We start from the raw sequence: 55,500 nt of genomic DNA, 5'->3' as shown, positions 1-55,500 counted from the left end.
GATCGACCGTACCCGGACCCACGCAGGCCAGCGCCCGCTCCGCCATCCGTGCGGCCAGTGCCGAACCCGGCAGCGCCGACAGGAGTTCGGCGGCCGTCGCGCGGACGTTGCGGCTGCGGTCGTCCAGGGCCGCCTCCAGGAAGGGCTCGTCCGCCGCCGAGAGGCCCGCCCGCAGCGAATCGAGGAACATCAGCCGGTCCTCGGCCCGTTCGGTGGCCCAGGTGGTGGCCAGCAGCCGGGTCGCCTCCGCCGGCGCGTGCGCCCGTACGGAGCCCAGCAGGGCGACCCGCTCCGCGAACAGCCCCTCCGCCCAGAGGCGTGCCACCCCCTCGCGGTCGGCGGGGTCCGGCAGTTCCCCGGCGCCGCCCGCCGCCCCGCGCAGGGCGAAGCGCCAGTCCGGATTGAGCCGGGCCAGCCAGACCCCGCGGGCCCCGGCCAGGGCCAGGGCCCGCGGGCGCAGGTCGGTACGGGCCCGGGCCGCGTCCAGCAGGGCCGGGACCAGCTCCTCCGGTGCGCGGTAGCCGTGCCGGCCGGCCGTCGCCAGCCACTGCGGGAGCAACTCCGTCAGATCCGGGGCGCTCCCCCTGCGCCCGCCCCCGGACGCCGCGCCGGTGCGGCCGGCCAGCAGCTGTGCGAGCCGCTGCCGGGCGGCCTCCGGCGGCGCCGGCCGGGGGTCGGGCGGTGCGGGCTGCGGCCGGGCGGCGGCCTCGGCGGGCCGCAGCCCGGCGCGGCGCCGCAGCGTCGCCTCGGCCGCGGCGCCGAGCAGCGCCTCCGGTGCGCCGCCGCGCCGTTCGGTGCCCAGCAGCGCGGTCGCGACCAGCTCCTCCCAGCCCCCGGCCCCGTCGCCCACCGGTTCCGCCGTGCCGTCCGCCCGGCGCGTGCCGTTCATCGGATTCCCCTCCCTCGTCGTCCCGTGTGTCGGTGCGTCTGCGTCTGCGTCTGCGTGTGCGTGCGTGTCTGCGTGCGTGTGTGCGTGTGTGTGCGTGTGTGAAGCGCCCCGGTCCCGCCCCCTCCGCGGGACCGGGGCATGCCTCAGCTGGCGTGGTTGTCGTCCATCACAAAGCCCCCCGGCTTTCTCATCCCGTACGGCGGCGCCCCCCGCGCCCCGTTCCGGGGTACTCGTCGTGCACGGCGGATCCCGGTCGTTCCGGTCCCTCGTGGTCCCGGCCCCCCGGCCCCGACCCGCCGCCCCCTCTTCCGCGCACGGCCCCCCGGGCCGTCCCTCACCCCAGGACGACCGGCTCCGCGCCCTGCGGGTGCCAGGCCGTCAGCGGGGTGAAGCCGCGGTGGCCGCACTCCCCGAAGACCGTGACGGGCCCGCCGCCCGAGAGGGCGGCCAGCTGCCACAGTCCGGACCGGGAGCGGCCCCCGGCGAGCGTCACCGGCAGCGCGGACGTCCCTTCGGCGTCCGCGATCTGCCAGCCCCCCTCGCCCGCTTCCCCCGGAACCGGGACCACCGGGCCCAGGACCACCGGCCAGGACTCCAGCCACGGGTCCTCCCGCAGCGCGGCCCCGTAGGCGGCCAGCGCCTCCCCGGTGCTCACCCCGGCCGGAGCCACGGCGGCCGCCGCCGTGGCGGTGCGGTCCCCGAGATCCGCCCGGAGTCCCGCCGAGCCGGTCCGGAAGCGCGCGGGCGCCTCCAGTACCAGTCCGACGGGCAGCGCCAGTTCCGGCGGCCGCCCGGGCGGCCCGAAGTCCAGCACCAGGGCCGGGCGCCCGCTCCCCAGCCCCCGCAGCCACGTCCGGCGGGTGGTGAGCCGGCCGTCCGGGGACACCGAGTCGTACTGGGCCAGTACGAGCCAGTGGTCCCGGACGGTCTCCCCCTCCGCCGAGTACGGCAGCCCCACCCGGCTGCGGACGGTCGCGGCCAACGGCTCCGGCAGCCCGGACACCCCCAGCCAGGCCCTGTCCAGCAGGTGCAGCAGCGCGAACTCCTCAAGCATCCGGGCGGGCCAGCCGGCGCCGCAACCGGGTATTGCCCCCAACTCCCGTACCCGGGCCGCCAGTCCGGGGGCCTGGGCGTCGACCATCCGGGCGGCGGTCTCCTCCCAGCCCGCGTAGCCCGTCCGCTCCTGTCCGGCCAGCCCTTCGCGGAGCACGTCAGCGAGCCGGCGCTCCAGCTCGGTGACGCCCGCCCCCACGCGCTCCGCCCGCCGTTCGGCCCGCTTGCGGGCCGCCTCCGCGTCCACCGGCCGCGCCGGGCCGCCCGCGGCCCGCGCGGCCTTCGCCGCCCGCTCCGCCAGCCACTCGGCGGCCCAGTCCGGCGCCTGCGCGGGCTCTTGCGCCTCCCGCGCCTCTTGCGCCCCCCGCGCCGCCCGCGCCGCCTGGAGCAACAGCAGCCCCAGCGCGTGCTTGCACGGGAACTTCCGGCTCGGACACGTGCACGTGTACGCCGGCCCCGTCAGGTCCACGACCGTCCGGTACGGCACCCTGCCGCTGCCCTTGCACACCCCCCACACCGAACCGGAAGCGGAACCTCCGGTAAGTGTCCATGACCCCTCCCCTCCCAGCTTTCCCCCCGCCGTGCGCGATGCCTCGTCGGATGCCAGAGCCAGTACCTGTTCCACCGTCAGGCGGAGCTGCTGCCCAGTCATGGAAACCACCGTAGAGACCCCCACTGACAATCGCTCTGACCTGCAACAACGGCCCGCAGAGGGGGCGTTGTCAGTGGCATGGTGCACCGTGGTGGAAGCGGTCGGGAACGGCCGACGAGCCTTGGAGGGGGACCATGACCATGCCCGGAACCGACACCGCCGCAGAGGCACTGCGACCGCATGCCGAAGACGCCTTCGCGGAAGAACTGAAAGCCCTGGAAGCCGCCGACGACCGGCCCCGCCCGGCCCGCTGGAAACTCTCCCCGTGGGCCGTGGCCACCTACCTGCTCGGCGGCACGCTCGGCGACGGCACCGTCATCACGCCCAAGTACGTCGGCCCGCGCAGGATCGTCGAAGTCGCCGTCACCACCCTCGCCACCGACCGCGCCCTGCTCCTCCTCGGCGTCCCCGGCACCGCCAAGACCTGGCTGTCCGAACACCTCGCCGCCGCCGTCAGCGGGGACTCCACCCTCCTCGTCCAGGGCACCGCCGGCACCCCCGAGGAAGCCCTCCGCTACGGCTGGAACTACGCCCGCCTGCTCGCCCACGGACCGAGCCGCGAAGCCCTCGTCCCCAGCCCCGTCATGCGGGCCATGACCGACGGCATGACCGCCCGCGTCGAGGAACTCACCCGCATCCCCGCCGACGTCCAGGACAGCCTCATCACCGTCCTGTCCGAGAAGACCCTCCCGATACCGGAACTCGGCCAGGAGGTGCAGGCCGTGCGCGGCTTCAACCTCATCGCCACCGCCAACGACCGCGACCGCGGCGTCAACGAGCTCTCCAGCGCCCTGCGCCGCCGCTTCAACACGGTGGTGCTGCCGCTGCCCGCGAGCACCGACGCCGAGGTCGGCATCGTCGCCCGCCGCGTCGACCAGATGGGCCGGGCCCTGGACCTCCCGGCGGCCCCCGAGGGGCTGGAGGAGATCCGCCGGGTCGTCACCGTCTTCCGGGAGCTGCGCGAGGGCGTCACCGGTGACGGCCGCACCAAGGTGAAGTCGCCCAGCGGCACCCTCTCCACCGCCGAGGCCATCTCCGTCGTCACCGGCGGGCTGGCGCTGGCCGCCCACTTCGGCGACGGCGTCCTGCGCCCCGGCGACGTGGCCGCCGGCATCCTCGGCGCCGTCGTGCGGGACCCGGCCGCCGACCGCGTCGTCTGGCAGGAGTACCTGGAGACCGTCGTCCGCGAGCGGGACGGCTGGAAGGACTTCTACCGGGCCTGCCGGGAGGTGACGGCATGAGCCCGCGGGCCGCCGGGCCGCTGCTGCTGGGCGTGCGCCACCACGGGCCCGGCTCCGCCCGGTCGGTCCGGGCCGCGCTCGACGCCGCCCGGCCGCGGGCCGTACTGATCGAAGGGCCGCCCGAGGCGGACGCGTTGCTCCCGCTCGCCGCCGATCCCGGGATGCGCCCGCCCGTCGCGCTGCTCGTCCACGCGGCGGACGATCCCGCCCGGGCCGCGTTCTGGCCGTTCGCCGCCTTCTCCCCGGAGTGGGTCGCCCTGCGCTGGGCGCAGCGGCGGGAGGTGCCGGTCCGCTTCGTCGACCTGCCCGCCGCGCACACCCTGGCCCCGGCTCCCGGGCCGCCGGAGGCCGCCGGGGAGGGCGAGGGGGAGCCCGAGCCGGGCGGGGCCGGCGACGTGCCGGTGGACCCCCTCGCGGCGCTGGCCCGCACCGCCGGGTACGACGATCCGGAGCGCTGGTGGGAGGACGTCGTCGAGCACCGGGACCCGGGAGCGGCACCGGACCCCGTGGCCGTCTTCGAGGCGGTCGCGGAGGCGATGGGGGCCCTGCGCGAGGCCCACGGTGACGGCGGCCGCCCCCGCGACGCGCTCCGCGAGGCGTACATGCGGCAGAAGATGCGCGCCGCCCGCCGGGAGTTCGGCGACGAGTACGCCGTCGTGTGCGGTGCCTGGCACGTCCCGGCGCTGCGCGCCCGGACCACGGCGGCGGCCGACCGCGCCCTGCTCACCGGGCTCCCCAAGACCAGGGTGGAGACCACCTGGGTGCCCTGGACCCACCGCAGGCTCGCCCGGGCCGGCGGGTACGGCGCGGGCATCGCCTCGCCCGGCTGGTACGCGCACCTCTTCGCGGCCCCGGACCGGCCCGTCGAGCGCTGGCTGACGAAGGCCGCGGAGCTGCTGCGGGAGGAGGACCGGCAGGTCTCCCCGGCGCATGTGATCGAGGCGGTCCGGCTGGCCACCGCCCTGGCCGCCGTCCGCGGCCGCCCGCTGCCCGGCCTCGCCGAGACGCTGGAGGCCGTCCGGGCGGTGATGTGCGACGGGTCCGCCGTACCGCTCGCGCTGGTCGAGGACCGGCTCGTCGTCGGCGACGTGCTCGGCGAGGTACCGGACACCGCGCCCGCCGTACCGCTCCAGCGGGACCTCACCCGCCGGATGCGCTCGCTGCGGCTCAAGGCCGAGGCGCAGCGCCGCGAGCTGGAGCTGGACCTGCGCAAGGACACCGACGCGGCCAAGTCCCTGCTGCTGCACCGGCTGCGGCTGCTCGGCGTGGACTGGGGCGTGCCGACGCCCTCCCGGAGCGGTACGGGAACCTTCCGCGAGACCTGGCGGCTGTGCTGGGAGCCGGAGCTGTCGGTCCGGGTCGCCGAGGCCGGGATCTGGGGCACCACCGTCCTCGGGGCGGCCACCGCGAAGGCGCGGGCCGATGCCGCGGCGGCCGGGGAGCTGGCCGCGGTCACGGCGCTGGCCGAACGGTGCCTGCTGGCCGGGCTGTCGCGGGCGCTGCCCGCCGTGCTGCGGGCCCTGGCCGACCGGGCCGCGCTCGACACCGATGTGGGCCGGCTGGCGGCGGCACTGCCCGCGCTGGCCCGTGCGCTGCGGTACGGGGACGTCCGGGGGACCGACGCGCGGGCGCTGGGGACCGTCGCGGCCGGGCTCGCGGAGCGGATCTGCGTGGCACTGCCCCCCGCCTGCGCGGCCGGGCTCGACGCCGACGCGGCGGCCGTCCTGCGGGACCACGTCGACGCCGTGCACGGGGCGGTCGCCCTGCTCGCGGAGGCGGACGCGGGCGGGGGCGCGGACGGGGACGCGGACGCGGGGCTGCGGGAGCGCTGGTCGGGGGTGCTGCGGAAGCTGGCCGGGCGGGAGACCGTGCCGGGGCTGATCCGCGGCCGGGCCGTCCGGCTGCTGCTGGACGGCGGCCGGCTCGCGCAGGGGGAGCCGGCGCGGCTGATGGGGCTCGCGCTGTCCCCGGCGGTGGCCCCGGCGCAGGCGGCGGGCTGGATCGAGGGCTTCGCGGGCGGCGGCGCGGGCGGGGGCACGCTGCTGGTCCACGACGAGCGGCTGCTGGGCCTGATCGACGCCTGGCTGGTGTCGGTGCCGGAGCGGGCCTTCGTCGGCGTACTGCCGCTGCTGCGGCGCACGTTCGGGGCGTACGAGGCCGGTGTGAGACGCACGCTGGGGGAGCTGGTCCGGCGCGGGCCGGGCGGCGGCCCCGGCGGGCGGGCCACCTCCCGCGCGGCTCCCGAGGGCTTCGCCCCGGACCTCGACCCCGGCCGCGCGGACGCGGCGGCCGCGGTGGTCCGCGGGCTCCTCGCCGCCGCCCCGGCCTGACGGGCCGGGCCGGGGGCGGCGGTAGTGCTGGTGAGGGGAAGACAGGGGGGCGCGGCCCCCGACGGGGAACGGCGGAGGGGGCGGGGCGGATGACGGACACGACGGCCGGAGCCGAGCGGCTGCGGCGGTGGCGGTTGGTGCTCGGGGGCGGGGAGGCGGACGGCACCGGATGGGCGCCCACCGGGCGGGACGCCGCGATGGACGGCGCGCTGGAAGCGCTGTACGGGGGCGCCGGCGCGGGACGCGGGGACCGGGCGGAGCGCTCCGCCGGGCTCGGGGGTTCCGCCCCGCGCGTGGCGCGCTGGCTCGGGGACATCCGTACGTACTTCCCCACGACGGTGGTCCAGGTCATGCAGCGGGACGCCATCGAGCGGCTCGGCCTGTCCGCGCTGCTGCTGGAGCCGGAGATGCTGGAGGCCGTCGAGCCCGACGTCCACCTGGTCGCCACCCTGCTCTCGCTGAACAAGGCGATGCCCGACACCACCCGGGAGACGGCGCGGGCCGTGGTCCGCACGGTGGTCGAGCGGCTGGAGGAGCGGCTTGCGGAGCGCACCCGGGCCGCGGTGACGGGCGCCCTCGACCGGTCGGCGCGGACCTCCCGGCCCCGGCACGCGGACATCGACTGGAACCGGACGATCCGGGCCAACCTGAAGAACTACCTGCCCGAGCACCGCACGGTCGTGCCGGAGCGCCTCGTCGGGTACGGCCGGGCCGCCCGTTCGGTGCGCAAGGAGGTCGTGCTCTGCGTCGACCAGTCGGGTTCGATGGCGGCCTCCGTCGTCCACGCCTCCGTCTTCGGCGCGGTGCTGGCCTCGATGCGTTCGGTCGCCACCCGGCTGGTCGTCTTCGACACGGCCGTCGTCGACCTCACCGAGCAGCTCGACGACCCGGTCGACGTGCTCTTCGCCGCCCAGCTGGGCGGCGGCACCGACATCAACCGCGCCCTCGCCTACTGCCAGTCCCGGATCACCCGTCCCGCCGACACGGTCGTCGTCCTGATCAGCGATCTCCACGAGGGCGGGATACGCGACGAGATGATCAGGCGGGTCGCCGCGATGAAGGCGGCCGGGGTGGAGTTCGTGGCCCTGCTCGCCCTCTCCGACGAGGGCGCGCCCGCCTACGACCACGCGCACGCGGCGGCCCTCGCCGCGCTCGGCGCCCCCGCCTTCGCCTGCACCCCCGACCTGTTCCCGGAAGTGATGGCGGCGGCACTGGAGAAGCGGCCCCTGCCGATACCTCCGCCGACCACGTGAAGACGCGGACGCAAATCGGCAGATCACACGAACTTGCAGTTCAACCGTGAGGCGATCTGTGACAGGTATCACCGCTCAGGTGTGATCTGCGATTTAGGGACCTACGGCCCACGGGGATAACCTGCGAGACGGACATGCCGCGTCCACGGTCACCGTGTGCGCCTTCCTTGTGACAGCGCCGTCACGTTGCCCTCCGCGGCACGCCCACGCAGATAGCAGACAACCGCGAATCACTGCGAATCTTTTAAGACAAGGGACGGACGCGCGTGGACCTGTTCGAGTACCAGGCGAGGGACCTCTTCGCCAAGCACGGTGTACCGGTGCTGGCCGGTGAAGTCATCGACACGCCTGAGGCGGCTCGCGAGGCCACCGAGAAGCTGGGCGGCAAGTCGGTCGTCAAGGCCCAGGTGAAGGTCGGCGGCCGCGGCAAGGCCGGCGGCGTCAAGCTGGCCGCCACCCCGGACGAGGCCGTCGCCCGTGCGACGGACATCCTGGGGATGGACATCAAGGGCCACACGGTCCACAAGGTGATGATCGCCGAGACGGCTCCCGAGATCCTCGAGGAGTACTACGTCTCGTACCTGCTGGACCGCACCAACCGCACCTTCCTGGCCATGGCCTCGGTCGCGGGTGGCATGGACATCGAGCAGGTCGCCGAGGAGACCCCGGAGAAGCTCGCCAAGGTCCCGGTGAACGCCAACGAGGGCGTGACCATCGAGAAGGCCCGCGAGATCGTCGCCCTGGCGAAGTTCCCGGCCGAGGTCGCCGAGCAGGTCGCCGAGGTCCTCGTGACCCTGTGGAAGACCTTCATCGCCGAGGACGCGCTCCTCGTCGAGGTCAACCCGCTCGCGAAGGTCGCCTCCGGCGAGGTCATCGCCCTCGACGGCAAGGTCTCGCTCGACGAGAACGCCGAGTTCCGCCAGCCGGGCCACGAGGAGTTCGTGGACCACGCGGCCGCGAACCCGCTGGAGGCCGCCGCCAAGGCGAAGAACCTCAACTACGTGAAGCTCGACGGTGAGGTCGGCATCATCGGCAACGGCGCGGGTCTCGTCATGAGCACCCTCGACGTCGTCGCCTACGCCGGTGAGAACCACGGCGGCGTCAAGCCCGCCAACTTCCTCGACATCGGCGGTGGCGCCTCCGCCGCCGTCATGGCCAACGGCCTCGAGATCATCCTCGGCGACCCGGACGTCAAGTCCGTCTTCGTCAACGTCTTCGGTGGCATCACCGCGTGTGACGAGGTCGCCAACGGCATCGTCCAGGCGCTGGCCCTGCTGGAGGAGAAGGGCGAGGCGGTCACCAAGCCGCTCGTCGTCCGTCTCGACGGCAACAACGCCGAACTGGGTCGCAAGATCCTCTCGGACGCCAACCACCCGCTGGTGCAGCGCGTGGACACCATGGACGGCGCGGCCGACAAGGCCGCCGAGCTCGCGGCTGCGAAGTAAGGGCAGAGGTCACAGACTCACATGGCTATCTTCCTCAACAAGGACAGCAAGGTCATCGTCCAGGGCATGACCGGTGCCACGGGCATGAAGCACACCAAGCTGATGCTGGCTGACGGCACCAACATCGTCGGCGGCGTGAACCCGCGCAAGGCCGGCACGACCGTCGACTTCGACGGCACCGAGATCCCGGTCTTCGGCTCCGTCGCCGAGGCGATGAAGGAGACGGGCGCCAACGTCTCCGTCCTCTTCGTCCCGCCGGCCTTCGCCAAGGCCGCCGTGGTCGAGGCGATCGACGCCGAGATCCCGCTGGCCGTCGTCATCACCGAGGGCATCGCGGTGCACGACTCCGCCGCCTTCTGGTCGTACGCGTCCGCCAAGGGCAACAAGACCCGCATCATCGGCCCGAACTGCCCGGGTCTGATCACCCCCGGCCAGTCCAACGCCGGCATCATCCCGGGCGACATCACCAAGCCCGGCCGCATCGGTCTCGTGTCCAAGTCGGGCACGCTGACCTACCAGATGATGTACGAGCTGCGCGACATCGGCTTCTCCTCCGCCGTCGGCATCGGTGGCGACCCGGTCATCGGCACCACGCACATCGACGCCCTGGAGGCCTTCGAGGCCGACCCGGACACCGACCTGATCGTCATGATCGGCGAGATCGGCGGCGACGCCGAGGAGCGTGCGGCGGACTTCATCGCGAAGCACGTCACCAAGCCGGTCGTCGGTTACGTCGCGGGCTTCACCGCCCCCGAGGGCAAGACCATGGGCCACGCCGGCGCCATCGTCTCGGGTTCTTCCGGCACCGCACAGGCCAAGAAGGAAGCCCTTGAGGCCGCGGGCGTCAAGGTCGGCAAGACGCCGACCGAGACCGCCAAGCTGGCGCGCGAGATCCTGAACGCCGCCAAGTAGGCGCGTTCGCCGCGTGAACGGGCGTGGCCCGCACCCCTTCCGGGGGGTGCGGGCCACGCCCGTTCCGCGTTCCGGGACCGCCGCCGGGCGGCTCCGGCCTCATTCCAGGGCCGGGGAGACCCTGGCGGGTCCGGCGGCCGGGTCGTCGCGCAGCTTGTCCTGGAGCTGGCGGGCGTGTTCGGTGAGCCGCTGCGGTCCGGGGTGCGGCGGGACGCCGGAGACGCTGGTGCCGGGCGGGAGCGGGGGCAGGTACCGGTCCGGCGCGGTGACGGTGGTGTACCCCGTGGCCACGGCGATGACCGCGGTCAGGCCGAGCGCGGCCCGCGTCCAGCGCCGGGCCCGGGTCTCGGTGAGCACCCGTACGGCGGCGGCCGTGCGGCGCGGCTCCATCGGCACGGACGGCCGCAGGGAGCCGAGCAGCTCGCGCAGCACGGCTGACTGCTTCTCGGGCGGTACGTCGACCAGCCCGGGCACCCGCTCGGCGAGCTCGGCGTGCGCGTGGAGCAGCCGGTTTCCGGCGGCGGGCGTGCTGGCCTCGGTCTCGGCGGCCGTGTCGGGCAGGTCGAGGCCGATGCCGTCGTACAGCAGGACGGTCCGGCGGTGCGCGGGCGGCAGGTCGAGCAGGGCGTCCAGCAGCATCCGGTCGACGGGCTCGGCCGGGGCCTTCTCCGTGCCGCGCGGGGAGCGGCGGAGCCGGTGCCAGGGGGAGAGGGCGTACTCGTACGCGGCGGCGCGGACCCAGCCGACGGGGTCGGGGTCGGTGGCCACCTCGGGCCAGCGGCCCCAGGCCTGACGGAACGCCTGCTCCACCGCGTGCTGCGCGAGGGCGCGGCGGCCGGTCAGCAGGTAGGCCTGGCGGACCAGGGCGGGGGCGGTGCGGGCGTAGAGGACGTCGAAGGCCTGCGCGGGCTCGGTGGGGCGGGGCTGCGCGGGCTCGGCGGGGGGCGCGGCGGCCTCCGGCGCGTCCGGCGCTTCCGGTTCGGCGGGGGGCGCGGGGGCGTCCGGAACGACGGGCATGGCGTCGGCGGCCGGCGGTGCGGCGGGTTCGGCGGGCGTGGCGAACTCGGCGGGTGTGGCGGGCTCGGCGGGCTCGATGGGCTCGATGGGCTCGATGGGCTCGGCCGGGTGGGCGGGTGCGGCGAGGGCGGGGCCGTCCTGGCCGCCCGGCAGGCCGCCGCCCCCGCCCCCGCCGCCGGTCCGGACGGGGGTCTTCGTCTCGTGCCGGGTCAGGGAGACGGGGGGCCGGGCCCCACGTTTGGCGGCCGCCCTGGGACGGGTGCTCGCGCCGCCGGGGCCGGGGCGCGCTGCGGCGCCGCCCGTGGCGAAAGCCCGTACGCCGGTGGCCGTCCTGGGGGCGGCTTCGGCGGCGGGCTCGGCGGGCTCGGCGGGCTCTGCGGGCTCGGGCGCGGGGGGCGCGGGGGGTTCGGGGGGCGCCGGCGGGGGTGGCGGGGCCGCGGGGGCGGCGGCGGGGACGTTCAGGTCGGGCGTGTCCGCCTCCGGAACGGCGTCCGCCGCTGCGAGGCGGTCCAGCAGGGCGGCGTACGCCTCGCGCTTGCGCCCGCGCGGGTCGGTGCGGCCCGTCTCCCAGGAGCGGACGGTGGCCGCGGTGACGCCGACCGTCGCCGCGACCTCCTCGTGGCTCAGCTGGGCCGCTTCGCGCAGCCTGCGGCGTTCCTTGGGGGAGGGCAGGCCCAGCTCCGAGTCGGAGGTCGTCTCGACGCCTTGTGTCATGCCACACTCCCCGCGGCCCGGCAGTCCTGGGCAATAAAGTACATAAACGTATATTGAGCGACACCACGGGCATTCGCCTGTTACCCGCCCATAGCGCGTGTCGTTGGCACCATGGCGGGGTGACCCAAGTGACCGAACGCGGGACCTCGTTGCCGACGGCCCCACGGGACCGTGCGGGGCGGCGCTCGCCCGCCGCTGCCGCCTGCGTGCTCGGCGGCGCCGTGGCCGCCGGACTGGGGCTCGGCTTCCTGGCCGTGCTGGTGACCGTGCTCTGGATCAGCTCCCCCTACCCGGACAGCGGCCCGGGCGGGGCGCTGCACCTCGCCGCCGGACTGTGGCTGATGGCCCACGGGACGGAGCTCGTCCGCTACGAGACCCTCTCCGGGGTGCCCGCCCCCGTCGGCCTGGTCCCACTGCTGCTGGTGGCGCTGCCGGTGCTGCTGATGCGGCGGGCGGCGCGGCTCGGCAGCGCGTCCGGGAGCGGCGCCGGGGTGGGGGAGGAGCCGGACGAGGTGCTGCCGGCCGGGGTGGTGTTCTCCGCCGTGACCTGCGGGTACCTGAGCGTCGGGGTGCTGGCCACGGTGTACGCGGCCGGCGGCCCGATGCCGGCCGATCCGCTCAGCGCGGCCTGGCACGTACCGCTGGTGGCGGCGCTGGCCGGGGCCGCCGGGGTGTGGTCGGCGAAGGGGCGGCCGGTCGGGCCGCTGCCGGAGTGGGTTCCGGGGGGCGTACGGAAAGCCATCGCGCGCCCCCGTTACGCGCTGGCGCTGCGCTCCGGTGCGGCCGGGGTCCTCGTCCTGCTGGGCGGCGGCGCCCTGCTCGTCGGCGCCTCGCTGGCGTGGCACGGGGCGGAGACGCAGTCCTCGTTCCTGACGCTGACCGGGGTGTGGTCCGGGCGCTTCGCGGTGCTGCTGCTCGCGCTGGCACTGGTCCCGAACGCGATGGTGTGGGGTGCGGCGTACGGGCTGGGGCCCGGGTTCGCGGTGGGGGCCGGGGTGACGGCGACGCCGCTCGGCTTTCCGGGGGCGCCGGCCCTGCCGAGGTTCCCGCTGCTGGCGGCGCTGCCGCCGGAGGGGCCGGGAACGCCGGTCACCTGGGCGGCGGCCGGGGTGCCGGTGGCGGCGGGACTGGTGGTGGGGTGGTTCGCGGTGCGCCGGGCGCGGGACGTCTCCGCCGGGGAGACCGCGCTGACGGCGGCGCTGGGCGCGGTGGTGTGCGGGCTGGCGATGGCCGGCCTGGCGGCGGCCGCGTCGGGGCCGCTGGGGTCGCGGGCGCTGGCCGGCTTCGGGCCGGTGTGGTGGGCGGTGGGGTGCGCGGCCGTGGGGTGGACGCTGTTGCTGGCGGTGCCGGTGGCGGTGGGGGTGCAGGTGTGGCGGATGCGGCCGGCCTCCGGTGGGGTGGGGGCGGATGCGTGGCACGACTCGGGGGTGCGGGAATTGCGCTGGGCGGCGCTGAGGGAGGCCGCCCAGCCGGTGGCTCCGCCGGTCGTCGGGGCGGCGGTCGCTCCGTCCGAGCCGGTGGCTCCGCCGGCCGTGGCCGCTGCTCCCCCCGCCGCGCCTGCGGCCGCGCCGCCCGGGGCCAGTGCTCCCCCCGAGCCGGTGGCTGCGCCGACGGCGGCTGGTGCCCCGCCCGCCCGGCCTGCGGCTTCGCCGCTCGGGGCCGCTGCTCCGCCCGTTCAGCCTCCGGCTGCGCCGTTCGCGGCGGGTGCTTCGCCCGCTCAGCCGGTGGCTGCGGTCACCCCGCCCCAGCCGGTCGCTCCGCCCCAGCCGGTGGCTCCGCCCCAGCCGGTGGCTCCGCCCGAGCCGGTGGCTCCGCCGGACGTGGGCGCGCCGTTGCTGCCGCCCTCGGCGGGGGCGCGGGTCCTGGCCCGGCGGCGCCCGCCGTCCTGACCGCCTCAACCGCCGGCGGGGCCGGGACCGCCGGGTCGGATCAGCGCTGGACCTTCAGGATCTCGCCCACGACGTTGTCCGGGAGGAGGTTGTTGCACTGGAGTTCCGCGGTGCGGGTCAGGGCGTCGTCGCGGCAGACGTAGAAGTCCTTGTACGCCAGTTGCAGCGCGTACGAGCTCGCCGCCAAGAGCAGCGCCAGTGCGGCGGCGACCAGGCCGCTGACCGCCGCCGCGCGCTGCGGGCGGGCCGCCGGGCCCAGGGCGGCCAGGCCGCCGGGGCGGGGCGGGGTGCCCGTCGCCGGGTCGGCCTGCGCGGCCGGGCGGCCGCGCAGGGCGCTGATGCCCCAGTACACCGCGAGCGCGCCCAGCAGCAGCCCCATGGACGGGATCCCGAAGATCCCGAAGAAGAACCCCCACATGCCCGACAGCAGCGCGTACCGCGCACGCCGCTGGAGCGGGTCCATCGGGTCCCACCGGGCCGGGCCCTCGGGGCCGCCGGGCTCCGAGGGGCCCCGGCCGGAGCCGCCGCCGTCCTGCGGCCGCTGCGGCTGCCGGGGCTGCCACTGCTGGTCGGGCCGACCCTCCGGGGGCGCCGCGAAGGGGTTGTCGTCGGTCGAGGGGTCGGGCTGACGGCGGTCCGGCATCGAGTGCGTTACTTCCCCTGTGTCGTGGGCCGGGCGCGCGCCCGGCGTGCGGTGTACGCCTGACGCTACCGCCCACCCGTCCCCCCGTCCCTCGGGGGCGGTCCGGTGTGCCGGTATCGTTGCAGGCGGTCGGTGGCTTCGTATGGTTCCCCGTATATCGGTACCCCGAAGTTTCGTATGACCACACAAGACGAACGACGGCATTCCCGTAAGAAAGGGCCCTCCATGCCCGCGTCCCGCCTGGTCGTGCTGGTCTCCGGCTCCGGCACCAACCTCCAGGCCCTGCTCGACGCCATCGACGCACACCCCGGCGGAGCCGAGGGTTTCGGTGCGGAAGTCGTCGCCGTGGGGGCCGACCGCGAGAACATCGCGGGACTCGAACGGGCACGGAAGGCCGGGATCCCCACTTTCGTGTGCCCGGTCAAGGCCTACGGGAGCCGTGCGGAGTGGGACGAGGCCCTGACCGCGGCCACCGACGCGCACGCGCCGGACCTCGTCGTCTCGGCCGGCTTCATGAAGATCGTCGGCAAGAACTTCGTCGACCGCTTCGGCGGCCGGTTCATCAACACCCACCCCGCCCTCCTCCCGGCCTTCCCCGGCGCGCACGGGGTGCGCGACGCCCTCGCGTACGGGGCGAAGGTCACCGGCTGCACCGTTCACTTCGTGGACAGCGGCGTGGACACCGGTCCGATCATCGCCCAGGGTGTCGTCGAGATCGGGGACGGGGAGGACGAAGCCGCGCTCCATGAGCGCATCAAGGAAGTCGAGCGCCAGCTGCTCGTCGACGTCGTGGGGCGCCTGGCCCGGCACGGCTACCGCATTGAGGGACGAAAGGTAACGATCCAGTGACCGCCGCAGAGACCGTAGCGAGCACCGACCCGACCACCACGCAGCGGCCGATCCGGCGTGCGCTCGTCAGCGTCTACGACAAGACGGGCCTGGAAGAGCTGGCCCGCGGCCTGCACGAGGCGGGTGTCGCGCTCGTCTCCACCGGCTCCACCGCCGCGAAGATCGCCGCGGCCGGGGTGCCCGTCACCAAGGTCGAGGAGCTGACCGGTTTCCCCGAGTGCCTGGACGGGCGCGTCAAGACCCTCCACCCGCGCGTGCACGCCGGCATCCTCGCCGACCTGCGCCTGGAGGACCACCGCAACCAGCTCGCGGAGCTGGGCGTGGAGCCCTTCGACCTCGTGGTCGTCAACCTGTACCCGTTCCTGGCGACCGTCCAGTCGGGTGCCACTCCGGACGAGTGCGTGGAGCAGATCGACATCGGCGGCCCGTCGATGGTCCGCGCCGCGGCCAAGAACCACCCCTCGGTGTCCGTCGTCACCAGCCCGGCCCGCTACGCCGACGTCCTGGACGCGGTGAAGGACGGCGGCTTCGACCTGACCGCCCGCAAGCGGCTCGCGGCGGAGGCCTTCCAGCACACCGCCGCCTACGACGTCGCGGTCGCCTCCTGGTTCACGAACGCGTACGCCCCGGAGTCCCCCGCGTCCCCGCTGCCCGAGTTCCTCGCGGGCGCCTGGGAGCGCAAGTCGTCCCTGCGGTACGGCGAGAACCCGCACCAGGCCGCCGCCCTCTACACCGACGGCCAGCCGGGCGGGCTCGCCAACGCCGAGCAGCTGCACGGCAAGGAGATGTCCTTCAACAACTACGTGGACACCGAGGCCGCCCGCCGGGCCGCCTACGACCACGACGAGCCCTGCGTCGCGATCATCAAGCACGCCAACCCGTGCGGGATCGCCGTGGACGCCGACATCGCCGCCGCGCACCGCAAGGCGCACGCCTGTGACCCGCTGTCGGCCTTCGGCGGCGTCATCGCCGTCAACCGCCCGGTGACCGTCGAGCTCGCCGAGCAGGTCGCCGAGATCTTCACCGAGGTCATCGCCGCCCCCGCGTACGAGGACGGCGCCGTCGAGGTCCTCGCCAAGAAGAAGAACATCCGCGTCCTGAAGGTGGAGGGCACCCCGCACCAGCCGGGCGACCTCAAGCCGATCAGCGGCGGGGCGCTGCTCCAGCAGAGCGACCTCTTCCAGGCCGAGGGCGACGACCCGGCGAACTGGACGCTGGCCACCGGTGACGCGCTGCCGGCCGCCGAACTGGCCGATCTCGCCTTCGCGTGGAAGGCCTGCCGGGCCGTCAAGTCCAACGCGATCCTGCTCGCCAAGGACGGCGCCTCCGTGGGCGTCGGCATGGGCCAGGTCAACCGCGTGGACTCGGCGAAGCTGGCCGTCGAGCGGGCGGGCGCCGAGCGCGCGCAGGGCTCGTACGCGGCCTCCGACGCCTTCTTCCCCTTCCCCGACGGGCTGGAGATCCTCACCGCGGCGGGCATCAAGGCCGTGGTCCAGCCGGGCGGTTCGGTCCGCGACGAGCAGGTCGTCGAGGCCGCGAAGAAGGCCGGGGTGACGATGTACTTCACCGGCACCCGTCACTTCTTCCACTGACGGGGCCCGCCCCGCACGCGCCGAAGGCCGCGCACCACTCCGTACGGAGCGGGGCGCGGCCTTCGGCGCGTGCGAGCGGTACTGCTACTTCTTCACGACGATCGTGCCGGCGGCACGGTCGTGCCAGCCCTGGAGCTTGCCCGAGTTGTCGAAGAAGGGGGAGAGGTAGACCAGGATCTGGCCGATGCCGCAGAGGAAGGCGCCGACCATGGGGATGATCCAGCGGATGAAGCCGCCGCCCAGGCCCGGGTTCTGGCCGGTGTTCTCCTTGACGACCTTCAGGCCGAGCGCCAGCTTGCCGACCGTCGCGCCGACGAAAGCGATCATCAGCCATTCGTAGAGGAGCGTGGCGACGAAGAAGATGAGGATGAAGCCCAGGAACGCGGCGACGAAGCCACCGGCCGCGTCGTTCACGCACGACTGGTACGCGCTCGACAGCGGGTCCATGGTCTTGCAGTCGTCGATGGACTTCTGGAGGCCGACGGCGCCGGCGAGACCGATGCCGCTGAATATGAGGTACAGCACGAAGATGACCGCGCCGTCGATCAGGCGCGCGCCGAAGCGGCGGCCCATCGTGGCGACCTGCACGGTACCCAGGCCGGCGACGTTGATGAAGCCGTTGTTCGCCTGGAGCGTGCCCGGCGCCTGGGGCGGCACCGCGCCGTACGGCGGCTGGCCCTGCTGCGGGTATCCGTAGCCGGCCTGCGGCGGGACGCCCTGCGGGGCCTGCTGCGGGTAGCCGTAGCCGGGCTGGCCCTGCGGGGCCGGCGGCTGCTGCTGCCCGTACGGGTTGTTCGGGTCGCCGAAGCTCATCTGGGTCTTTCCTCCGTGAAGTGCGGGGACGCACGGCACGCACGGAGGACTTCAGCTTTCTGCGGTACGCCCCCCGGCACTGCCCGCGGCACTCATTGCGATCGTGTTGCCGACCGTCATCGTGGTGGGCCCCTATGGGCCTTGTCCAGCCAGTTGCGAGGCTGGGGCGTACTTGTTGTGCAAGTGCAATGAAGTGGACCGTACGGTTTCCGCCCGACTGGAACCGGGACCGCTCCATCCGGGAGGATGGCCGCATGACCGCCCAGATTCTCGATGGCAAGGCCACCGCAGCCGCGATCAAGTCCGAACTGACCGTCCGAGTGGCGGCGCTGAAGGCCCGGGGCATCACTCCCGGCCTCGGCACCCTGCTGGTCGGCGACGATCCCGGCAGCCGCTGGTACGTCAACGGCAAGCACAAGGACTGCGCCGAGGTCGGCATCGCCTCCATCCAGCGCGAACTGCCCGCGACGGCCTCCCAGGAGGACATCGAGGCGGTCGTGCGGGAGCTGAACGCCAACCCGGACTGCACCGGATACATCGTCCAACTCCCGCTCCCCAAGGGCATCGACACCAACCGGGTCCTCGAACTGATGGATCCGGCCAAGGACGCCGACGGCCTGCACCCCACCTCGCTCGGCCGGCTGGTGCTGAACGAGCCGGGCCCGCTGCCGTGCACCCCGTACGGCATCGTCGAGCTGCTGCGCCACCACGGGGTCGAGATCAACGGCGCGCACGTCGTGGTGCTCGGACGCGGCATCACCGTCGGCCGGTCCATCGGGCTGCTGCTGACCCGCAAGTCCGAGAACGCGACGGTCACCCTGTGCCACACCGGTACGCGCGACCTCTCCGGTCTGCTGCGCCAGGCGGACATCATCGTGGCGGCGGCGGGAGTCGCCCACCTGGTGAAGCCGCAGGACGTGAAGCCGGGCGCGGCCGTGCTCGACGTCGGCGTCAGCCGCGACGAGAACGGGAAGATCGTCGGGGACGTGCACCCGGGCGTCGCCGAGGTGGCGGGCTGGATCTCGCCGAACCCGGGCGGCGTCGGCCCGATGACGCGCGCGCAGCTGCTGGTGAACGTCGTCGAGGCGGCGGAGCGGATTCCCAGTGCGGGCTGAGCGCGACGGGGCCGGTGCGGCCGGGCCGTCGGGGGAGTCCCCCGACGGCCCGGGCCCCGCACGGCCGGAGCCCGCGCCGGAGCCCGCGCCGAAGACCGCCGCCGGAGGCGGTGACTCCGCCGGTGCGCCGCCCGGGGCCGTGCGCTCGCGCCGGTTCCCCGCCGTCACCGAGGGCACCGTGCGTCCCGAAGGCGGCGGCCGCGCCGTGTCCGGGGCGGTGTCCGCGCCCGCCCGTCAGTGGCCGATGCTCAGCGTCCTCGCCGCCACGGCGGCCGGGCTGCTGTCCACGGCGACGAGCCACCCCCGGTTCGGCTGCCTGCTGATCGGCGTCGCCCTGATCGCCGCCGCCGTACTGCGCCGCGTCCTGCCCTCGGTGGGCATGCTCGCGGTGCGCTCCCGGTTCACGGACATGGTCACCTACGGCGTGCTCGGCGTGGCCATCACGCTGCTCGCGCTGGTCATGGAGCCCAAGCCGTGGCTGGAGATCCCCTTCCTGGAGACCGCGGTCCGCTTCACCGTCCGGTGAGCACCGCGAGCGCCGCCGCGATGGCCGGCCGGGCCTGCGTACCCGCCCGCACCAGCGCCTCCAGGGTCCGCCCCCGGCCCGGCAGTTCCACCACCGCCGTGCCGGGCGGCGGCGCGTCGCACAGCAGTCCCGGCAGGATCGACGCGGCGCGCCCGGCCGTGACCAGCCACAGCCCGGCCCGCAGGTCCGCGCACTCGTGCGCGATGCGCGGGGTGAACCCGGCGTTGCGGCAGGCGTGCAGCAGCATCTCCCGGCAGCTGCTCGGGGCGGGGGCCGAGATCCAGTCGGCGTCCCGCAGCGCCGCCAGCCCCTCCCGCCGGTAGGCCGGGAGCAGCGCCTCGGGCAGGGCCAGGCAGAGCGGGTCGTCGAACAGCGGGACGGCGGTGGTGCCCCGCGCGGGCGGGGCGCCCAGCAGCGGGTAGGCGTACGTCACCGCGAGGTCCAGGCGGCGCTGCCGCAGCTGCGGCACGGCCTCCTCCGGGTCGGCCTGCACGATGCGCGGCCGCAGCCCCGGGTGGCGTACGGCGAGGGCGGCGACGAGCGGTGCGGCCACCGTCGCCAGCGCGCTCGGGGCGCAGCCGACGAGCAGTTCCCCGACCGGTCCGGCGTCCAGGGCGCGGACCGCCCCTTCGGCGCGTTCCAGGGCGTCCAGCACCGGTTCGCAGGCGGCCGCCAGGGCGGTTCCGGCGGGGGTGAGCCGCAGGCCGCGCCCCTCCCGTTCGACGAGGACGGCGCCCGCCTCGGCCTCCAGGGCGCGCAGCTGCTGGGAGACGGCGGAGGGGGTGACCCGGTGCAGGTCCGCGACCGCGGTCACCCTTCCGTGTTCCGCCAGGTCCCGCAGGATCACCATGCGCTTCACATCAAGCATGAGTTCATCTTAATGATTGCTGTAGCGGAGGTAGCTGGACTTCACATTGAGGGGGCGCGATGCTCGTCCCATGACTCTCCCGAAGGTCTCCAAGGTCCTCCTGGTCGGCGCCAACGGCACCCTCGGCCGCGCGGTGCACACCGCGCTGCGCGAGCGCGGCCACCAGGTGGTCACCGCCTCCCGCAAGGACGCGGACATCCGCGTCGACATCACCGACCCCGACTCCGTACGGGCGATGTACGACGCGGCGGGCGCCGTGGACGCGGTGGCCAGCGCGGCCGGCAGCGTCCCGTGGCGCCCGCTCGGCGAACTGACCACCGCCGATGTCCGCGCCGGGCTGGAGGGCAAGGCCGTCAGCCAGATCGAGCTGGTCCGCCAGGGCGCCGCCCGGCTGCCCGCGCACGCCTCGTACACCCTGATCACCGGCATCCTGGCGCGCGAGCCGCTGCTCACCGGTTCGGTGGCCTCGCTCGTCAACGGCGCGGTGGAGGCCTTCGTCCGGGCCGCCGCCATCGAACTCCCCGGCCGCCAGCGGATCAACGCGGTCAGCCCGACCGTCTTCACCGAGTCCATGGACGTCTACGGGGAGATCTTCGCGGGGTTCGACCCCGTGCCGGTCGCCCGCGCGGCGAACGCCTACGTGAAGTCGGTCGAGGGGCACCGGACGGGGCAGATCTTCCGGGTGGAGTAGCCGTCCCGGGGTGCGGGCGGGGGGCCGGAGGGGCTCCGCGCCTTCGATCCCGGGGGTCCGTGTGCCACGGACCACACGGACCCGGGGATTACCCGCCCTTCGGGTCGGATAGCCTGACCGCGGATGTCTCTTCACGTCAAGATTCGCCAGGACAGGGGAGCGGCGTCCACCCAGCACGTGGACCCGGAACATGGGGTCCAGCACCTGGGGCCCGGCACTTGGGGCCCAGGCACATGGGGCAGGGACGCCCCACCGCCAGCTGTCTAACGGAGAAGGCCATGACCCGCACTCCCGTGAATGTCACCGTGACCGGCGCTGCCGGCCAGATCGGCTACGCGCTGCTCTTCCGCATCGCCTCCGGCCACCTGCTCGGCGCGGACGTGCCGGTCAAGCTCCGCCTCCTGGAGATCCCGCAGGGCATGAAGGCCGCCGAGGGCACCGCCATGGAGCTCGACGACTGCGCCTTCCCGCTGCTGAAGGGCATCGACATCTTCGACGACCCGAACGCGGGCTTCGAGGGCGCCAACGTCGCGCTGCTCGTGGGCGCCCGCCCGCGCACCAAGGGCATGGAGCGCGGCGACCTGCTCTCCGCGAACGGCGGCATCTTCAAGCCGCAGGGCAAGGCCATCAACGACCACGCCGCGGACGACATCAAGGTCCTCGTCGTGGGCAACCCGGCCAACACCAACGCGCTCATCGCGCAGGCCGCCGCCCCGGACGTGCCGGCGGAGCGCTTCACCGCGATGACCCGTCTGGACCACAACCGCGCGATCTCGCAGCTCGCCAAGAAGACCGGCGCCGACGTCACCGACATCAAGCGCCTCACCATCTGGGGCAACCACTCGGCGACCCAGTACCCGGACATCTTCCACGCGGAGATCGCGGGCAAGAACGCCGCCGAGGTCGTCAACGACGAGCTGTGGCTGGCCGACACCTTCATCCCGACCGTCGCCAAGCGCGGCGCCGCGATCATCGAGGCCCGTGGCGCGTCCTCGGCCGCCTCGGCCGCCAACGCCGCCATCGACCACGTGCACACCTGGGTGAACGGCACCGCGGCGGGCGACTGGACCTCCATGGGCATCCCGTCGGACGGCTCCTACGGCGTCCCGGAGGGCATCATCTCCTCCTTCCCCGTCACCACCAAGGACGGCAAGTACGAGATCGTCCAGGGCCTGGACATCAACGAGTTCTCCCGCACGCGCATCGACGCGTCCGTGGCGGAGCTCGTCGAGGAGCGCGACGCGGTGCGCGAGCTCGGCCTGATCTGATCGGATCCGACCGGATCCGATCCGGTCGTCCGACCTGTACGCACGCCAAAGCGCCCCGGCCAAACCAGCCGGGGCGCTTTGGCGCGTTTGGACCTGTCGGGCGGTAGGGGCGGAAAATAGGGTCGGCCGGTGACCGACCACCTGATCCCCCCTCAGCCCGCCCCCGGCCCGGGGGCCGGCCGGCGGGCGGGCCGCCCGCCCGTGCACCCCGCGGTCAGCGAGGCCGGCCGGCTGCTGTGCGCGGGGACCTACCTCGACGCGGCGTACCGCGACCGGGTGATCGACGAACTGTTCGTGCACGAGGAGCGGATCGCCGCCCCCTCCTACGGATTCGACGCGTCCCGCGTCCTCGCCCACGCCCTGCGCGCCCGCCGCGTCGAACTCGCCTGGGCCGCCGGGGTCCTCGGGGCCTGGTTCGCCGGCTCGCTGCTGACCGGCGGCCTGCTCGCCCTGCTGCTGTTCCCCTTCCTGATGCTGAGCCTCGCCCGCCGGCTGCGCGCCCGCACCAACAGGCTGCTGCGGTTCCTGTCCCTGCTGGTCCGGATCTACGCGTGGTGGTCGTTCGCCGCCGTCCTGGTGGCCATCTGGGGGGTGCTCTCCGGCTCGGTCGCCAACACCCTCGCCTTCGCCTTCCCCGGCGTCGGCCTCCTCGTTCCCCCCGGCTCCGGCGGCTCCGGCGGCTTCGGGGACTTCGGCGGCGATCCGTACGGCTACCCGTCGCAGGACTCCGGGCCGCCCCTCCACGTGTGGCTGACGCCCTTCGTCTTCGCGGCCATCGTCACCGTCGTCGCGCTCCAGCGCGCGCACGCCGCCCGCATCGTGGCCACCGAGCTCTCCCCGGCCCGCTACGCCGACCCGGCGCACGACTCCGCCGAGGCCGCGCCGGGCCCGCGTCACGCCCGCGTCCGTGACCGCATCCGGGCCGAGCAGCACGCCCCGCTCGTCATGTACGACGTCAACAGCCCCTTCACCGGCGCCGGGGAGCCGTTCCGGCCCTGGCAGCTGTCCGTCGAACTGCGCCCCCGCGAGGACCTCGCGCCCGGCCGCACGCCGCAGCCCCTCACCAACGCCCACATGGTGGGGCGCGTCGTACCGCTCCTGGAGGCCCTGCGCGTACCGTCCCCGCACGGCTCCCCGCAGGCCGAAGAGGCCGTCCTGGACCGGCTGCGCGAGCTGGTCGTCGACGAGTGCGTCTTCCTCCCGGCCGGCGGGCTGCCCCACCGGGACGTGGCCCCGCTCACCGCGCAGGGCTTCGCCGAGCACCGGCGCGGCGCCGTGGAGGAGGGCGGGGAGCGGCGCAGGCACTTCCTGCGCGTCCGGGTCGGCGGCTGGGACGAGAACCTCGTCGTCAGCGTCTTCGTACGGGTCCACACCCAGGGCGGCATGCTGATGCTGGAGGTCGCCCCGCACGTGCTGCTCCCCGTACGGGGGGACTTCCAGCGGGCCGACGCGGACGCGCACCGGCTGCTGCACAACAACTGGTTCGGCACGGCGGTCGGGGCGCTCGCCGCCACCCCGCGCTCCTTCACGGGCGCCCTCGCCACCCTCGGCCGGGGCGTCGCCAGCTGGTGGCGGATCGCCACGGGCGGCCACGGCGGGGCCCGGCCCGAGGGGCCGGGGCTGTCGGTGCGGGAGATCGCCTCCCAGGACGAGGGCTCCCTCTTCCACCTCATGGACCTCGACCGGTATCTGAAAACCATTCAGGACAGGGTCGTCGGCGGCGTTACCGTCGCCCTGCACGAAGCGGGCTGGCACACGGAGGAGTTCGCGCAGCGCGCGGTCCACGTCGCGGAGGGCGGCGTGTTCATCCAGTCGGTGAACGACAGCGCGTTCAGCGTCGGCGGCACCGGCCACCACAACAGCGTCGGCGACGGCGACCGGCGCGGGAGGAGGAGCAGGCATGGCGGCTAACGGCGAGGAACCCCGGGTCCGCGTGGACCGGGTCAGCGGCAGCGCGTTCAGCATCGGCGGCTCCGGGCACACCAACACCGTCCACCACGGCGGTACGGGTACGGGGACCCCGGCGCCCGGCGCGGCGGAGCTGCTGGAGGCGGTCCTCGACCTGCGCGCCGCGCTGGTGCGGTTGCCGCGCGGCGAGGACCGGTCGGCGCTCGACGCCGAACTCGACGGGGTCGCCGGGGAGCTGGAGGGCGCCGAGGCGATCCGGCCCGGGCTGGCCGCGCGGCTGCGCGGGGCGCTGGAACGGTGGGCTCCGCTGGTGGAGACGGTGAGCGCGGCGACCGCCCTGGGCGGACTGCTCGCGTCGCTGGGAGGCTGACCGGTGCCCCCGCCCGACGACGCGCAGGGCGCCTCCTGGTGGAACTCGCAGCTCCAGCGCTGGGAATGGGGCCCCCGCCCGGCCCCGGACCACCAGCCCCCGCCCACCCCGCCGGCCCCCCCGACCGCGCCCGGTACGCCGGAGGCTGCCGGAGAGCCGGGCTTTCGGGGTGAGCCGGCGTCCTTCGGGGCGCCGGTCGCGCCGGTGGACCCGGCCGCGCCCGGGGCGCCGGGGTGGTGGGAGGGGCCCGTCGGGGCCGTGCCGCCGTTGCCCCCGGGGCCGGCCGGGTACGGGGCGTGGGACGCGCAGCCGCCCCCGCCCCCGTACCCGTACGCGCACCCCCCGGAGGGGAACGGCGCCCGGCCGTGGCGGATTCCGCTGCTGGTGGGCGTCGCGGCGGCGGTCGTGGCCGGCTCCGCCGTGGCGGCGTGGATGCTGCTGGGCGCCGAGGACGCGCCCCCGGCGGCCGCCCGCCCGCCCGCCGCGCCGACCTCCTCGCAGGAGCCGACCGGCCCGCGCCCGGAACCCGGCACGCCCAGCGCCACCGCGTCGCCGAGCCCGTCGCCCGGGACCGGGAACGGCTACACCATGGTGAGCGACGGCAGCGGCGGCTTCTCCGTGGCCGTCCCCGACGGCTGGCAGCCCAGCCGGGACGAGACCGGCAGCGGGTCCTTCTACCGCCCGCCCGGCGACCGCAGCGCCCTGCTCCAGATCTTCCGGGTCGGCGAGGACTCCGGCACGGGTTCCTGCGAACTGCTGCGGCTGTCCTCGCAGCGCCTGGACGACGGCACGCCCGCCTACCGGCAGGTTTCCCTGGGTCCGGTCGCGGGCGGGGCGTGCGAGCTGGTCTACGAGTACGACAGCGCCGAGTCGCACGGCCGCCGCCAGGGCGTGGAACGGATCGTCAGCACGCCCGACGGAGGCCGGTGGGCCCTGCTCGCGGCCGGTCCGGCCGCCGACGCGGCGACGACGCGCGCCCACCTGACGGCGGCGCTGGACTCCTTCCGGCCGCGCTGAGCGGCACCGCGGCAGGGGCTCCGGCGCCCCGCCGGGGTCAGGCGTTCTTGTACATGCCCGGCGTGTAGTGGCCCGGGACCAGGCGGGTGGTCACGGCGATCCGGTTCCAGACGTTGATCGTCGTGATCACGGCGATCAGCTGGGCCAGTTCCTCGTCCCCGAAGTGGGCGGCGGCCTTCGCGTACACCTCGTCGGGCACGAAGCCGTCGGTCAGGACGGTGACGGCCTCGGTCAGCTCGATCGCCGCGAGCTCCTTCTCCGTGTAGAAGTGCCGCGACTCCTCCCAGGCGCTGAGCTGCACGATCCGCTCGACGCTCTCGCCCTGCGCGAGGGCGTCCTTGGTGTGCATGTCCAGACAGAACGCGCAGTGGTTGACCTGCGAGGCGCGGATCTTGACCAGCTCGACCAGGGCCGGGTCCAGGCCCTTGACCGCGGCGGCCTCCATGGCGACGACGGCCTTGTAGAACTGCGGGGACAGCTTCGCCAGTTGCAGGCGGGGGGAGTGCTCGGCGGCGAGTGCGGTGGTCTTCGTGTCGTTGGTCATGGGTCCACCGTACGAAGGACGCGGCCCGCCGATATGGTCCATATCCATGACGGGATCTTGGGCCACTTTCGGGACCGACCTGCACCTGGACGTCTCCGCCGCCGTGCGCGGCGGCCGCGGGCTGCGGGCCGCGCTGACGGAGGCGCTGCGCGAGGCGGCACGCGGCGGGCGGCTGGCGCCGGGGACCCGGCTGCCGTCGTCCCGGTCCTTCGCCGCCGACCTCGGGATCGCCCGGAACACGGTCGCCGAGGCGTACGGGGAACTCGTCGCGGAGGGCTGGCTGACCGCCCGTCAGGGCTCCGGGACCCGGGTCGCCGAGCGGGCCCGGCCGCGCCGGGCGCCGGGCGCGGCGCCGGTGCACCGGCCCGCCCGGCGGGGCCCCTCGTACAGCCTGGTCCCCGGCTCCCCGGACCTCGGCTCCTTCCCGCGCACCGCCTGGCTGGCGGCGGCCCGGCGGGCGGTCACCGACGCCCCCAACGACGCGTTCGGCTACACCACCGACCTGCGCGGCCGGGTGGAGCTGCGCGAGGCCCTCGCCGGCTATCTGGCGCGGGCCCGGGGGGTGTACGCCGATCCGGACCGGATCGTGCTGTGCGGCGGGTTCGCGCACGGGCTGACCCTGCTCGGGCGGATGCTGCGGGCGCGCCGGGTGCGGGAGGTGGCGGTCGAGGGGTACAGCCTGGACATCCACCGAGGCCTGCTGACCGCCGAGGGGCTGCGGACCCGGCCGCTGTGGGTGGACGGGGACGGGGCCCGCACCCCCGACCTGTCCGGCCTCGGCCCCCGTACGGGCGCGGTGCTGCTGACCCCCGCGCACCAGTTCCCGACCGGCGCGGCCCTGACCCCCGAGCGGCGGGCGGCGGCGGTGGACTGGGCGCGGACCACGGGCGGCCTGATCATCGAGGACGACTACGACGGGGAGTTCCGCTACGACCGGCAGACCGTCGGCGCGCTCCAGGGGCTCGACCCGGACCGGGTGGTGTACATCGGCACCGCGAGCAAGTCCCTGGCGCCCGGGCTGCGGATGGGCTGGCTGGTGGTGCCGCCGGACCTGCTGGAGGAGGTCCTCGCCGTACGGGCGTGGGCCGTCGGGACCTCCAGCGCGCTGGACCAGCTGACGCTGGCGCAGTTCCTCACCTCCGGGGCCTACGACCGCCACGTGCGCGGCATGCGGCTGCGCTACCGGCGCCGCCGGGACGAGCTGGTCGCGGCGGTGGCGGGGAAGGTGCCCGTCTCCGGCATCGCGGCCGGGCTGCACGCGGTGCTGGACCTGCCGCCGGGTACGGAGCGGGCCCTCGTACGGGCCGCCGCCTGGCAGGACCTGGCGCTGGAGGGCCTGGTGCGCTACCACCACCCGGACTCGGCGATGCCGCCCCGCGAGGCCCTGGTGGTCGGCTACGGCACCCCCTCCGACAGCGCCTGGACCCCCACCCTGGAAGCCCTCCTCGCGACCCTCCCCTGAGACCCGGGCCGGGCTCCGCCGGCCGCCTCCGCCGGCCGCCTACGCCTCCGGTTCGCCGAAGCGGGAGAGGGCCAGCGCCCCCGCGACGGCTACCGCGAAGCCGAGGACCGCCAGCCAGGCGAGGCCCTCGCGGGTGCGGTCGCCGAGCCAGACCACGCCCACCACCGCCGGGCCGATCGTCTCGCCCAGGACCAGCCCGGCCGTCGCGGCGGTGACCGAGCCGCGCTGGAGGGCCGAGGTCAGCAGCAGGAAGGCGGCGGCCCCGCCCAGCAGCAGCGCGTACAGGGCCGGGTTGCGCAGTTCCTGCGAGGTCAGGGAGTCGATGAGCCGTACGGCCACCTCCACCACCCCGAAGCCCGTTCCCGCCGCGAGCCCGAGCACCAGCGGCCGCGAGCGGTCCGGCAGCCGCCCCGCCACCGCACCCACCAGCAGCACCAGCCCCGCCACCGCCAGCAGCCCCAGTTCCAGGGCGAGCGACCCCGTCCCGGTGCCCTCCTCACCGGAGGCCAGCCCGAGCATCACCAGCCCCGCGCACACCACCCCCACCGCGCCCCACTCCAGCCGCGAGAGCCGTACCCGCAGCAGCCGCGCCGCGACCACCGCCGTCACCGCGAGGCTGGCGGCCAGCGCCGCGCCCACCGCGTAGATCGGGACGTGCCGCAGGGCGATGATCTGGAGCACGAAGCCGACCGCGTCCAGCCCCAGTCCGGCCAGGTACCGCCACTGCCGCAGCGCCCGCAGGAACAGGGCGGCGTCGACCCCCGAGCCGGTGCCCGGCTCCGCCGCCCGCGCCGCCATGGCCTGCAAGACCGACGCCGTACCGAAGCAGACGGCCGCACCCAGCGCGCAAAGCATCCCAATCAACACGAACCGACTGTAGGCCCCCGGCGGGCCGCCCACCCGTGACAAGGGTGTGACGACGGCCGGATTCCATCCCCCCGCGCCCGGCCCTAGTCTGTCGGCCATGGACAGCAGTACGACCGGTACGACCACCAGCACCCCCGCCACCCGGCGCCGCATGCGTTCCGGTGCGGTCGCCCTCGGCGGCATGGGCCTGCTCGCCGCCACCCTCGTGGCGTGCGGCAGCAGCGACGAGCCGGACAAGCGCTGCGCCTCGCGCTCCTCCCTGGACCACCTGAACATGAAGGACTGCAAGAGCGGCGGCCACGGCTCCTACTACTACGGGGGCTCCGTCCGCAACGGCAAGGTGAGCGGCGGCAGCTTCGACAAGTCCGCGGTCACCCGCGGCGGCATCGGCGGCAGCAGCCACTCCGGCACCTCCGGCGGCTGAGCGCGGGCATGCGGCGGCACACCATCGAACCCCGCCCCGACTGGCAGAAGACCGTCGAGGAGCAGGGGCTGATCTATCCCCTCACCCGCTACCCGGACGACTCCCTGCGCCCGTACTGGGACGAGAGCGCGTACTACTCCTTCACCCTCCCGGAGGTCGAGGCGCTGGAGGGGGTGGTCGAGGAGTTGCACGCCATGTGCCTGGCCGCGGCGGCCCACATCGTGGAGCACGACCGCTTCGCCGACCTCGGCATCACCGATCCGAAGCTGGCCGCGGTGATCGCCGAGTCCTGGCGCCGGCGCGCCGAACAGCCGTCCCTCTACGGCCGTTTCGACCTGTGCTACGACGGCGACGGCCCGGCCAAGCTGCTGGAGTACAACGCCGACACCCCCACCTCCCTGGTGGAGGCGGCGAGCCCGCAGTGGTTCTGGATGGAGGACCGTTTCCCCGGCGCCGACCAGTGGAACTCCCTGCACGAGCGGCTCGTCGACGCCTGGCGCCGGCAGGCGGAACTGCTGCCCCCCGGCCCGCTGCACTTCGCGCACTCCGAGACGGACGAGCTCGGCGAGGACCTGATGACGGTGGCCTACCTCCAGGAGACCGCCGAACAGGCCGGCCTGGAGACGCACGCCCTGTCCGTCGAGCAGATCGGCTGGGACAGCCTCTCGGGCCGGTTCGTGGACGACAGGCTCCGCTTCATCCGCGGCTGCTTCAAGCTCTACCCCTGGGAGTGGCTGGCCGAGGATGCCTTCGGCCCGCAGGTCCTCGGTACGTACGACCACGGCGGCGGCTCCGGCAGCACCGCGTGGATCGAGCCGGTGTGGAAGATGCTGCTGGCCAACAAGGCGCTGCTGGCGATCCTGTGGGAGCTCTTCCCGGAGCACCCGAACCTGCTGCCCGCCTACCTCGACGGCCCGCGCGAACTCGGCGCACCGGGCTCCCGCGGTTACGCGGCCAAGCCGCTGCTGGGCCGCGAGGGCGCCGGGGTCACCCTGCACGGGCCGGGCGGGGGCGAGGGGCCGTTCGTGCCGGCCGAGGGGGAGACGTACGTCTTCCAGGAGCTCGCCCCGCTGCCCGACTTCGACGGCAACCGCGTCGTCCTCGGCGCGTGGGTGGTCGAGGAGGAGGCGGCGGGGCTGGGCATCAGGGAATCGGCGGGGCCGGTCACGGACGAGTACGCCCGCTTCCTGCCCCACGTCATCCTCTGACCCGGGTCAGCCGGCCCGTGCCGAGCCGGCTGACCCGAGCCGGTCGGTCCGGGGCCGGCCGGTGCTCAGCCGGCCAGTACCGACCGCAGCCGGTCCAGGCCCCAGTCCAGGTCCTCCTTGCTGATCACCAGCGGCGGGGCGATCCGGATCGTCGACCCGTGGGTGTCCTTCACCAGGACCCCGGCCTCCATCAGCCTCTCGGAGATCTGCCGGCCGGTGCCGCGGGACGGGTCGATGTCGACGCCCGCCCACAGCCCGCGCCCGCGCACGGCGGTCACCGCCCCGCCGCCGACCATCAGGTTCAGCTCCCGGTGCAGGTGGTCGCCCAGCTCGGTGGCGCGCTGCTGGTACTCGCCCGAGCGCAGCATCGCGATCACCTCCAGCGCGACGGCGCAGGCCAGCGGGTTGCCGCCGAAGGTGGAGCCGTGCTCGCCCGGCCGGAACACCCCGAGCACGTCCCGGTCGGCGACCACCGCGGAGACCGGGACGACGCCGCCGCCCAGCGCCTTGCCCAGCACGTACACGTCGGGGACGACCCCCTCGTGCTCGCAGGCGAAGGTGGCGCCGGTGCGGCCCAGGCCCGACTGGATCTCGTCCGCGATGAACAGGACGTTCCGCTCGCGCGTCAGTTCCCGTACGCCGGCCAGGTATCCGGCGGGCGGCACCAGCACCCCCGCCTCGCCCTGGATGGGCTCCAGCAGCACGGCCACGGTGTTCTCGGTGACGGCGCGGGAGAGCGCGGTGAGGTCTCCGTACGGGACGATCTCGAAGCCGGGCGTGTAGGGCCCGAAGTGGCCGCGCGCTTCGGGGTCCGTGGAGAAGGACACGATGGTGGTGGTGCGGCCGTGGAAGTTGTCGGCGGCGACGACGATCTTGGCGTGGCCGTCCGGCACCCCCTTGACCTCGTACCCCCACTTGCGGGCCGTCTTCACGGCCGTCTCGACGGCCTCCGCCCCCGTGTTCATGGGCAGCACCATCTCCTTGCCGCACAGCTCGGCGAGCTGCGTACAGAAGTCGGCGAAGCGGTCGTGGTGGAAGGCGCGGGAGGTGAGGGTGACGCGTTCCAGCTGCTCGCGGGCGGCGTCGATCAGACGGCGGTTGCCGTGGCCGAAGTTCAGGGCCGAGTATCCGGCGAGCATGTCCAGGTAGCGGCGGCCCTCCACGTCGGTCATCCACGCGCCCTCCGCCGAACTCACGACGACGGGCAGGGGGTGGTAGTTGTGCGCGCTGTGCTCGTCGGCTGCGCGGATGGCATCAGCAGTTCTCGACACGGGGTCTCCGATCGTCCGTCTGGCCGGTGACGTGGGTGGCGTCCTTTCTATCGTCGCTCGGATCCCGGACGGAGAAACCTTCTTCCCGGCGCGCCAGCTAGGGTGTCCGGTACGCACGGCGACTGGCGCACGGAGAACGGACTCCGGGGGAGCCGTGCGCGCACAACCGCACACAGGGCCGCTCGCCTGGGCCTCGCGGGGACGAGAGACGACATCGACCCCGGAGGAACCGCCATGAGCGAGAACCACCGTCACCCCGCACTGCTCGCCACCGATCCCGAGCTGGCGTCCTTCGTCGCCGCCGAGGAGGGCCTCCAGGCGCGGACGCTGCGGCTGATCCCCAGTGAGAACTACGTGTCCGCCGCCGTGCTGGAGGCCTCCGGCACGGTCCTCCAGAACAAGTACAGCGAGGGTTACCCGGGCCGCCGCTACTACGAGGGCCAGCAGAACATCGACCGGGTCGAGGCCCTGGCCGTCGAGCGGGCCAAGGGCCTGTTCGGGGTGGACCACGCGAACGTCCAGCCGTACTCCGGCTCCCCGGCCAACCTGGCGGTCTACCTGGCCTTCGCGAAGCCCGGCGACACGGTGATGGGCATGGCCCTGCCGATGGGCGGGCACCTCACCCACGGCTGGGGGGTCTCCGCGACGGGCTCCTGGTTCCGCGGCGTCCAGTACGGCGTCCGCGCCGAAGACGGCCGGATCGACTACGACGCGGTGCGCGAGCTGGCCCTGGCCGAACGCCCGAAGATCATCTTCTGTGGCGGCACGGCCCTGCCGCGGACCATCGACTTCGCCGCCTTCGCCTCGATCGCCGAGGAGGCCGGCTCGGTCCTCGTCGCGGACGTGGCCCACATCGCGGGCCTGATCGCGGGCGGCGCGCACCCGTCCCCGGTGGGGCACGTGGACGTGGTCTCCACGACCACCCACAAGACCCTGCGCGGGCCGCGCGGCGCGATGCTGATGTGCCGGGAGGAGCACGCGAAGGCCATCGACAAGGCGGTCTTCCCCGGTCTCCAGGGCGGTCCCCACAACCAGACGACCGCCGGCATCGCGGTCGCCCTGCACGAGGCGGCGCAGCCGGCGTTCACGGCGTACGCCCACGCGGTCGTCGCCAACGCCAAGGCGCTGGCCGAGGCGCTGCTGGAGCGGGGCTTCGACCTCGTGTCGGGCGGTACGGACAACCACCTGATCCTCATGGACCTCACCTCGCGGGGCGTGGCGGGCAAGGTCGCGGCCAAGGCCCTGGACCGGGCGGGGATCGTCGTGAACTACAACACGGTGCCGTTCGACCCGCGCAAGCCCTTCGACCCCTCGGGCATCCGGATCGGCACCCCCTCGCTCACCTCCCGCGGGCTCGGTGTCGCGCACATGCCGGCCGTCGCGGAGTGGATCTCCCGCTCGGTGGACGCGGCCGCGAAGGGCGACGAGAGCGCCCTGGCCGCGGTCCGCGCCGAGGTCGCCGCCCTGATGGCCGCCTTCCCGGCGCCCGGACTCCCGCTGTAGGCCCTCCTCGCGGCCCGGCCCCCGGGAATCGGTCGCTCGGCCGGGGCAAGATCCGGCCGCCCCGCTACCGCCCGGTACCCGTACGGGGGCCGGGCGGTGGCGGCGGCGAGCACCGCGGTTCCGGCCAGCGGAGGGCACGGGCCCGCCCCCGCACCTGAGAGAATGGGGCCATGGCTTCTGATCGTCCTCGCGCGCTCTCCGGCATCCAGCCCACCTCCGGTTCGTTCCACCTCGGGAACTACCTCGGAGCCATCCGTCAGTACGTCGCCCTACAGGAGACGCACGACGCGTTCTACATGGTGGTCGACCTGCACGCGATCACCATGCCGCAGGATCCCAAGGACCTGCGCGCGAACACCCGCCTCTCGGCGGCGCAGCTCCTCGCGGCCGGCCTGGACCCCGAGCGCTGCACGCTCTTCATCCAGAGCCACGTCCCGGAGCACGCCCAGCTCGGCTGGGTCATGAACTGCATCACCGGCTTCGGCGAGGCCAGCCGGATGACCCAGTTCAAGGACAAGTCCGCGAAGTCCGGCGCCAACAACGCCACCGTCGGCCTGTTCACGTACCCGATCCTCCAGGTCGCCGACATCCTCCTGTACCAGGCGGACGCCGTCCCGGTCGGCGAGGACCAGCGCCAGCACATCGAGCTGACCCGCGACCTGGCCGAGCGCTTCAACCAGCGCTTCGGCCAGACCTTCACGCTGCCCGCCGCGCACATCGTCAAGGAGGTCGCGAAGATCTACGACCTCCAGGACCCGGCGATCAAGATGTCGAAGTCCGCGTCCTCGCCCAAGGGCCTGATCAACCTCCTCGACGAGCCCAAGGTCACCGAGAAGAAGATCAAGAGCGCGGTCACCGACACCGAGGCGGAGGTCCGCTTCGACGCCGTGAACAAGCCCGGCGTCAGCAACCTGCTCACGATCTACTCCACCCTCACGGGCGAGAGCGTCCCCGCCCTGGAGGCGAAGTACGAGGGCAAGGGCTACGGCGCGCTCAAGACCGACCTGGCCGGCGTGATGGTCGACTTCGTCACACCCTTCAAGCAGCGGACCCAGGAGTACCTGGACGACCCGGAGACCCTGGACTCCTTGCTGGCCAAGGGCGCCGAGAAGGCCCGGGCGGTCGCCGCCGAGACCCTGGCGCAGGCCTACGACCACCTCGGCTTCCTGCCCGCCAAGCACTGACGGACCGAGGCCCCTGGCGGCGGAGGGGGTGCTGGCGCCACACTGAGGCGGCAGCACCCGTACACACATGGAGGAGAGACACGTGGGGACCGTAACGCTCGGCGTTTCGATCGCGGTCCCGGAGCCGTACGGCAGCCAGCTCCAGGGGCTGCGCGCCGGCTTCGGGGACGTGGCCGCGCACGGCATCCCCACGCACGTCACCCTCGTACCGCCCACCGAGGTGGAGGCGGACCGGCTGCCCGGGATCCGCGCCCACCTGGCCGAGGTCGCCGGGGCCTTCCGCTCCTTCCCGATGCGGCTGGAGGGGACGGGAACCTTCCGGCCCGTCTCGCCGGTCGTCTTCGTCCGGCTCGTCGAGGGCGCCCCGGACTGCACCCGCCTCCAGGGGCGGGTCCGCGATCCCGAGGGGCCGCTCGTGCGCGAGCTGGCGTTCCCGTACCACCCGCACGTCACGGTCGCCCACGGGATCTCCGAGGAGGCGATGGACCGGGCCTACGCCGAGCTCGCGGACTACGCCGCCGACTGGCTGTGCGAGGGCTTCGCGCTCTACGAGCAGGGCTCCGACGGCGTCTGGCGCAAGCTCCGCGAGTACCCCTTCGGCAGCGGCACGACCACCGTCCCCGCACAGTCGCCGCCCGCCGCCGACACGGCCGCGGGCACGGCGGGCCGCCGCTCCTGACGCAGCGGCCGCAGGGCCCGGACGGCACGGAAGCGGAGCCCGCGCAGGACCAGGGCGTGGAACGGGCGGGCCGTCGGGCGCGTATCGGAAAAAGTCACAAACGACGACCGTAGTCCCAGCAACCGGTAATCCCGGCTATTTCGGGCGGCTCATTTACGGTGACTTCCATGGACTGGCTGACGAAACTCCCCGTGATCGGCCCGCTGGTGTCGGGGGCGATGCGGACCCACGCGTACCGCTCCTACGAGCGCCTCGAACGGGTGCACTGGGCCCGGCTCGCCGCGGCCATCACCTTCATCAGCTTCCTCGCGCTCTTCCCGCTGTTCACCGTCGCCATCGCCGTCGGCGCGGCCCTGCTCAGCCCCGATCAGCTCAGCCGCCTCCAGCAGAACCTCGCCGAGCAGGTCCCCGGCATCTCCGACCAGCTCGACCTCGAAGGGCTCGCCGCCAACGCCGGGACCATCGGCCTCGTCGCGGGCGCCCTGCTGCTCTTCACCGGCATCGGCTGGGTCGGATCGATGCGGGACTGCCTGCGCGCGGTCTGGGACAAGGACGACGAGGACCAGGGCAACCCCGTCGTCCGCAAGGGCAAGGACGCCCTGGTCCTGCTGGGCCTCGGCGGCGCGGGCCTCGCCTCGGCGGCCGCGTCGATCCTCGGCTCCAGCGCGGTCGGCAAGTTCGGCGACCTCCTCGGCGTCCCCCGGGACGGGGCGGGCGGGGCACTGCTGCGCGCGGGCGCCTTCCTCGTCGGCGTGATCGCCGCCTTCCTGCTGCTGCTGTACGTCCTGACGCTGCTGCCCGGCGTCGAACCGCCCCGCGGGCGCCTGATCCAGGCCGCGCTGATCGGGGCGGCCGGGTTCGAGCTCCTCAAGCTGCTGCTCAGCGGCTATATGCGGGGGGTCGCGGGCAAGAGCATGTACGGGGCCTTCGGCGTGCCGATCGCCCTGCTGCTGTGGATCAACTTCACGGCGAAGCTGCTGCTGTTCTGCGCCGCCTGGACGGCGACCCGCGACGACGGGAAGGACGCGGTGGCGCGGCGGGCGGAGACGGACGGCGACGGCGGCGGAGCGGACGACGGCGGCGGCGGCGACGCCCCGCGGGACCCGGCCCCGGCCCCGGCCCCGGCCCCGGCACCCGCCCCGGCCCCGGCCCCGGCACCCGCCCCGGGCCCGGCCCCGGGGGCTGCCCCCGGGCCGGGCCCGGTCCGGCCCCGCTAGCCGAAGGGCCCTAGCTCCGCTGGCCGCGCCGGCCGCGCGGCCAGCGGCGGTTGACCACGAACGCCCCGCCCGCCAGGACGGCCAGCGCCCCGCCCGCGATCCCGACCGCCGTGCCGATGCCGCTGCTGCCGGAGTCGTCCCCGCTCGCCGAGGCGGCGTTCTCGTGCGACTGCGCGGGCGAGCCGAGGGAGGTCGTGTCGGCGCTCTTCGGCGGCACCAGCTCACCCACCGGCTTCACCTTCCCGGCCGCCGCGAAGCCCCAGTCGAAGAGCTCGGCGGTCTCCTCGTACACGGAGTTGACCCCTCCGGTGTCCGGGTTCATGACGGTGACCAGCAGTTTCTTGTCACCGCGCTGGGCGGCGCCGGTGAAGGTGGAGCCGGCCATGGTGGTGTTGCCGTTCTTCACCCCCGCGATGCCCTTGTACGGGCTCAGGCCGCCCGCGCCCGTCATCAGCCGGTTGGTGTTCTGGATCTCGAAGTACTCGCGCGGCTTCCCGGCCTCCTGGCGGCCGGGGAACTTCGCCTCCGCCGTGCCGCAGTACTCGCGGAAGTCCTGCTTCTGCAGGCCGGAGCGGGCGATGAGGGTGAGGTCGTAGGCGCTCGACACCTGTTCGGGGGCGTCGTAGCCGTCCGGGGAGATCACGTGGGTGTCCAGGGCCTGGAGCTCCTCGGCGTGCGCCTGCATGTCCCGGACGGTCTTGTCGATGCCGCCGTTCATGGCCGAAAGCACGTGCACGGCGTCGTTCCCGGAGCGCAGGAACACCCCCAGCCACAGGTCGTGGACGGAGTACTCCATGTCCTCCTTGACCCCCACGAGGCTGCTGCCCGCGCCGACGCCGGACATCTCCTGTTCGGAGACCCGGTGCACCTGGTCCTTGGGCAGGGTCGGCAGCACGGTGTCCGCGAAGAGCATCTTCATGGTGGAGGCGGGGGGCAGCCGCCAGTGGGCGTTGTGCGAGGCGAGCACCTCGCCCGTCTCCGCGTCCGCCACGATCCACGACCGGCCGGTGAGGTTCGCGGGCAGGGCCGGGGCGCCGGGCAGCAGGTTGACCTGGGTCCCCGGCTGGCCGAGCGAGGCCCCGCCGACCGTGGACATCGAGGCGGGCGGCGCGGGGGCGACGGGCGCCCTCGGCGGCCGCCCCTTCCCGTCCGCCGCGGGGGGTGGCGTCGGCGCGGCGTGCGCGGGCGACACGAGCACCGCTGGGACCAGCAGCGCGGCGGAAAGGACCGTCAGCGCGGTCTTTTTGGCAGACACGCAGGTGAACGTACATCCCGATGGGCTGTCCGCCCTCCCGGACCAGCCATCCGTGGAGAACCACCGCCGGTACGGCCCACCCCGGCGCGTCCGTCCTGGGGACGAATCCGATACTGGGGACATGAAACTCAGCCGCACCGCTTCCTGGTTCCTGCTCGCCTTCGGAGTCTGGAGCTGGTTCATCTGGGTGTCCTTCGTCCGGAACTTGTGGAAGAACGGCAGCGGCCTGTCCTTCGACACGGCCGGCGACCCCACTGCGTACTTCTGGGTCCACCTTCTCCTCGCGGTGGCTTCCTTTCTCCTGGGGACGGCCGTTGGGGTGATCGGGTTGCGCGGCGTGCGGGCTCTGCGGCGTGAAACACGATGACCGTGTTCGTGGTGGTGGCGGCGGTCCTCGCGGTACTGGCCCTGCTGGTGCTGGTCCACCGGTGGCTGTGGATCCGGCTGGTCCGTGACACGACCCGCGCGGGCGGTGCGGCCCGCCGCGCGGGTACGGTCCTGGCCTTCGCGCTGCCGCTGCTGGCGCTGGCGGCGCTGACCTCGGGGCGGGCCGGGGCCCCCTTCTGGGTGCAGCGGCTGGTGGCGTGGCCGGGGTTCATGTGGCTGGCGGTGCTGCTGTACCTGACGCTGGCGATGCTGGTGGCGGAGCCGGTCCGCCGCCTGTGGCTGCGCCGCCTCACGCGGAACGCCCCGGCCGCCGCGGCCCCGGCGGACCAGGCGGCTCCGGCTCCGGCCCCGGCGGACCAGGCGGCCCCGGTGGACGCCGCCCGCCCGGCCCCGCCGGGTCCGGCGACGCCCGCCCTCGCCGCTGCCCCGCAGCGGGCGGGCGCCGGCGACCCCGCCGCCGCGGCGCCGGACGGCGTCTCGCGGCGGGTGTTCGTCGCCCGGGCGGTCGGGGGCGCGGCCGTGGCCGCCGCGGCCGCCACCGTCGGGACGGGGACGTACGGAGTGCTCCGCGGGCCCCGCGTCAAGCGCGTACGGGTTCCCCTCGCCCGGCTGCCCCGCGCCGCGCACGGCTTCCGGATCGCCGTCGTCAGCGACGTCCACCTCGGTCCAATCCTCGGCCGCGCGCACACGCAGCGCATCGTGGACACCGTCAACCGCACGCAGCCCGACCTCATCGCCGTCGTCGGCGACCTCGTCGACGGCAGCGTCCACGACCTCGGCCCGGCCGCCGAGCCGCTGCGCCTGCTCCGCTCGCGCCTCGGCTCGTACTTCGTCACCGGCAACCACGAGTACTTCTCGGGGGCCCGGCAGTGGGTCGACCACGTCCGCGAGCTGGGCCTGACGCCGCTGGAGAACGCCCGCCGCGAGCTGCCCCACTTCGACCTCGCCGGGGTCAACGACGTCCAGGGGGAGAGCGAGGGCCAGGGACCCGACTTCCGGGCGGCCCTCGGCGACCGTGACCGCTCGCGGACCGCCGTGCTCCTCGCCCACCAGCCGGTGGTCATCCACGACGCGGTCCGGCACGGCGTGGACCTCCAGCTGTCGGGGCACACCCACGGCGGCCAGCTGTGGCCCGGCAACTACCTGGCCGAGCTCGCCAACCCCACCGTCGCGGGTCTGGAGCGCTACGGCGACACCCAGCTGTACGTGTCCCGGGGGGCGGGCGCCTGGGGTCCGCCCGTACGGGTCGGGGCCCCCTCCGACATCACGGTGGTCGAACTCGCCTCATACCAGGCCTGACCCGGTCCGAACCGGGCAACACGACCCTTCCCGTGGCTGTTTTTCCGTGATTGGGTGACCGATAGTCGGATACCTAGTTCGAATAGCGGGGTTCAGGGGATGCGGTCTGTCCGCTCTAAGATCATTGCGGCCGGTCTGGTTCTCGGTGTCGCCGGCGTCGGTGCCTGGCAGCTGCTGCCCGCCGGCGACGACGGGCGCGGCGCGGTCCGCGTCGGCACCACCGACGTCGTCTCCGCGCTCGACCCCGCCGGGGCCTACGACGCCGGCTCCTGGGCCCTGTTCAGCAACGTCTACCAGTCGCTGCTGACCATCAAGTCCGGCTCCGACACCCCCGTCCCGGACGCCGCCTCCTCCTGCAAGTTCATCGGGCAGAAGCTGACCACGTACCAGTGCGAGCTGCGCCCCGACCTGACCTTCCCCGGCGGCCGCCCGGTCACGGCGCAGGACGTGAAGTTCTCCTTCGACCGCATCAAGCAGATCAACTCCGACCAGGGGCCGGCCCCGCTCTTCACCACCCTGGAATCGGTCAAGGCCGACGGTCGCACCGTCACCTTCAACCTCTCCGCGCGCGACGCGACCTTCCCCTTCAAGATCGCGACGGGCGCCGCCTCGATCGTCGACAAGGACAGGTACCCGGCCAAGGCCCTGCGCACGGACGGCAAGGCCGACGGCACCGGCCCCTATCTGCTGGGCGCGTACAAGGCGGCCGGCTCCGCCGAGCTGAGGCCCAACCCCGCGTACCGGGGACAGGCCAAGCCGGCCCGCGCCCGGGTCACCGTCCGCTACTTCAAGGACTCGGCGCAGCTGGACCGGGCCTGGCGCGACCACCAGCTGGAGGTCGCGCACCGCGACATGCCGCCGGCCGTCCTCGCCGGCCTCAACCCGGGCCTGAAGGACGTCCGCTACCAGGCCTCCGGTGGTACGGAGACCCGGAGCGTCGTCTTCAACGTGCGCCCCGGATCGGCGGTCGAGAAGGCCGCCGTGCGCCAGGCGGCGGCCGCCGTGCTGGACCGCTCCAAGGTCGCCGGGGACGTCTACAAGGGCACGGTCACCCCGCTGTACTCGCTGGTCCCGGCGGGCATCGCGGCGCACAGCACGCCCTTCTTCGACACCTACCCCGCGCCCAGCGGCGCCACCGCCCGCAAGCTGCTCAGGGACGCCGGGATCAGCGCGCCCGTCACCTTCACGCTCGGCGTCAACGCGCGCGGCGTGAACCTCGCCGAGGCCGAGGAGATCAAGCGGCAGCTGGATGCGACCGGCCTGTTCCAGGTGAAGATCAAGGCGGTGGAAGCCTGGGAGGACTTCCAGAAGGCCTACGCGGCGGGCGAGTTCGACGCCTACACGATCGGCTGGATCGCCGACTTCCCGGACGCGGACAACTTCCTCGCGCCGCTGGTCGGGGCGGGCTCCAGCATGAACAACGGCTTCTCCGACAAGGCCGTCGACGAACTGATCACCCGCACCCAGGCGTTCTCGGAGCGGGCCGAGGCCGCCGCCGACTTCCGCGAGCTCCAGCGGCTGGTCTCGCAGCACGTCCCGATGCTGCCGATCTGGCAGAAGAAGGACTACGTGATGTCCCGCGACGCCGTCAGCGGCGCCCAGTACCTCTCCGACGGCACGGGCGTCTGGCGCCTGTGGGAGCTCAACTGGCTGTAGGCGCCGGCGCGGTGTCGCCGTGCGCGAGCAGGAGGGTGTGCAGCGCCCCGGCGAGCTGTGCGGAGGCGGCGCGGTCCAGCGGGGCCAGTAGCTCCGCGTAGTGCCGCAGGTGTTCCTCCATCACGCCGTCGCTCACCTCGCGGCCGCGTTCGGTCAGCCGGATCCGTACCGAGCGGCGGTCGGCTCCGTCGCGCACCCGCTCGACCAGGCCCTTGGCCTCCAGCCGGTCGATCCGGTTGGTGATGGCGCCCGAGGTCACCATGGCGGCCGGGATCAGGGCGCCCGCGGTCAGCGCGTACGGGGGGCCGGACCGGCGCAGGCTGGTGAGGACGTCGAACTCGCCCACCTCCAGGCCGTGTCCGGCCACGAAGGCCTTCAGCTGCTTGTCGATGATCCGGGTCATCCGCTGGATGCGGGCGAGCACCTCGACGGGCCACAGCGCTTCCGCGAGGTCGGGGCGTTCCGTTTCCCACTGGCCGATGAACATGGCCACCGTGTCCTTCTCCATGCCCGCAGATTACCTCAACGTTAAGACACTTGACGTTGAGGCAGTCGGCCTGATTTTATCTCAATGTTGAGATTGTCAATGTTGAGGCACAAGGGGAGTGGGCATCGATGACGGTCACCACGGCTACCACGGCCACCGCCACGGCCAGTACGAGCAAGGCCACCACCGGGGCGAAGACCCCCGACGGGGGAGCGGCGCCCGTCCCCGTTCTCTGGCTGGCCCTGCTGGCCACCCCGCTCGCCGCCGGGGCCAACGCCCCGGTGCTGATCCTCCCCGGCATGGCCCGTTCGCTGGGCGTCACCACCGACACCGCCACCTGGCTCCTGACCGCCTTCGGCTGGGCCACCGCCGTCGGTACCCCGCTGCTCGCCGGACTGCTGCGCCGCCGGGGCCTGCCCGCCCTGCTCAAGGTGTCCACCCTGCTCGTCCTGGGCGGCACCCTGCTGCTGGCCGCCGCCCCCTGGCTGCCGCTCGCGATGGCCGGCCGCTGCGCCCAGGCCGCCGGGGGCGCCGGGCTGGTGGCCGCCGCGATCGGCCTGGCCGGCTCCGCCCGCCGGATGGGCGTCATCAGCGCCGGATTCGGCATGCTCGGCGCCGCCGGACCGCTGCTCGGCCGGGCCCTCTCCGACGCCGTGTCCTGGCGGGCCGCCCTGGCCGTCTCCGCGCTCGCCCTGCTCGCCGTACCCGCGGTCGGCCGGCACGCCGGGGCGCAGCTCCCGCCTTCGCCGGGCCGCTTCGACGGCCGGGGCGCCGCCCTGCTGACCGCGTTCGCGACCGCCCTGGTCCTGCTGCCGGCCGCCCCGCTCGCCGCCCTCGCCGGGGCCCTCGTCGCCGTGGTCCCGCTCGCCCTGCACGTACGCCGCCGGCCCGACGGGTTCGTCCCCGCCGCGCTGCTGCGCCGGCCCGTCTTCGTCCTGTCGGCGCTCCTCGCGCTGGCCCTCTCGGCGTCCTACTTCACCCTGCTCTTCTCGGTGCCCCGGCTGCTCGCCGACCGCGCCGGCTGGGACACCGCCGCCGCGGGCACCGGCCAGCTGGTCGCGCTGCTCGCCGGGTCCGCGCTGAGCTGGCCGCTCGCCGCCGCCTCGGCCCGGATGGGCCGCACGGCCGTCCGTACGGTCCTCGTCGCCGTCGGGGCACTGGCCGCCCTCACCGGGATCTTCGCCACCTCGGGTCCGCTGCTGCTGGCGGCCACCGCCGCGGGGGTGTTCACCGCGAGCTCCGCCAACGCCGTCCTGTCCACCCACGCGGTGGGCGCCGCCGGGAACCCGGCCCACCGGCCCGCCGCCATCGGCCTGTTCACCCTCTGCTACCAGCTGGGGGGCGCCTTCGGACCCGCCGTCGCCGCCCTGCTGGTCCTGGGCGCACGCTGAGCCCTCACTCCTCCCCGGGGTGCGGGTCCGAGGCCCGCCGGCCGCGCGAGACCGCCGTCTGGGCCATGCCCGGCAGGAAGTCGGCGAACAGCTCGTGCACTTCCCGCACCAGCGGGCGCAGCACCCGGAACCGGGCCAGGACGATGCCGCGCGTCGTCAGCTGGGCACCGCGCTCCGCCAGCCGCCGGGTCTTCTCGCTGTCGGGGGAGCGGTCGAACACCCAGTACAGGACCAGGCCCATCTGCGAGAGCCACATCAGCTCCGGCAGTACGTCGGCCAGTTCGGCCGGCACCTTGGTCTTCGCGCCGGCCAGCACCTCGCGGTGGATGTCGATGGCCGCCTTGCGGGCCGGTTCCGATTCCGGCGAGAAGGGGCTGAGCGGGCTCTCCGGATCCGCCGCGTTCTTGAAGAACTGCGAGGCGAACTCGTGGTACGGGGCCGCAATGTCGAGCCAGGAGGTCAGGACGCCCGCGAGCCGCTTCTGGAGATCGGGCTCGTGGTCCAGGATCGGCCGGACCGCGGTCTGGTGCGCGGCGCCGATCCGGTCGTAGAAGCCCTGGACCAGGTGTTCCTTCGACTCGAAGTAGTAGTACGCGTTGCCGACCGAGACCCCCGCCTCCTTGGCGATGCCCCGCATGGTCGTCTTGTCGAACCCGCGCTCCTGGAAGAGCCGGAGCGCGGTTTCGAGGATGAGCGTGCGGGTCTGCTCGCTCTTGGGCGCCTTCTGATCTGTCACGGTGTCCGACCCTATCGGGGCGGGGCCCACCGCTCGGCACAGGCCGGTGCTCCCGGCTCCGCTTCTGCCCCGGCCGGCTAAGGGCGCGTCAGGGCTCCGGTGATCTCCAGGCCCTTGGCCGGCCCGTCGGGCACGGTGACCGGGGTCCCGTACGCGACGGCGGTCCTGGTGGCGTACTCGCCCCTCTCGGGGTCCGGCCCGCTGAAGACCGTCACCGTGCCCTGACCCTCGAAGTCGTCGATGACGACGTACACGGGGATCCCGGCCCGCGCGTACCAGCGGCGCTTGCGGATGTGGTCCCGGCGGTGGGCCTCGTGGCCCGGTGAAACGATCTCGGCGACGAGGGAGACGCGGGTGGCGTCCACCCCCAGTCCCTCCTCGTCGGGGATCTCGTCCAGGTCCTCAGGGGCGACGAACAGGTCGGGGATGCAGACCTTGCGGCCGTGGATGAGGTTGCCGTCCTGGTAGACCTCCACCCCGCTGTCCGTCAGCCGGGACTCAAGGGCCTTGCGCAGGCGGTGGACGAGGACGGTGTGACGGCGGCGGCCGGTGGGAGACACCTCGATGGACCCTTCGATGATCTCGGCCCGGTAGCCCTCCGGAAGGTCCATCGCCTTCCAGGCCTGCCAGAGGACCTCGTCGAGACCTGGGTCGCACGGCGCCTCGTGGGCGAGAGCGGACATGGAAAGCACCTCCTTCTCTCAGTGTGGGTGCGGACGGCGCTCCGGTTCAAGCGACGCCGGTGACGGTACCGCCGTCCGTGGGGCCGTTCGTCGGATGAAAGGTTCTTCCGCGCGCTCCTTCACCCCCCGGGGTGAGAAGACGACGAAGCCCCTCCGCCGGGACGTGGTCCTGGGGGAGGGGCTTCGGCCGGGCGCCGGGAAGGTCAGAAGCGGCGCGTGATCAGGGCGCGCTTGACTTCCTGGATGGCCTTGGTGACCTCGATGCCGCGCGGGCAGGCATCGGTGCAGTTGAAGGTCGTGCGGCAGCGCCACACGCCGTCCTTGTCGTTCAGGATCTCCAGGCGCTGCTCGCCCGCCTCGTCACGCGAGTCGAAGATGAAGCGGTGCGCGTTGACGATCGCCGCCGGGCCGAAGTACTGGCCGTCGTTCCAGAACACCGGGCACGAGGACGTGCACGCGGCGCACAGGATGCACTTGGTGGTGTCGTCGAAGCGCTCGCGGTCCTCGGCGGACTGCAGGCGCTCGCGCGTCGGCTCGTTGCCCTTGGTGACCAGGAAGGGCATGACGTCGCGGTAGGCCTGGAAGAAGGGCTCCATGTCGACGACGAGGTCCTTCATCACCGTGAGGCCCTTGATGGCCTCGACGGTGATCGGCTTCTCCGGGTTGATGTCCTTGATCAGCGTCTTGCAGGCGAGCCTGTTCTTGCCGTTGATCCGCATCGCGTCCGAGCCGCAGATGCCGTGCGCGCACGAGCGACGGAACGTCAGCGTGCCGTCGAGGTCCCACTTGATCTTGTGGAGACCGTCGAGCACGCGCTCCTTCGGGTCGATCTCGATCTGGAAGTCCTGCCACTGAGACTCGTCGGAGATCTCGGGGTTGAAGCGGCGGATCCGGAAGGTGACCGTGATGAACGGCGAGGCGGCGGCCGCCGCCTCCATCGCGTCCGTCTTGGAGAGGGTCGGGGTGGCCATCAGTACTTACGCTCCATCGGCTGGTAGCGGGTGACGACGACGGGCTTGTAGTCCAGGCGGACGGAGTCCTTGCCGTCGGCGCCGACCTCGCGGTACGCCATGGTGTGGCGCATGAAGTTGACGTCGTCGCGGTTCGGGTAGTCCTCGCGGTAGTGACCGCCGCGGGACTCCTTGCGCGCCAGCGCGGACACGGCCATGACCTCGGCCAGGTCGAGCAGGTTGCCCAGCTCGATGGCCTCCAGCAGGTCCGTGTTGAAGCGCTTGCCCTTGTCCTGGACGGACACGTTCTTGTAGCGCTCGCGCAGCTCCGCGATCTTCTCGACCGCGGTCTTGATGGTCTGCTCCGTACGGAACACCATCACGCACGCGTCCATCGTCTCCTGGAGCTCCAGACGCAGGTCGGCGACCCGCTCGCTGCCCGTGGAGTTGCGCAGGTGCTCGACGAGGTCGATGACCTGCTGCGCCGGGTTCTCCGGCAGCTCGACGTAGTCGTTGGCGTGCGCGTACGCGGCCGCCGCGATGCCCGAACGCTTGCCGAAGACGTTGATGTCCAGCAGCGAGTTGGTGCCCAGGCGGTTGGCGCCGTGCACCGACACGCACGCGACCTCGCCGGCCGCGTACAGGCCCGGGACGACGGTGGTGTTGTCCGCCAGGACCTCACCCTCGACGTTCGTCGGGATGCCGCCCATGGCGTAGTGCGCGGTGGGCTGGATCGGGATCGGGTCCGTGTACGGCTCGATGCCCAGGTAGGTGCGCGCGAACTCCGTGATGTCCGGGAGCTTGGCGTCGAGCTGCTCCGGCGGGAGGTGCGTCAGGTCCAGGTACACGTGGTCGCCGGCGGGACCGCAGCCGCGGCCCTCGCGGATCTCCGTGTAGATGGAGCGCGAGACGACGTCACGGGACGCGAGGTCCTTCATGACCGGCGCGTACTTCTCCATGAAGCGCTCGCCGTCCTTGTTGCGGAGGATGCCGCCCTCACCGCGGGCGCCCTCCGTCAGCAGGATGCCCATGCGCCAGATGCCCGTCGGGTGGAACTGGAAGAACTCCATGTCCTCCAGCGGCAGACCGCGGCGGTAGCAGGCCGCCTGGCCGTCACCCGTCAGGGTGTGCGCGTTGGAGGTCACCTTGAAGAACTTGCCCGTGCCGCCGGAGGCGTAGATGACGGACTTCGCCTGGAAGATGTGGATCTCACCGGTGGCGAGCTCGTACGCGACCACGCCGGCCGACTTCTTCACACCGTCGACCTCGACCAGCAGCTGGTCCAGGACGTAGAACTCGTTGAAGAACTCCACGCCCTCCTTGACGCAGTTCTGGTACAGCGTCTGGAGGATCATGTGGCCGGTGCGGTCCGCGGCGTAGCAGGACCGGCGGACCGGCGCCTCGCCGTGGTTGCGGGAGTGCCCGCCGAAGCGGCGCTGGTCGATGGTGCCGTCCGGGGTGCGGTTGAACGGCAGGCCCATCTTCTCGAGGTCGAGGACCGCGTCGATGGCCTCCTTCGCCAGGATCTCGGCGGCGTCCTGGTCGACCAGGTAGTCACCGCCCTTGACCGTGTCGAAGGTGTGCCACTCCCAGTTGTCGTCCTCGACGTTGGCCAGCGCGGCGGCCATGCCGCCCTGCGCGGCGCCCGTGTGGGAGCGGGTGGGGTACAGCTTCGTCAGCACGGCGGTGCGGCTGCGCTTCGTCGCCTCGATGGCGGCGCGCATGCCGGCGCCACCGGCGCCGACGATGACGGTGTCGTACTTGTGGATCTTCATGAGTCGATTCGCCTCAGCCCGTGCCTAGCGGATGTTCGGGTCGAAGGTGAAGATCACCAGCGTGCCCAGAAGGATGGTGAACACCGTGGCGGTGTAGAGCAGGCCCTTCAGCCACAGCCGCGTGTTGGCGCGCTCCGCGTAGTCGTTGATGACGGTACGCAGACCGTTCGCGCCGTGCAGCATGGCCAGCCACAGCATCAGCAGGTCCCAGACCTGCCAGAACGGGGACGCCCAGCGGCCGGCCACGAAGGCGAAGCCGACCTTGGAGACGCCGCCGTCCAGCACCAGCTGGATCAGCAGGTGGCCGATGACCAGGACGACCAGCACGATGCCCGAGAGGCGCATGAAGAGCCACGCGGCCATCTCGAAGTTGCCGCGGGTCGAGCGCGGGGTCTTGCCGGTGCGCTTGCGCGGGGCCTCGATGTACGGCGCCGGGTTGTCGACGTCGTAGAGCGAGACTCCCTCGACGTCACCGATCGCCCGGGCGGAAGAAGTGTCAGAAGACATGCGTGTCACTTCCCGAACAGAACGCGGTAGGCGTGCCCGAGGACGGGGTAGAGGGCCCCGACCATCAGGATGATCCAGACGACGACGACGGACCAGAGCATCTGCTTCTGGTAGCGCGGGCCCTTGGCCCAGAAGTCCACTGCGATGACGCGCAGACCGTTGAGCGCGTGGAAGAGGATGGCGGCCACGAGGCCGTACTCCAGCAGCGCGACGATCGGCGTCTTGTAGGTAGCCACGACATCGTCGTACGCCTCGGGTGAGACGCGGACGAGTGCGGTGTCGAGGACGTGTACGAACAGGAAGAAGAAGATGAGGACGCCGGTGACTCGATGAGCCACCCAGGACCACATTCCTTCCCGGCCGCGGTACAACGTTCCAGCCGGCACGGAAAACCCTCCGGAAGCGGGGCGGGGGCCAGCCGGCTTCTTTGTCGGTCGGGCCCGGCCGGGTACGGTCCTCCGGCCCCGGACATCGTAGCGACGCTTTGTCGGTTCCCTTGCGCCGGGTCCATCGGTGTGATCAAACAGGCACGGACGGACTATCCCACAGGGGCGAATAGCCCGAAATCGGCCTCAGACAGCCCATCGTCCGGGTCGGGGTGGTGCAGACCGGCCAGCCGGTCGAGCAGATGGGCCAGCCGGGAGCGGGCGACCAGGCGCAGCTCGTCCGCCGCGATCGAGCGCTCCTCGTCCACCTCGTGAGCCAGCCTGCGGCGGATCGCGGCCAGCAGCTGGTCCACCCGCTCCGCCGGCGGGTGCCCGTCCAGGCAGATCACGAAGGCGTGCCCGAAGGTGCGCTCGTACTGCGCCCGGGCCGCGTCGAGGGCGAGCAGCGCGGCGTACGGGGCCCCGTGCCCCAGTTCCGCCGAGGACTCCCGGGCGAGCGCGTCCGTCAGGTCGCCCTGGGACATGTCGTACGCGGCCTCGTCGGCCGCCGCCAGCAGGGACGCGGTGTCCGGGTACGGGCGGTGCGCGGCCACCCGGTGCGCCCACCGCAGGCTGCCGCAGCAGTGCGCGAGGGCCGTCCTGGCGGTGTCGAGGGGCAGGGAGTTCAAGCGCGCCAGCCCGCTCTCGGGGTCGGAGGCCGGGCCGCGGACCTGTGCCGGAAGGTGGCTGGACAGCGGAGTTCTCCTCGGGGCGTGGCGCGGGGTGTACGGCCACGCTAGCGAGCGCGGAGGGGGAGAGGCCCGCTCACGAGGTGATTTCACCCGGAAGTGAGCCGAAAGGATGACCCGGACAGGGGTGATCCGGCCGGATCGGGGCAAGGGAGGGGCCGGAAGGGGGAGGGGCCGTGAAAAGGGGAGGGCGGCCGAAGCCGCCACCCCCCACAGGAGAGGCCCCGGCCGCCATCCGTCACGGACTCGTGCGACAAGCCCGTACCCCTGTCAGCGCCCGGAGTGCGTTTTGTGTCACACCCCGCTCCGCACAGGCTCGGTCGCTGGTTGTACAACTCGTGGACGAGAGGCGCGCGAAAGCCGTAACGTGCGGATTTGCGCCACACGTACAGGACGTCGAACGGGTTGGGGACTTTGCTGGGGGACGACGCGGAGCTGACCGCCGCGGTGCTCGCGGCGCAGGACGGCGACGAAAGCGCGTTCCGGACTGTGTACCGCGCCGTGCACCCGCGCCTGCTCGGATACGTACGCACGCTCGTCGGCGACGGCGACGCGGAAGACGTGACCTCCGAGGCATGGCTGCAGATCGCCCGCGACCTCGACTCGTTCACCGGCGACGCCGACCGCTTCCGCGGCTGGGCCGCCCGCATCGCCCGCAACCGGGCCCTCGACCACATCCGCATGCGCGGCCGCCGTCCCGCCATCGGCGGCGACGAGAGCGAACTGACCGGACGGGCCGCCGACTGCGACACGGCGGGCGAGGCCATGGAGGCCCTGTCCACCGGCCGCACCATGGCGCTGATCGCCCAGCTCCCCCAGGACCAGGCCGAGGCCGTCGTGCTGCGCGTGGTCGTCGGGCTGGACGCCAAGAGCGCGGCCGAGACCCTCGGCAAGCGGCCGGGCGCCGTCCGCACCGCCGCGCACCGAGGCCTGAAGAAGCTCGCGGAACTGCTCACCGCCGAGTCCGGGCCCGCCGGTCCCGCCGGTCCGGCCGAACTCGCGCCGGCTCGCGGCGCGGGGCCGCTGCGGCCGGTCGGTCATAATGCCGTTGACCAGGCCCGGGAGCGCGACCTCGACGCCGTGCCCGCGCAGCGCGCGCGGGCGGGGGGCCTGGTGGAACCGACCGGTGTGACGCATTCACGTTGGCGGACGCAGAAGGACATGTGATGGCCGACGAGCACAACGCGTGGCTGGACAGGGCCACGGCGGAGGAGTTGCTGCGCGCGGGCACCGGCCCCCTCGCCCCCGACGCCGGCCCCCGGGCCCGGGCCGAGGCCGCCCGGCTCCGCGCCGCCCTCGGTTCCCTGACCCCGCCGAGCTCCGCCGCCCGCGAACTGCCCGGCGAGGCCGCCGCCCTGGCGGCGTTCCGCGCGGCCCGGGCGCAGCGCGCGACAGCGCCCGGAACCGCCCCTGCCGCGGCCCCGGGTGCGGCGCACGCGGGCGGCGCCGCCGAGCCGCTGGTCGACCTGGCCCCGGTACCCCCCGTACGGATCCCCGCGCAGCGGCGCGGATCGACGGCCGCCCGCTTCGGGCTGGCGGCCGCGCTGGCCGGGGTCGCCGTCGGCGGGATCGCGGCGGCCGCCACCGGCGGGCTGCTGGACCGTGTCACGCATCACACCGCGGGCCCCGCCCCGGCCGTGTCGGTCCGTGCCGACCAGGACCCGGCGCCCGCCGCGGACGGGGCCGGCCCCACCCTCGTCCCGCAGCTGCGGCCCACCCCGGAGCGGGGCGGCGCGAGTACGGTGCCGCCCGGCCCCGGCGTGTCGCGGCTGCCCGGCACGGACACCCGTACGCTCCCCGGCGACCCCCCGGCCGGGCTGTCGCAGCCGTCCGGCGCACCCACCGCGGGCATGGGCTTCGGCGTGGGCACCGACGGCAGCCGCGACAAGCTCACCGACAAGCTGGACGGCGGCGCCGCCGCGGGCGGCCGGGACCACGACAAGGACGGCGGCCAGGGCAAGGCCGCCGACCTGTGCGAGGCCTACCGCTCGGGCCGGATGAACGACGACCGCCGCGAGCGCCTCACCAAGCTGGCCGGGGCCCCCGCGAAGATCGCCCGGTTCTGCGAGGCGCTGCTGGACGGGGCCCGCGACGGTCTGCCGCAGAGCGGCTCCGTCGACCCCGGCAATGCCATCCTCAAGGTGCCGAGCGCCAAGCCGGGCGGCGCGCTGGGCTTCAGCTCGCGCTGACACACCGGCTGCATCTGGCTGAAAATCGCCTACGGCTGACGGGACGGCGGTAGGGGTGCGACGTGCGGGAACGCCGCCCTCCTGGTTCGCCGAAACGTTCGTGGAAAGGTTCACCCCCTGGCCGGAGTGCAGCGCAGTAACACTTTCGCGAGGCCCGGCGCAGTACATATTGAGCCGACTGGTCATCGGCCGCGCACGAGCCGGGGTTCCCCCCGTACCCCTGGGCTCTGCGCAACCGGCGCGGGCGGGGCACGTTCCCCCGGCCCTGCCCGCGCCCTCAACTTCCGACCGGCCTCACCAGTAGACGACGACCTTGTCGCCCACCTTCACCTGGTCGAACAGCGCCGACAGCTTGGCCTTGTCCCGGACGTTCACGCAGCCGTGCGAGGCCCCGGCGTAACCGCGGGCCGCGAAGTCCGCCGAGTAGTGCACGGCCTGGCCCTCGCTGAAGAACATCGCGTACGGCATCGCCGTGTGGTAGATCGTCGACGTCCAGTCCTTGGCCTTCCAGCCCACCTCGAACAGGCCCTCGCGGGTCGGCGTGTTCTCCGAGCCGAAGCGCACGTCCATCGTCGAGACGACCTTGCCGTCGATCATCCAGGCGAGGGTGCGGCTCTCCTTGCTGATGCACATCACCCGGCCCTGCATACAGCGCGGGTCGGGGGCGTCGACCTCGTTGGTGGTCGGCGGACGCAGCTCCTCCTCCGTCGGCTTCTTGCTCAGGCCCTGCACCTTCTTCCAGGTGGCCTCGTCCACGGCACCGGTCGCGCCGAGCCCGTGCTGGGACTGGAAGGTCTTGACCGCGGCGGTCGTCTTCGAGCCGTAGAACCCGGTGGGCGCCGTGGACAGCAGCTTCAGCTGCCGCAGCCGCGCCTGGAGGTCGCGGATCTGGTCGCTCTCGTCCCCGTTCGCCATGATCGGCTTCACGCCGGGGGCCTGCGGGGCGGAGGACGCGGACGCCTGCTGCGAGGCGCCGGCCGTGGGGGAGGCGGCGGGCGAGGACTCGCCCGGCTTCGCGTCACCCTGCGCCGAGGGGGAACCCGCCGGGGTGGACCCCGTCACCGGCGCGGACGGCGAGGCCGGTCCGGCGTCGCCCTTCTGCGGGCCGCAGCCCGTCGCGGCCAGCGCGACGGCCGCGGCGAGGCCGAGCGTGCGGATCAGGACTCTCTGGCGGTGCTGCATGGCGGTCCCCCGTTTTCAACGTCGTGTACCTAGGTGATGCGCCGTGGGCGTGGAAAGTTGCGGACGGTGGCCCGCCGTTGCGTCTTTGTGACCCGCTGTCGTCAGGGCCACGGTTGTACCAGCCCGCGACCGGCCGGCCGCACGGCCACGGGGGGTTTCGCGTCATGGTCCGCCGCCCGCCGGGCCCCTGGGTCCGGCTCGTGAAATTCACTGGCGGGACAGGTGCGTCCTCATGGGACACTCCTGCTCATGCTGGGTGTGACAGATCTTCCTACTTATTTCGCGGCCGTGGTGCTGATCGTGCTGCTGCCCGGGCCGAACTCCCTCTACGTGCTCTCCGTCGCCTCCCGGCGCGGGGTGAAGGAGGGCTACAAGGCGGCCTCCGGGGTGTTCGCCGGGGACACCGTCCTGATGGTGCTGGCCGCGGTCGGCGCGGGGGCGCTGCTCCAGGCGAGCCCGGTGCTGTTCACGGTGGTCAAGGTGCTCGGCGCCGGGTACCTGGGCTGGCTGGCGGTGGGCATGCTGCGCGGCGCCCTGGCCATGTGGCGCGAGCGCAGGTCGCGCGAGGTGGCGGTGCCGGCCGGCGAGGAGCCCGCCGGCCCGGCCGAGCGGCCGTTCCGTCGGGCGCTGGTGGTGAGCCTGCTCAACCCGAAGGCGATCCTCTTCCTGCTGTCCTTCTTCGTGCAGTTCGTGGACCCGCAGTACCGCTACCCCGCGCTGTCGTTCCTGCTGCTGGGGACCGTCTCCCAGCTCGTCAGCTTCCTGTACCTGTCCACGCTGATCTTCACCGGCACCCGGCTGTCGGCCGCCTTCCGCCGGCGCAAGCGGCTCGCGGCCGGGGCCACCTCCGCGGCGGGCGTGATCTTCCTGGGCTTCGCGGCCAAGCTCGCCGTCGGCTGAACCGGCCCGGCCGGGCGGCGGGTCAGGCGGCCCGGCCCAGCCGGCGGCGCAGCCGGTGCACGGCCCGGCGCACCGCCGGGCTGCGGGGCAGGAAGGACAGCTGCGCGGGGATTCCGCCCGGCAGGCCCAGCACCGTGAGCCGCCGGCGCTTGAAGTAGCGCCAGGTCCGGTCGTCCAGCTGCCCGGCCAGGTAGGCCTCGGCCGCCCCGCGCCGGCCGGCGAGGATCCGGGGCTGCATGGTGAAGCCCACCGCCGTGACCAGCCCGGTGAGGTCGGCAGGGCCGTCGGGGCCGGGACCGTCCGTGCCGGTACCGCCGGGGCCGGGGCCGTCCTGCGGCGCGAGTTCCGGGACCAGGGCGTCCACCAGCGTGAGCGGGATCCGGTTGCTGTTCTGGTACGGGGCCAGGCGGGCCAGCAGCGGCCCGGTCCCGGTGCGCGCGACCGGGATCCCGTACAGGGTCCGGGCGGTCAGCAGCCCGGTCGAGAAGCAGCCCGCGACCAGCGCCGGGCGCAGCCGCTCGTACAGGGTCTCGGCGAGCACCGGCGCGTCCAGCACCGTCAGCCGCGCCCCGAGCCGGGCGGCCTCCGCCTCGGCGCCGCGGGAGTACGCGGCCGGGGCGGAGGGATGCGGTTTGAAGACCAGCTCCCGGTGGCCCCGCGCGACGGCCCCGCGCACCATCGCGACGTGCAGCTCCTCCTCCTGCGCCGGGGTCATCAGCTCCAGCGCCGAGAGGTACTGGCCGAGCAGCAGGGCCGGGGGCTCCGGGGGCTCCGGGGGCGTGTAGCCGCAGTCGTCCGGGAGGCCGGACAGCTCGGCCAGGACCTTGCGGAAGGCCGGGCCCGGGACCGGTTCGGCCGGCACCCCGAACTCCGTGAGCAGCAGGGGTTCCAGACCCGGTACGAGGTCCAGGTGCAGGACCCGGCGGACCCGCATGCCGATCTGCGGGTCGAGGCGGAAGCGGGTCGGGCCGTACGACATGAGCCCGTCGGCGTAGACGTCGATCGCGGCGCCCGGGAAGAGCTGGCACAGGCTCTGCGCGGGCGGCACCTGGAGGGACTCCACCACCAGCTCGACCCGGTCCTCGCCGAGCCCCCACAGGGTGCGCAACTGCCGCTCCCAGAGCGGGACGTCGTCGGGGCGGGGGGCCCAGCCGCTCGGGTGCTGCGGGGCGAGGACCGCGTTCCAGTCGAGGACCTCGTCGAAGCGGGTGCGCAGCGCGGCGAAGCCGGGCATGGCCTCGATGCCGGGGGTGACCTCGGGGGCGGGGGAGTGGTTGCTGGTCAGCAGGATCCGGCGGCCGGCCGGCGGGAGGACGCCCGCGTCGAGGGCGGCGGCGAGGGTGGCCGTCCCGTAGAGGGTGGAGGCGAGGAAGAGCTGGGTGACGCGGCCCCCGTTCACGCGGCGGCCCCGGAGCCCCCGGCCGTCCCCGCCCCGGCGCCCGCCCCCGCGCCCGCCCCCGCCGGGCCGCGGCGGCGCAGCAGCCTGCGCAGGAGCGCGGAACGGTCGGCGTCCATCGAGGCCAGCGCCCGGTCCAGCAGCGGCCGGGGCATGCGCCCGAGGGCTTCCGCACTCATCAGACGGAGTTTTTTCGCCACGGCCGGTTCGAACCTTTCGATGGAGCCGATATGGTGCGCGATAATTGCACAATACGTTCGGACGGCCTTGGGGAGCAGGAGTTCGGATTCAAGATCGGCGGCCGTGTCCGACAGGACCTGGTCGAATGCCCGGATGAAATCGAGCTGACGCTCGTCCCCGATCTGGGTGAGCGAGGTGGAAATACCGCGCCGGTAGAAGATTCCGGCCTCCCCGATCGCCGCGAAGGACTCCGCCTCCCGGTGCAGCCGCCAGATCCACGGGCGGTCCTCCGCCGTGCGCAGCCCGTCCGTGAAGTGCAGCAGCCCGCGGTCCAGCAGCCGCCGGTGGTACATCCCGGCCCAGGCGTACGGGTAGTCCACCGCGGTGGCCCGCGAGGCCGGCAGGATCCCGGCGCGCGGATCGCCCACCACCCCCTGCGGCCCGTACGGCACCCGCTGCACGCTCCGCGTCCGGCCCGTCACCTGCACATGGTCGGTGCGGACGAAATCGCAGCTCAGGGCCTCGATGGCGGCCAGCGTGCGGGCCAGGTGGCCGGGCGCGAGCCAGTCGTCGCCGTCCAGGAAGGCGATGTACTCGCCGCGCGCCGCGTCCAGGCCGGTGTTGCGGGCCGTCGCCAGACCGCCGTTGCGGTCCCGTCTGAGGTGCACCGCCCCGGGCAGGCCGCCCGCCGCCGCGCGTTCCAGCAGCCCGGGCGTCCCGTCCGTGGAGCGGTCGTCGACGAGCAGGAACTCGAAATCGGCACGCGCGTTGAGTGCGAGCCCCTTCAGGACGTCGGGCGCGTATGTCTGCACGTTGTAGAACGGCACGACAACAGAGAGCTTGAGCACCTGCGAGACATTAGGACGCGGCCCGGCATTCACCATGGCCCGGATGCGGATTCCATGTGAACGACGCGGGGCGGACGCGTTAACCCGGGCGCTTTCGCATTTCGTCGACGGGTTGTTAACCCGCCGTTGTGCGCTCGTTGGGCCGATCACCGGAAATGCGGAATAGCTTCTGCCGGGTGCCAGTGCCACTCAGCAGCAGCCGGGCCGATCAACGCATCGCCGTACTCGCCGATTCCGACACACGCTGGAAATGGGGCGCCCTCACCGCACGCCGCCTCGCCCCCGGCGCCCCCGCACCCACCGGGTACGTCCTGCGCGGCCGGGCCACCCCGACCGCGCGCCAGCTCGGCGAGGCGGGCGTGGCGGCCGAGCGCGGCCCGGCGGAGGTGACCTGCGCCGAGTTCCTCGCCGAACTCGCCCGGCAGCACTACGACGTCGTCGTCCTCGCCCTCGTCGGAGGCGCCGTCCAGGCCGTCCTGCACGGGGTGCGCGCCCTGTGGCCGCACCCGTCCGGCCGCCCCGTCCTCGTCACCGGCTACGTGGGCGTCGTCTACGAGAAGCTCGCCGACGGGCTCCTGCTGCGGCACGGCGCCGACCTGGTCCTCGCCAACTCCCGCCACGACGCCGCCCGCTTCCGCGCCGTGTACCGGGGCGCGGGCGCCGATCCGGACGCCGTCGTCGAGACCGCGCTGCCCTTCCTGGACGGCGCCCCCCACGAGAGCGCCGGGGGCCGCACCCACCGGGTCGTCTTCGCGGTGCAGCCCTCCGTCCCCGAGAGCCGCACCGACCGCGCCTACCTCCTGGAACGGGCCGCCCGGCACGCCCGCCTGCACCCGGACCGCGAGGTGCTCGTCAAACTCCGCAGCCGGCCCGGCGAGCACACCACGCACCTGGAGGAACACCCCTACCAGCGCCTCGCCGAGCGGCTCCCCGGCGGCCTCCCGCCCAACTGCCGCCTGGTGTACGGGAACATGGGGGAGGTGCTGGACGCCGCCGACCTGCTGGTCACCGTCTCCTCCACCGCGGCCCTGGAATCCCTGCACCGGGGCATCCCGACCGCCGTCCTGACCGACCTCGGCATCCGTGAGGCCCTCGGCAACCACCACTTCCTCGGCTCCGGCTGCCTGACCTCCTGGGACCGCCTCGACGAG

At 73.8% G+C, this 55,500-nt stretch carries 51 protein-coding genes (2 of these 51 running past the window's edge); 30 read left to right on the top strand and 21 right to left on the bottom strand.

Annotation, left to right across the window (positions count from 1 at the left end):
- Positions 1-889 carry the 5' portion of a DUF5691 domain-containing protein gene (locus ACFYYT_RS10840; protein ID WP_388607476.1) on the bottom strand. It extends 707 nt beyond the left edge of the window, so 889 of the gene's 1,596 nt are visible here — the first part of the coding sequence; it begins with the start codon at positions 887-889; the stop codon falls past the left edge of the window.
- A gap of 334 nt (positions 890-1,223) precedes the next feature.
- Positions 1,224-2,594 (bottom strand): SWIM zinc finger family protein, encoded by a 1,371-nt coding sequence (locus ACFYYT_RS10835; protein ID WP_351815903.1) that lies wholly within the window; start codon positions 2,592-2,594, stop codon positions 1,224-1,226.
- Between the two features lie 134 nt (positions 2,595-2,728).
- Between ACFYYT_RS10835 and ACFYYT_RS10830 the strand changes: the two genes are divergently transcribed.
- From ACFYYT_RS10830 to sucD, 5 genes are all read left to right on the top strand, one after another.
- A complete protein-coding gene (locus ACFYYT_RS10830; protein WP_351815900.1) occupies positions 2,729-3,835 on the top strand; it encodes an AAA family ATPase in 1,107 nt (368 codons plus the stop codon).
- On the top strand, positions 3,832-6,165 hold the full coding sequence (locus tag ACFYYT_RS10825) for a DUF5682 family protein (RefSeq protein WP_351815897.1): 2,334 nt from the start codon (positions 3,832-3,834) through the stop codon (positions 6,163-6,165). The genes ACFYYT_RS10830 and ACFYYT_RS10825 overlap by 4 nt, the downstream gene beginning before the upstream one ends.
- An 89-nt stretch (positions 6,166-6,254) precedes the next feature.
- Complete coding sequence (locus ACFYYT_RS10820; protein WP_351815894.1) at positions 6,255-7,418, top strand: VWA domain-containing protein; 1,164 nt, start codon at positions 6,255-6,257, stop codon at positions 7,416-7,418.
- Positions 7,419-7,684: 266 nt separating this feature from the next.
- Positions 7,685-8,863: an ADP-forming succinate--CoA ligase subunit beta gene (gene sucC, locus ACFYYT_RS10815; RefSeq protein WP_351815891.1), complete on the top strand. Its 1,179-nt coding sequence runs from the start codon at positions 7,685-7,687 to the stop codon at positions 8,861-8,863.
- A gap of 21 nt (positions 8,864-8,884) precedes the next feature.
- Positions 8,885-9,775: a succinate--CoA ligase subunit alpha gene (gene sucD / locus ACFYYT_RS10810; protein ID WP_351815889.1), complete on the top strand. Its 891-nt coding sequence runs from the start codon at positions 8,885-8,887 to the stop codon at positions 9,773-9,775.
- 99 nt (positions 9,776-9,874) lie between these two features.
- Here sucD and ACFYYT_RS10805 read toward each other — a convergent pair whose 3' ends face one another.
- The gene (locus ACFYYT_RS10805) at positions 9,875-11,506 is read right to left on the bottom strand and encodes a helix-turn-helix domain-containing protein (RefSeq protein WP_351815886.1); all 1,632 of its coding nucleotides are present in this window, start codon (positions 11,504-11,506) and stop codon (positions 9,875-9,877) included.
- Positions 11,507-11,625: 119 nt separating this feature from the next.
- Between ACFYYT_RS10805 and ACFYYT_RS10800 the strand changes: the two genes are divergently transcribed.
- Positions 11,626-13,395, top strand: coding sequence for a DUF6350 family protein (locus tag ACFYYT_RS10800; protein WP_351815884.1), 1,770 nt, complete (start codon positions 11,626-11,628; stop codon positions 13,393-13,395).
- A 40-nt stretch (positions 13,396-13,435) separates the two neighbouring features.
- On the opposite strand, the gene ACFYYT_RS10795 is transcribed toward ACFYYT_RS10800, so the two are convergent.
- Positions 13,436-14,038: a hypothetical protein gene (locus ACFYYT_RS10795; protein ID WP_351815881.1), complete on the bottom strand. Its 603-nt coding sequence runs from the start codon at positions 14,036-14,038 to the stop codon at positions 13,436-13,438.
- Between the two features lie 225 nt (positions 14,039-14,263).
- On the opposite strand from ACFYYT_RS10795, the gene purN reads away from it, so the two are divergent.
- Both purN and purH read left to right on the top strand, forming a co-directional pair.
- A complete protein-coding gene (gene purN, locus ACFYYT_RS10790; RefSeq protein WP_351815878.1) occupies positions 14,264-14,887 on the top strand; it encodes a phosphoribosylglycinamide formyltransferase in 624 nt (207 codons plus the stop codon).
- Complete coding sequence (gene purH, locus ACFYYT_RS10785) at positions 14,884-16,479, top strand: bifunctional phosphoribosylaminoimidazolecarboxamide formyltransferase/IMP cyclohydrolase (protein WP_351815875.1); 1,596 nt, start codon at positions 14,884-14,886, stop codon at positions 16,477-16,479. Before purN ends, purH begins: the two co-directional genes overlap by 4 nt.
- 84 nt (positions 16,480-16,563) lie before the next feature.
- Here the strand turns inward: purH and ACFYYT_RS10780 are convergent, their stop codons facing one another.
- On the bottom strand, positions 16,564-17,292 hold the full coding sequence (locus ACFYYT_RS10780; RefSeq protein ID WP_351815872.1) for an RDD family protein: 729 nt from the start codon (positions 17,290-17,292) through the stop codon (positions 16,564-16,566).
- A 254-nt stretch (positions 17,293-17,546) separates the two neighbouring features.
- Here ACFYYT_RS10780 and ACFYYT_RS10775 point away from each other — a divergent pair, with 254 nt between their 5' ends.
- Positions 17,547-18,407: a bifunctional methylenetetrahydrofolate dehydrogenase/methenyltetrahydrofolate cyclohydrolase gene (locus tag ACFYYT_RS10775; protein ID WP_351815869.1), complete on the top strand. Its 861-nt coding sequence runs from the start codon at positions 17,547-17,549 to the stop codon at positions 18,405-18,407.
- Entirely contained in the window at positions 18,397-18,933 is a 537-nt protein-coding gene (locus tag ACFYYT_RS10770) for a DUF3017 domain-containing protein (RefSeq protein WP_351815866.1), read from the top strand. Before ACFYYT_RS10775 ends, ACFYYT_RS10770 begins: the two co-directional genes overlap by 11 nt.
- On the opposite strand, the gene ACFYYT_RS10765 is transcribed toward ACFYYT_RS10770, so the two are convergent.
- Complete coding sequence (locus tag ACFYYT_RS10765) at positions 18,920-19,801, bottom strand: LysR family transcriptional regulator (protein ID WP_351815864.1); 882 nt, start codon at positions 19,799-19,801, stop codon at positions 18,920-18,922. The genes ACFYYT_RS10770 and ACFYYT_RS10765 overlap by 14 nt on opposite strands.
- A gap of 70 nt (positions 19,802-19,871) precedes the next feature.
- Here ACFYYT_RS10765 and ACFYYT_RS10760 point away from each other — a divergent pair, with 70 nt between their 5' ends.
- The 5 genes from ACFYYT_RS10760 to ACFYYT_RS10740 all read left to right on the top strand — a co-directional run bounded on the left by ACFYYT_RS10760 (position 19,872) and on the right by ACFYYT_RS10740 (position 25,055).
- Positions 19,872-20,492 (top strand): short chain dehydrogenase, encoded by a 621-nt coding sequence (locus ACFYYT_RS10760; RefSeq protein WP_351815861.1) that lies wholly within the window; start codon positions 19,872-19,874, stop codon positions 20,490-20,492.
- 278 nt (positions 20,493-20,770) lie between these two features.
- The gene (locus tag ACFYYT_RS10755) at positions 20,771-21,760 is read left to right on the top strand and encodes a malate dehydrogenase (RefSeq protein WP_351815858.1); all 990 of its coding nucleotides are present in this window, start codon (positions 20,771-20,773) and stop codon (positions 21,758-21,760) included.
- Between the two features lie 129 nt (positions 21,761-21,889).
- Positions 21,890-23,671, top strand: a complete 1,782-nt coding sequence (locus ACFYYT_RS10750; protein ID WP_351815856.1) for a hypothetical protein — start codon at positions 21,890-21,892, stop codon at positions 23,669-23,671.
- Complete coding sequence (locus ACFYYT_RS10745) at positions 23,661-24,038, top strand: hypothetical protein (protein ID WP_351815853.1); 378 nt, start codon at positions 23,661-23,663, stop codon at positions 24,036-24,038. The genes ACFYYT_RS10750 and ACFYYT_RS10745 overlap by 11 nt, the downstream gene beginning before the upstream one ends.
- A 3-nt stretch (positions 24,039-24,041) precedes the next feature.
- Positions 24,042-25,055, top strand: coding sequence for a hypothetical protein (locus ACFYYT_RS10740; RefSeq protein WP_351815850.1), 1,014 nt, complete (start codon positions 24,042-24,044; stop codon positions 25,053-25,055).
- 37 nt (positions 25,056-25,092) lie between these two features.
- Here the strand turns inward: ACFYYT_RS10740 and ACFYYT_RS10735 are convergent, their stop codons facing one another.
- Positions 25,093-25,599: a carboxymuconolactone decarboxylase family protein gene (locus tag ACFYYT_RS10735; protein WP_351815847.1), complete on the bottom strand. Its 507-nt coding sequence runs from the start codon at positions 25,597-25,599 to the stop codon at positions 25,093-25,095.
- Between the two features lie 46 nt (positions 25,600-25,645).
- Here ACFYYT_RS10735 and ACFYYT_RS10730 point away from each other — a divergent pair, with 46 nt between their 5' ends.
- Positions 25,646-27,061 carry a PLP-dependent aminotransferase family protein gene (locus ACFYYT_RS10730; protein ID WP_351815844.1) on the top strand — a complete coding sequence of 472 codons (1,416 nt, stop codon included), beginning with the start codon at positions 25,646-25,648 and terminating at the stop codon, positions 27,059-27,061.
- Between the two features lie 39 nt (positions 27,062-27,100).
- On the opposite strand, the gene ACFYYT_RS10725 is transcribed toward ACFYYT_RS10730, so the two are convergent.
- Complete coding sequence (locus ACFYYT_RS10725; protein ID WP_351816140.1) at positions 27,101-27,916, bottom strand: DMT family transporter; 816 nt, start codon at positions 27,914-27,916, stop codon at positions 27,101-27,103.
- Between the two features lie 109 nt (positions 27,917-28,025).
- Between ACFYYT_RS10725 and ACFYYT_RS10720 the strand changes: the two genes are divergently transcribed.
- Both ACFYYT_RS10720 and ACFYYT_RS10715 read left to right on the top strand, forming a co-directional pair.
- Positions 28,026-28,352, top strand: coding sequence for a hypothetical protein (locus tag ACFYYT_RS10720; protein WP_351815841.1), 327 nt, complete (start codon positions 28,026-28,028; stop codon positions 28,350-28,352).
- A gap of 8 nt (positions 28,353-28,360) precedes the next feature.
- Positions 28,361-29,560, top strand: coding sequence for a glutathionylspermidine synthase family protein (locus tag ACFYYT_RS10715; protein ID WP_351815838.1), 1,200 nt, complete (start codon positions 28,361-28,363; stop codon positions 29,558-29,560).
- 65 nt (positions 29,561-29,625) lie between these two features.
- Here the strand turns inward: ACFYYT_RS10715 and rocD are convergent, their stop codons facing one another.
- Positions 29,626-30,831 carry an ornithine--oxo-acid transaminase gene (rocD, locus tag ACFYYT_RS10710; protein WP_351815836.1) on the bottom strand — a complete coding sequence of 402 codons (1,206 nt, stop codon included), beginning with the start codon at positions 30,829-30,831 and terminating at the stop codon, positions 29,626-29,628.
- A gap of 234 nt (positions 30,832-31,065) precedes the next feature.
- Here rocD and glyA point away from each other — a divergent pair, with 234 nt between their 5' ends.
- The 4 genes from glyA to ACFYYT_RS10690 all read left to right on the top strand — a co-directional run bounded on the left by glyA (position 31,066) and on the right by ACFYYT_RS10690 (position 35,414).
- Entirely contained in the window at positions 31,066-32,334 is a 1,269-nt protein-coding gene (gene glyA / locus ACFYYT_RS10705) for a serine hydroxymethyltransferase (RefSeq protein WP_351815834.1), read from the top strand.
- Positions 32,335-32,504: 170 nt separating this feature from the next.
- Entirely contained in the window at positions 32,505-33,518 is a 1,014-nt protein-coding gene (gene trpS, locus ACFYYT_RS10700; protein ID WP_351815833.1) for a tryptophan--tRNA ligase, read from the top strand.
- Positions 33,519-33,600: 82 nt separating this feature from the next.
- A complete protein-coding gene (locus tag ACFYYT_RS10695) occupies positions 33,601-34,197 on the top strand; it encodes a 2'-5' RNA ligase family protein (RefSeq protein WP_351815831.1) in 597 nt (198 codons plus the stop codon).
- Between the two features lie 167 nt (positions 34,198-34,364).
- Complete coding sequence (locus tag ACFYYT_RS10690; protein ID WP_388607459.1) at positions 34,365-35,414, top strand: YihY/virulence factor BrkB family protein; 1,050 nt, start codon at positions 34,365-34,367, stop codon at positions 35,412-35,414.
- A gap of 10 nt (positions 35,415-35,424) precedes the next feature.
- Here ACFYYT_RS10690 and ACFYYT_RS10685 read toward each other — a convergent pair whose 3' ends face one another.
- Positions 35,425-36,669, bottom strand: coding sequence for a D-alanyl-D-alanine carboxypeptidase (locus ACFYYT_RS10685; protein ID WP_351825430.1), 1,245 nt, complete (start codon positions 36,667-36,669; stop codon positions 35,425-35,427).
- A gap of 121 nt (positions 36,670-36,790) precedes the next feature.
- Here ACFYYT_RS10685 and ACFYYT_RS10680 point away from each other — a divergent pair, with 121 nt between their 5' ends.
- From ACFYYT_RS10680 to ACFYYT_RS10670, 3 genes are all read left to right on the top strand, one after another.
- Complete coding sequence (locus ACFYYT_RS10680) at positions 36,791-37,036, top strand: SCO4848 family membrane protein (RefSeq protein ID WP_351825432.1); 246 nt, start codon at positions 36,791-36,793, stop codon at positions 37,034-37,036.
- The gene (locus ACFYYT_RS10675; RefSeq protein ID WP_351825434.1) at positions 37,033-38,355 is read left to right on the top strand and encodes a metallophosphoesterase; all 1,323 of its coding nucleotides are present in this window, start codon (positions 37,033-37,035) and stop codon (positions 38,353-38,355) included. Before ACFYYT_RS10680 ends, ACFYYT_RS10675 begins: the two co-directional genes overlap by 4 nt.
- A 99-nt stretch (positions 38,356-38,454) precedes the next feature.
- Positions 38,455-40,011, top strand: coding sequence for an ABC transporter substrate-binding protein (locus tag ACFYYT_RS10670; RefSeq protein WP_351825436.1), 1,557 nt, complete (start codon positions 38,455-38,457; stop codon positions 40,009-40,011).
- On the opposite strand, the gene ACFYYT_RS10665 is transcribed toward ACFYYT_RS10670, so the two are convergent.
- Positions 39,998-40,519, bottom strand: coding sequence for a MarR family transcriptional regulator (locus ACFYYT_RS10665; RefSeq protein WP_351825438.1), 522 nt, complete (start codon positions 40,517-40,519; stop codon positions 39,998-40,000). The genes ACFYYT_RS10670 and ACFYYT_RS10665 overlap by 14 nt on opposite strands.
- Before the next feature lie 107 nt (positions 40,520-40,626).
- Here ACFYYT_RS10665 and ACFYYT_RS10660 point away from each other — a divergent pair, with 107 nt between their 5' ends.
- The gene (locus ACFYYT_RS10660) at positions 40,627-41,889 is read left to right on the top strand and encodes an MFS transporter (RefSeq protein WP_351825440.1); all 1,263 of its coding nucleotides are present in this window, start codon (positions 40,627-40,629) and stop codon (positions 41,887-41,889) included.
- Between the two features lie 4 nt (positions 41,890-41,893).
- Here ACFYYT_RS10660 and ACFYYT_RS10655 read toward each other — a convergent pair whose 3' ends face one another.
- The 7 genes from ACFYYT_RS10655 to ACFYYT_RS10625 all read right to left on the bottom strand — a co-directional run bounded on the left by ACFYYT_RS10655 (position 41,894) and on the right by ACFYYT_RS10625 (position 47,594).
- On the bottom strand, positions 41,894-42,625 hold the full coding sequence (locus tag ACFYYT_RS10655) for a TetR family transcriptional regulator (protein WP_351825442.1): 732 nt from the start codon (positions 42,623-42,625) through the stop codon (positions 41,894-41,896).
- Between the two features lie 77 nt (positions 42,626-42,702).
- Positions 42,703-43,308, bottom strand: coding sequence for a Uma2 family endonuclease (locus ACFYYT_RS10650; protein ID WP_351825444.1), 606 nt, complete (start codon positions 43,306-43,308; stop codon positions 42,703-42,705).
- Between the two features lie 203 nt (positions 43,309-43,511).
- Entirely contained in the window at positions 43,512-44,279 is a 768-nt protein-coding gene (locus ACFYYT_RS10645; RefSeq protein WP_150518208.1) for a succinate dehydrogenase iron-sulfur subunit, read from the bottom strand.
- Entirely contained in the window at positions 44,279-46,033 is a 1,755-nt protein-coding gene (gene sdhA / locus ACFYYT_RS10640) for a succinate dehydrogenase flavoprotein subunit (protein WP_351825446.1), read from the bottom strand. Before sdhA ends, ACFYYT_RS10645 begins: the two co-directional genes overlap by 1 nt.
- Positions 46,034-46,057: 24 nt before the next feature.
- Positions 46,058-46,540: a succinate dehydrogenase hydrophobic membrane anchor subunit gene (locus tag ACFYYT_RS10635; RefSeq protein ID WP_351825448.1), complete on the bottom strand. Its 483-nt coding sequence runs from the start codon at positions 46,538-46,540 to the stop codon at positions 46,058-46,060.
- A 5-nt stretch (positions 46,541-46,545) separates the two neighbouring features.
- The gene (sdhC, locus tag ACFYYT_RS10630) at positions 46,546-46,926 is read right to left on the bottom strand and encodes a succinate dehydrogenase, cytochrome b556 subunit (protein ID WP_351825450.1); all 381 of its coding nucleotides are present in this window, start codon (positions 46,924-46,926) and stop codon (positions 46,546-46,548) included.
- A gap of 152 nt (positions 46,927-47,078) precedes the next feature.
- Complete coding sequence (locus tag ACFYYT_RS10625; protein WP_388607449.1) at positions 47,079-47,594, bottom strand: 2-oxo-4-hydroxy-4-carboxy-5-ureidoimidazoline decarboxylase; 516 nt, start codon at positions 47,592-47,594, stop codon at positions 47,079-47,081.
- A gap of 474 nt (positions 47,595-48,068) precedes the next feature.
- Between ACFYYT_RS10625 and ACFYYT_RS10620 the strand changes: the two genes are divergently transcribed.
- Together ACFYYT_RS10620 and ACFYYT_RS10615 are read left to right on the top strand one after the other, a co-directional pair.
- Positions 48,069-48,821 (top strand): RNA polymerase sigma factor, encoded by a 753-nt coding sequence (locus ACFYYT_RS10620; protein WP_351825520.1) that lies wholly within the window; start codon positions 48,069-48,071, stop codon positions 48,819-48,821.
- Positions 48,821-49,843, top strand: a complete 1,023-nt coding sequence (locus ACFYYT_RS10615) for a hypothetical protein (protein ID WP_351825452.1) — start codon at positions 48,821-48,823, stop codon at positions 49,841-49,843. The genes ACFYYT_RS10620 and ACFYYT_RS10615 overlap by 1 nt, the downstream gene beginning before the upstream one ends.
- Before the next feature lie 294 nt (positions 49,844-50,137).
- Here the strand turns inward: ACFYYT_RS10615 and ACFYYT_RS10610 are convergent, their stop codons facing one another.
- Positions 50,138-51,025: a L,D-transpeptidase family protein gene (locus ACFYYT_RS10610; protein ID WP_351825454.1), complete on the bottom strand. Its 888-nt coding sequence runs from the start codon at positions 51,023-51,025 to the stop codon at positions 50,138-50,140.
- Positions 51,026-51,274: 249 nt separating this feature from the next.
- Between ACFYYT_RS10610 and leuE the strand changes: the two genes are divergently transcribed.
- Entirely contained in the window at positions 51,275-51,925 is a 651-nt protein-coding gene (leuE, locus tag ACFYYT_RS10605; protein ID WP_351825456.1) for a leucine efflux protein LeuE, read from the top strand.
- Between the two features lie 22 nt (positions 51,926-51,947).
- Here leuE and ACFYYT_RS10600 read toward each other — a convergent pair whose 3' ends face one another.
- Entirely contained in the window at positions 51,948-53,324 is a 1,377-nt protein-coding gene (locus tag ACFYYT_RS10600) for a polysialyltransferase family glycosyltransferase (protein WP_351825458.1), read from the bottom strand.
- On the bottom strand, positions 53,321-54,349 hold the full coding sequence (locus ACFYYT_RS10595) for a glycosyltransferase family 2 protein (protein ID WP_351825460.1): 1,029 nt from the start codon (positions 54,347-54,349) through the stop codon (positions 53,321-53,323). Before ACFYYT_RS10595 ends, ACFYYT_RS10600 begins: the two co-directional genes overlap by 4 nt.
- 155 nt (positions 54,350-54,504) lie before the next feature.
- On the opposite strand from ACFYYT_RS10595, the gene ACFYYT_RS10590 reads away from it, so the two are divergent.
- On the top strand, positions 54,505-55,500 hold the 5' portion of the coding sequence (locus ACFYYT_RS10590; protein ID WP_351825462.1) for a DUF6716 putative glycosyltransferase. It continues 357 nt past the right edge of the window; only the first 996 of its 1,353 coding nucleotides appear in the window; it begins with the start codon at positions 54,505-54,507; its stop codon lies off the right edge, out of view.

The sequence above is a fragment of the Streptomyces sp. NPDC002032 genome, assembly GCF_042890765.1.
GTDB lineage: Bacteria > Actinomycetota > Actinomycetes > Streptomycetales > Streptomycetaceae > Streptomyces.
This window is presented reverse-complemented; position numbering and strand designations above follow the sequence as displayed.

What these genes read in the sequence shown, in the direction of transcription:
- ACFYYT_RS10670 (WP_351825436.1), top strand. Translation starts at nt 38,455, where the DNA reads ATGCGGTCTGTCCGCTCTAAGATCATTGCGGCCGGTCTGGTTCTCGGT.
- trpS (WP_351815833.1), top strand. Translation starts at nt 32,505, where the DNA reads ATGGCTTCTGATCGTCCTCGCGCGCTCTCCGGCATCCAGCCCACCTCC.
- ACFYYT_RS10715 (WP_351815838.1), top strand. Translation starts at nt 28,361, where the DNA reads ATGCGGCGGCACACCATCGAACCCCGCCCCGACTGGCAGAAGACCGTC.
- ACFYYT_RS10825 (WP_351815897.1), top strand. Translation starts at nt 3,832, where the DNA reads ATGAGCCCGCGGGCCGCCGGGCCGCTGCTGCTGGGCGTGCGCCACCAC.
- ACFYYT_RS10805 (WP_351815886.1), bottom strand. Translation starts at nt 11,506, where the DNA reads ATGACACAAGGCGTCGAGACGACCTCCGACTCGGAGCTGGGCCTGCCC.
- ACFYYT_RS10725 (WP_351816140.1), bottom strand. Translation starts at nt 27,916, where the DNA reads ATGCTTTGCGCGCTGGGTGCGGCCGTCTGCTTCGGTACGGCGTCGGTC.
- ACFYYT_RS10755 (WP_351815858.1), top strand. Translation starts at nt 20,771, where the DNA reads ATGACCCGCACTCCCGTGAATGTCACCGTGACCGGCGCTGCCGGCCAG.
- ACFYYT_RS10690 (WP_388607459.1), top strand. Translation starts at nt 34,365, where the DNA reads ATGGACTGGCTGACGAAACTCCCCGTGATCGGCCCGCTGGTGTCGGGG.
- ACFYYT_RS10635 (WP_351825448.1), bottom strand. Translation starts at nt 46,540, where the DNA reads ATGTCTTCTGACACTTCTTCCGCCCGGGCGATCGGTGACGTCGAGGGA.
- ACFYYT_RS10720 (WP_351815841.1), top strand. Translation starts at nt 28,026, where the DNA reads ATGGACAGCAGTACGACCGGTACGACCACCAGCACCCCCGCCACCCGG.
- ACFYYT_RS10680 (WP_351825432.1), top strand. Translation starts at nt 36,791, where the DNA reads ATGAAACTCAGCCGCACCGCTTCCTGGTTCCTGCTCGCCTTCGGAGTC.
- ACFYYT_RS10730 (WP_351815844.1), top strand. Translation starts at nt 25,646, where the DNA reads ATGACGGGATCTTGGGCCACTTTCGGGACCGACCTGCACCTGGACGTC.
- ACFYYT_RS10820 (WP_351815894.1), top strand. Translation starts at nt 6,255, where the DNA reads ATGACGGACACGACGGCCGGAGCCGAGCGGCTGCGGCGGTGGCGGTTG.
- ACFYYT_RS10650 (WP_351825444.1), bottom strand. Translation starts at nt 43,308, where the DNA reads ATGTCCGCTCTCGCCCACGAGGCGCCGTGCGACCCAGGTCTCGACGAG.
- ACFYYT_RS10735 (WP_351815847.1), bottom strand. Translation starts at nt 25,599, where the DNA reads ATGACCAACGACACGAAGACCACCGCACTCGCCGCCGAGCACTCCCCC.
- leuE (WP_351825456.1), top strand. Translation starts at nt 51,275, where the DNA reads ATGCTGGGTGTGACAGATCTTCCTACTTATTTCGCGGCCGTGGTGCTG.
- glyA (WP_351815834.1), top strand. Translation starts at nt 31,066, where the DNA reads ATGAGCGAGAACCACCGTCACCCCGCACTGCTCGCCACCGATCCCGAG.
- ACFYYT_RS10675 (WP_351825434.1), top strand. Translation starts at nt 37,033, where the DNA reads ATGACCGTGTTCGTGGTGGTGGCGGCGGTCCTCGCGGTACTGGCCCTG.
- ACFYYT_RS10615 (WP_351825452.1), top strand. Translation starts at nt 48,821, where the DNA reads ATGGCCGACGAGCACAACGCGTGGCTGGACAGGGCCACGGCGGAGGAG.
- ACFYYT_RS10830 (WP_351815900.1), top strand. Translation starts at nt 2,729, where the DNA reads ATGACCATGCCCGGAACCGACACCGCCGCAGAGGCACTGCGACCGCAT.
- ACFYYT_RS10660 (WP_351825440.1), top strand. Translation starts at nt 40,627, where the DNA reads ATGACGGTCACCACGGCTACCACGGCCACCGCCACGGCCAGTACGAGC.
- ACFYYT_RS10645 (WP_150518208.1), bottom strand. Translation starts at nt 44,279, where the DNA reads ATGGCCACCCCGACCCTCTCCAAGACGGACGCGATGGAGGCGGCGGCC.
- ACFYYT_RS10665 (WP_351825438.1), bottom strand. Translation starts at nt 40,519, where the DNA reads ATGGAGAAGGACACGGTGGCCATGTTCATCGGCCAGTGGGAAACGGAA.
- ACFYYT_RS10760 (WP_351815861.1), top strand. Translation starts at nt 19,872, where the DNA reads ATGACTCTCCCGAAGGTCTCCAAGGTCCTCCTGGTCGGCGCCAACGGC.
- ACFYYT_RS10775 (WP_351815869.1), top strand. Translation starts at nt 17,547, where the DNA reads ATGACCGCCCAGATTCTCGATGGCAAGGCCACCGCAGCCGCGATCAAG.
- ACFYYT_RS10745 (WP_351815853.1), top strand. Translation starts at nt 23,661, where the DNA reads ATGGCGGCTAACGGCGAGGAACCCCGGGTCCGCGTGGACCGGGTCAGC.
- sucD (WP_351815889.1), top strand. Translation starts at nt 8,885, where the DNA reads ATGGCTATCTTCCTCAACAAGGACAGCAAGGTCATCGTCCAGGGCATG.
- sdhA (WP_351825446.1), bottom strand. Translation starts at nt 46,033, where the DNA reads ATGAAGATCCACAAGTACGACACCGTCATCGTCGGCGCCGGTGGCGCC.
- ACFYYT_RS10795 (WP_351815881.1), bottom strand. Translation starts at nt 14,038, where the DNA reads ATGCCGGACCGCCGTCAGCCCGACCCCTCGACCGACGACAACCCCTTC.
- ACFYYT_RS10835 (WP_351815903.1), bottom strand. Translation starts at nt 2,594, where the DNA reads ATGACTGGGCAGCAGCTCCGCCTGACGGTGGAACAGGTACTGGCTCTG.
- ACFYYT_RS10780 (WP_351815872.1), bottom strand. Translation starts at nt 17,292, where the DNA reads ATGAGCTTCGGCGACCCGAACAACCCGTACGGGCAGCAGCAGCCGCCG.
- ACFYYT_RS10610 (WP_351825454.1), bottom strand. Translation starts at nt 51,025, where the DNA reads ATGCAGCACCGCCAGAGAGTCCTGATCCGCACGCTCGGCCTCGCCGCG.
- ACFYYT_RS10765 (WP_351815864.1), bottom strand. Translation starts at nt 19,801, where the DNA reads ATGCTTGATGTGAAGCGCATGGTGATCCTGCGGGACCTGGCGGAACAC.
- purN (WP_351815878.1), top strand. Translation starts at nt 14,264, where the DNA reads ATGCCCGCGTCCCGCCTGGTCGTGCTGGTCTCCGGCTCCGGCACCAAC.